At 63.9% G+C, this 53,170-nt stretch carries 58 protein-coding genes, 1 tRNA gene, 2 rRNA genes and 4 pseudogenes (2 of these 65 running past the window's edge); 30 read left to right on the top strand and 35 right to left on the bottom strand.

What is annotated here, in order from left to right:
- From ACNKFW_RS12415 to ACNKFW_RS12385, 7 genes are all read right to left on the bottom strand, one after another.
- Nucleotides 1–11, bottom strand: partial view of a lytic transglycosylase domain-containing protein gene (locus ACNKFW_RS12415; protein ID WP_085502871.1) — the 5' end (the start) only. The gene continues 808 nt to the left of window position 1, outside the view; 11 of the gene's 819 nt are visible here — the first part of the coding sequence; it begins with the start codon at nucleotides 9–11; the stop codon falls past the left edge of the window.
- Nucleotides 12–14: 3 nt separating this feature from the next.
- Nucleotides 15–350 (bottom strand): DUF736 domain-containing protein, encoded by a 336-nt coding sequence (locus tag ACNKFW_RS12410; RefSeq protein WP_028714427.1) that lies wholly within the window; start codon nucleotides 348–350, stop codon nucleotides 15–17.
- A 1-nt stretch (nucleotide 351) separates the two neighbouring features.
- The gene (locus tag ACNKFW_RS12405; RefSeq protein WP_036714521.1) at nucleotides 352–948 is read right to left on the bottom strand and encodes a S26 family signal peptidase; all 597 of its coding nucleotides are present in this window, start codon (nucleotides 946–948) and stop codon (nucleotides 352–354) included.
- Complete coding sequence (locus tag ACNKFW_RS12400; RefSeq protein ID WP_418025309.1) at nucleotides 945–2,342, bottom strand: DNA cytosine methyltransferase; 1,398 nt, start codon at nucleotides 2,340–2,342, stop codon at nucleotides 945–947. The genes ACNKFW_RS12405 and ACNKFW_RS12400 overlap by 4 nt, the downstream gene beginning before the upstream one ends.
- Nucleotides 2,339–2,839, bottom strand: a complete 501-nt coding sequence (locus ACNKFW_RS12395) for a DUF2840 domain-containing protein (RefSeq protein ID WP_085502866.1) — start codon at nucleotides 2,837–2,839, stop codon at nucleotides 2,339–2,341. Before ACNKFW_RS12395 ends, ACNKFW_RS12400 begins: the two co-directional genes overlap by 4 nt.
- A gap of 255 nt (nucleotides 2,840–3,094) precedes the next feature.
- The gene (locus tag ACNKFW_RS12390) at nucleotides 3,095–3,964 is read right to left on the bottom strand and encodes a replication initiator protein A (RefSeq protein ID WP_418025307.1); all 870 of its coding nucleotides are present in this window, start codon (nucleotides 3,962–3,964) and stop codon (nucleotides 3,095–3,097) included.
- Complete coding sequence (locus ACNKFW_RS12385) at nucleotides 3,961–4,242, bottom strand: helix-turn-helix transcriptional regulator (RefSeq protein WP_418025305.1); 282 nt, start codon at nucleotides 4,240–4,242, stop codon at nucleotides 3,961–3,963. The genes ACNKFW_RS12390 and ACNKFW_RS12385 overlap by 4 nt, the downstream gene beginning before the upstream one ends.
- 212 nt (nucleotides 4,243–4,454) lie before the next feature.
- Between ACNKFW_RS12385 and ACNKFW_RS12380 the strand changes: the two genes are divergently transcribed.
- From ACNKFW_RS12380 to ACNKFW_RS12365, 4 genes are all read left to right on the top strand, one after another.
- Entirely contained in the window at nucleotides 4,455–4,670 is a 216-nt protein-coding gene (locus ACNKFW_RS12380) for a helix-turn-helix domain-containing protein (protein ID WP_418025303.1), read from the top strand.
- A 185-nt stretch (nucleotides 4,671–4,855) separates the two neighbouring features.
- Complete coding sequence (locus ACNKFW_RS12375; protein WP_418025302.1) at nucleotides 4,856–5,119, top strand: DNA -binding domain-containing protein; 264 nt, start codon at nucleotides 4,856–4,858, stop codon at nucleotides 5,117–5,119.
- A gap of 131 nt (nucleotides 5,120–5,250) precedes the next feature.
- Nucleotides 5,251–5,640, top strand: a complete 390-nt coding sequence (locus ACNKFW_RS12370; protein WP_418025300.1) for a transcriptional regulator domain-containing protein — start codon at nucleotides 5,251–5,253, stop codon at nucleotides 5,638–5,640.
- Nucleotides 5,549–6,076, top strand: a complete 528-nt coding sequence (locus ACNKFW_RS12365; RefSeq protein WP_418025520.1) for a DUF2285 domain-containing protein — start codon at nucleotides 5,549–5,551, stop codon at nucleotides 6,074–6,076. Before ACNKFW_RS12370 ends, ACNKFW_RS12365 begins: the two co-directional genes overlap by 92 nt.
- Before the next feature lie 20 nt (nucleotides 6,077–6,096).
- On the opposite strand, the gene ACNKFW_RS12360 is transcribed toward ACNKFW_RS12365, so the two are convergent.
- From ACNKFW_RS12360 to ACNKFW_RS12335, 6 genes and pseudogenes are all read right to left on the bottom strand, one after another.
- The gene (locus ACNKFW_RS12360; protein ID WP_418025298.1) at nucleotides 6,097–6,600 is read right to left on the bottom strand and encodes a hypothetical protein; all 504 of its coding nucleotides are present in this window, start codon (nucleotides 6,598–6,600) and stop codon (nucleotides 6,097–6,099) included.
- 16 nt (nucleotides 6,601–6,616) lie between these two features.
- Complete coding sequence (locus tag ACNKFW_RS12355; protein ID WP_052095663.1) at nucleotides 6,617–6,859, bottom strand: hypothetical protein; 243 nt, start codon at nucleotides 6,857–6,859, stop codon at nucleotides 6,617–6,619.
- A 554-nt stretch (nucleotides 6,860–7,413) separates the two neighbouring features.
- The gene (locus ACNKFW_RS12350) at nucleotides 7,414–7,824 is read right to left on the bottom strand and encodes a single-stranded DNA-binding protein (protein ID WP_036749260.1); all 411 of its coding nucleotides are present in this window, start codon (nucleotides 7,822–7,824) and stop codon (nucleotides 7,414–7,416) included.
- A gap of 780 nt (nucleotides 7,825–8,604) precedes the next feature.
- Complete coding sequence (locus ACNKFW_RS12345) at nucleotides 8,605–9,342, bottom strand: sulfite exporter TauE/SafE family protein (RefSeq protein WP_114669580.1); 738 nt, start codon at nucleotides 9,340–9,342, stop codon at nucleotides 8,605–8,607.
- 344 nt (nucleotides 9,343–9,686) lie between these two features.
- Entirely contained in the window at nucleotides 9,687–9,977 is a 291-nt protein-coding gene (locus tag ACNKFW_RS12340; RefSeq protein WP_017998430.1) for a hypothetical protein, read from the bottom strand.
- Between the two features lie 72 nt (nucleotides 9,978–10,049).
- A pseudogene (locus ACNKFW_RS12335) lies at nucleotides 10,050–10,547 on the bottom strand (DNA methyltransferase); the annotation flags it as partial.
- Nucleotides 10,548–10,650: 103 nt separating this feature from the next.
- On the opposite strand from ACNKFW_RS12335, the gene istA reads away from it, so the two are divergent.
- The 5 genes and pseudogenes from istA to ACNKFW_RS12310 form a co-directional block, all read left to right on the top strand.
- Nucleotides 10,651–12,219, top strand: coding sequence for an IS21 family transposase (istA, locus tag ACNKFW_RS12330; RefSeq protein ID WP_028717560.1), 1,569 nt, complete (start codon nucleotides 10,651–10,653; stop codon nucleotides 12,217–12,219).
- Complete coding sequence (gene istB, locus ACNKFW_RS12325; RefSeq protein ID WP_024843951.1) at nucleotides 12,149–12,877, top strand: IS21-like element ISPkr1 family helper ATPase IstB; 729 nt, start codon at nucleotides 12,149–12,151, stop codon at nucleotides 12,875–12,877. The genes istA and istB overlap by 71 nt, the downstream gene beginning before the upstream one ends.
- 250 nt (nucleotides 12,878–13,127) lie before the next feature.
- Nucleotides 13,128–13,559, top strand: coding sequence for a hypothetical protein (locus tag ACNKFW_RS12320; RefSeq protein ID WP_418025295.1), 432 nt, complete (start codon nucleotides 13,128–13,130; stop codon nucleotides 13,557–13,559).
- Nucleotides 13,553–13,780, top strand: a pseudogene (locus ACNKFW_RS12315) (transposase domain-containing protein); the annotation flags it as partial. The gene ACNKFW_RS12320 and the pseudogene ACNKFW_RS12315, both read left to right, overlap by 7 nt.
- A gap of 109 nt (nucleotides 13,781–13,889) precedes the next feature.
- Nucleotides 13,890–14,152 (top strand): annotated as a pseudogene (locus ACNKFW_RS12310) (IS66 family transposase); the annotation flags it as partial.
- A 100-nt stretch (nucleotides 14,153–14,252) separates the two neighbouring features.
- Here the strand turns inward: ACNKFW_RS12310 and ACNKFW_RS12305 are convergent.
- Nucleotides 14,253–14,894 carry a GntR family transcriptional regulator gene (locus ACNKFW_RS12305; protein WP_418025293.1) on the bottom strand — a complete coding sequence of 214 codons (642 nt, stop codon included), beginning with the start codon at nucleotides 14,892–14,894 and terminating at the stop codon, nucleotides 14,253–14,255.
- Between the two features lie 164 nt (nucleotides 14,895–15,058).
- Here ACNKFW_RS12305 and ACNKFW_RS12300 point away from each other — a divergent pair, with 164 nt between their 5' ends.
- From ACNKFW_RS12300 to ACNKFW_RS12260, 9 genes are all read left to right on the top strand, one after another.
- Complete coding sequence (locus ACNKFW_RS12300) at nucleotides 15,059–16,039, top strand: C4-dicarboxylate TRAP transporter substrate-binding protein (RefSeq protein ID WP_418025291.1); 981 nt, start codon at nucleotides 15,059–15,061, stop codon at nucleotides 16,037–16,039.
- 57 nt (nucleotides 16,040–16,096) lie between these two features.
- Nucleotides 16,097–16,585 carry a TRAP transporter small permease gene (locus tag ACNKFW_RS12295; RefSeq protein ID WP_418025289.1) on the top strand — a complete coding sequence of 163 codons (489 nt, stop codon included), beginning with the start codon at nucleotides 16,097–16,099 and terminating at the stop codon, nucleotides 16,583–16,585.
- Between the two features lie 9 nt (nucleotides 16,586–16,594).
- A complete protein-coding gene (locus tag ACNKFW_RS12290; RefSeq protein ID WP_418025287.1) occupies nucleotides 16,595–17,887 on the top strand; it encodes a TRAP transporter large permease in 1,293 nt (430 codons plus the stop codon).
- A gap of 16 nt (nucleotides 17,888–17,903) precedes the next feature.
- Entirely contained in the window at nucleotides 17,904–18,920 is a 1,017-nt protein-coding gene (locus ACNKFW_RS12285) for a Zn-dependent oxidoreductase (protein ID WP_418025285.1), read from the top strand.
- 31 nt (nucleotides 18,921–18,951) lie between these two features.
- Nucleotides 18,952–20,139, top strand: coding sequence for an enolase C-terminal domain-like protein (locus tag ACNKFW_RS12280; protein ID WP_418025284.1), 1,188 nt, complete (start codon nucleotides 18,952–18,954; stop codon nucleotides 20,137–20,139).
- Nucleotides 20,136–20,921, top strand: a complete 786-nt coding sequence (locus ACNKFW_RS12275) for an SDR family oxidoreductase (protein ID WP_418025282.1) — start codon at nucleotides 20,136–20,138, stop codon at nucleotides 20,919–20,921. The genes ACNKFW_RS12280 and ACNKFW_RS12275 overlap by 4 nt, the downstream gene beginning before the upstream one ends.
- 65 nt (nucleotides 20,922–20,986) lie before the next feature.
- Nucleotides 20,987–21,832: a 2-dehydro-3-deoxygalactonokinase gene (locus ACNKFW_RS12270; RefSeq protein ID WP_418025280.1), complete on the top strand. Its 846-nt coding sequence runs from the start codon at nucleotides 20,987–20,989 to the stop codon at nucleotides 21,830–21,832.
- The gene (locus ACNKFW_RS12265; protein ID WP_418025278.1) at nucleotides 21,829–22,458 is read left to right on the top strand and encodes a 2-dehydro-3-deoxy-6-phosphogalactonate aldolase; all 630 of its coding nucleotides are present in this window, start codon (nucleotides 21,829–21,831) and stop codon (nucleotides 22,456–22,458) included. The genes ACNKFW_RS12270 and ACNKFW_RS12265 overlap by 4 nt, the downstream gene beginning before the upstream one ends.
- A gap of 316 nt (nucleotides 22,459–22,774) precedes the next feature.
- Entirely contained in the window at nucleotides 22,775–22,954 is a 180-nt protein-coding gene (locus ACNKFW_RS12260) for a hypothetical protein (protein WP_418025276.1), read from the top strand.
- Between the two features lie 34 nt (nucleotides 22,955–22,988).
- Here the strand turns inward: ACNKFW_RS12260 and ACNKFW_RS12255 are convergent, their stop codons facing one another.
- From ACNKFW_RS12255 to tnpA, 4 genes are read right to left on the bottom strand one after another with little or no spacing between them, the layout of a single operon-like run.
- The gene (locus ACNKFW_RS12255; RefSeq protein WP_418024716.1) at nucleotides 22,989–23,591 is read right to left on the bottom strand and encodes a plasmid pRiA4b ORF-3 family protein; all 603 of its coding nucleotides are present in this window, start codon (nucleotides 23,589–23,591) and stop codon (nucleotides 22,989–22,991) included.
- The gene (tnpC, locus tag ACNKFW_RS12250) at nucleotides 23,588–25,240 is read right to left on the bottom strand and encodes an IS66 family transposase (RefSeq protein WP_418024717.1); all 1,653 of its coding nucleotides are present in this window, start codon (nucleotides 25,238–25,240) and stop codon (nucleotides 23,588–23,590) included. Before tnpC (ACNKFW_RS12250) ends, ACNKFW_RS12255 begins: the two co-directional genes overlap by 4 nt.
- A 58-nt stretch (nucleotides 25,241–25,298) precedes the next feature.
- Complete coding sequence (tnpB, locus tag ACNKFW_RS12245) at nucleotides 25,299–25,649, bottom strand: IS66 family insertion sequence element accessory protein TnpB (RefSeq protein ID WP_112312267.1); 351 nt, start codon at nucleotides 25,647–25,649, stop codon at nucleotides 25,299–25,301.
- Entirely contained in the window at nucleotides 25,646–26,056 is a 411-nt protein-coding gene (tnpA, locus tag ACNKFW_RS12240; protein ID WP_120441954.1) for an IS66-like element accessory protein TnpA, read from the bottom strand. The genes tnpB (ACNKFW_RS12245) and tnpA overlap by 4 nt, the downstream gene beginning before the upstream one ends.
- A 121-nt stretch (nucleotides 26,057–26,177) precedes the next feature.
- Between tnpA and ACNKFW_RS12235 the strand changes: the two genes are divergently transcribed.
- Nucleotides 26,178–26,531, top strand: a complete 354-nt coding sequence (locus tag ACNKFW_RS12235) for an FAD-dependent oxidoreductase (RefSeq protein ID WP_418025274.1) — start codon at nucleotides 26,178–26,180, stop codon at nucleotides 26,529–26,531.
- A 29-nt stretch (nucleotides 26,532–26,560) separates the two neighbouring features.
- Here ACNKFW_RS12235 and ACNKFW_RS12230 read toward each other — a convergent pair whose 3' ends face one another.
- The 5 genes from ACNKFW_RS12230 to ACNKFW_RS12210 form a co-directional block, all read right to left on the bottom strand.
- A complete protein-coding gene (locus tag ACNKFW_RS12230; protein WP_418025272.1) occupies nucleotides 26,561–27,361 on the bottom strand; it encodes a transporter substrate-binding domain-containing protein in 801 nt (266 codons plus the stop codon).
- Nucleotides 27,362–27,385: 24 nt separating this feature from the next.
- Nucleotides 27,386–28,486 (bottom strand): Ldh family oxidoreductase, encoded by a 1,101-nt coding sequence (locus tag ACNKFW_RS12225; protein ID WP_418025270.1) that lies wholly within the window; start codon nucleotides 28,484–28,486, stop codon nucleotides 27,386–27,388.
- A 26-nt stretch (nucleotides 28,487–28,512) separates the two neighbouring features.
- Nucleotides 28,513–29,328, bottom strand: a complete 816-nt coding sequence (locus tag ACNKFW_RS12220) for a transporter substrate-binding domain-containing protein (RefSeq protein WP_418025268.1) — start codon at nucleotides 29,326–29,328, stop codon at nucleotides 28,513–28,515.
- A 70-nt stretch (nucleotides 29,329–29,398) separates the two neighbouring features.
- On the bottom strand, nucleotides 29,399–30,223 hold the full coding sequence (locus ACNKFW_RS12215) for a shikimate dehydrogenase family protein (RefSeq protein ID WP_418025266.1): 825 nt from the start codon (nucleotides 30,221–30,223) through the stop codon (nucleotides 29,399–29,401).
- Nucleotides 30,205–31,239 carry an NAD-dependent epimerase/dehydratase family protein gene (locus ACNKFW_RS12210; RefSeq protein WP_418025264.1) on the bottom strand — a complete coding sequence of 345 codons (1,035 nt, stop codon included), beginning with the start codon at nucleotides 31,237–31,239 and terminating at the stop codon, nucleotides 30,205–30,207. Before ACNKFW_RS12210 ends, ACNKFW_RS12215 begins: the two co-directional genes overlap by 19 nt.
- Nucleotides 31,240–31,366: 127 nt before the next feature.
- Here ACNKFW_RS12210 and ACNKFW_RS12205 point away from each other — a divergent pair, with 127 nt between their 5' ends.
- Nucleotides 31,367–32,134, top strand: coding sequence for a FadR/GntR family transcriptional regulator (locus ACNKFW_RS12205; RefSeq protein ID WP_418025262.1), 768 nt, complete (start codon nucleotides 31,367–31,369; stop codon nucleotides 32,132–32,134).
- On the opposite strand, the gene ACNKFW_RS12200 is transcribed toward ACNKFW_RS12205, so the two are convergent.
- Complete coding sequence (locus tag ACNKFW_RS12200) at nucleotides 32,094–32,924, bottom strand: hypothetical protein (protein ID WP_418025260.1); 831 nt, start codon at nucleotides 32,922–32,924, stop codon at nucleotides 32,094–32,096. The two genes, ACNKFW_RS12205 and ACNKFW_RS12200, sit on opposite strands and share 41 nt — an antisense overlap.
- A gap of 119 nt (nucleotides 32,925–33,043) precedes the next feature.
- Here ACNKFW_RS12200 and ACNKFW_RS12195 point away from each other — a divergent pair, with 119 nt between their 5' ends.
- Nucleotides 33,044–33,862 carry an NAD-dependent epimerase/dehydratase family protein gene (locus ACNKFW_RS12195; protein WP_418025258.1) on the top strand — a complete coding sequence of 273 codons (819 nt, stop codon included), beginning with the start codon at nucleotides 33,044–33,046 and terminating at the stop codon, nucleotides 33,860–33,862.
- A complete protein-coding gene (locus ACNKFW_RS12190; protein WP_418025256.1) occupies nucleotides 33,859–34,947 on the top strand; it encodes a mandelate racemase/muconate lactonizing enzyme family protein in 1,089 nt (362 codons plus the stop codon). The genes ACNKFW_RS12195 and ACNKFW_RS12190 overlap by 4 nt, the downstream gene beginning before the upstream one ends.
- Here ACNKFW_RS12190 and ACNKFW_RS12185 read toward each other — a convergent pair.
- From ACNKFW_RS12185 to ACNKFW_RS12160, 6 genes are all read right to left on the bottom strand, one after another.
- The gene (locus tag ACNKFW_RS12185) at nucleotides 34,944–36,512 is read right to left on the bottom strand and encodes an IclR family transcriptional regulator domain-containing protein (protein ID WP_418025254.1); all 1,569 of its coding nucleotides are present in this window, start codon (nucleotides 36,510–36,512) and stop codon (nucleotides 34,944–34,946) included. The genes ACNKFW_RS12190 and ACNKFW_RS12185 overlap by 4 nt on opposite strands.
- A 58-nt stretch (nucleotides 36,513–36,570) precedes the next feature.
- Nucleotides 36,571–37,335: an esterase gene (yjfP, locus tag ACNKFW_RS12180; RefSeq protein ID WP_418025252.1), complete on the bottom strand. Its 765-nt coding sequence runs from the start codon at nucleotides 37,333–37,335 to the stop codon at nucleotides 36,571–36,573.
- A gap of 94 nt (nucleotides 37,336–37,429) precedes the next feature.
- A complete protein-coding gene (locus tag ACNKFW_RS12175; protein WP_418025250.1) occupies nucleotides 37,430–38,230 on the bottom strand; it encodes a transporter substrate-binding domain-containing protein in 801 nt (266 codons plus the stop codon).
- Nucleotides 38,231–38,263: 33 nt separating this feature from the next.
- Entirely contained in the window at nucleotides 38,264–38,992 is a 729-nt protein-coding gene (locus ACNKFW_RS12170; protein ID WP_418025248.1) for an amino acid ABC transporter ATP-binding protein, read from the bottom strand.
- Nucleotides 38,976–39,623, bottom strand: coding sequence for an amino acid ABC transporter permease (locus ACNKFW_RS12165; protein ID WP_418025246.1), 648 nt, complete (start codon nucleotides 39,621–39,623; stop codon nucleotides 38,976–38,978). The genes ACNKFW_RS12170 and ACNKFW_RS12165 overlap by 17 nt, the downstream gene beginning before the upstream one ends.
- A 12-nt stretch (nucleotides 39,624–39,635) precedes the next feature.
- Entirely contained in the window at nucleotides 39,636–40,319 is a 684-nt protein-coding gene (locus ACNKFW_RS12160) for an amino acid ABC transporter permease (protein WP_418025244.1), read from the bottom strand.
- A gap of 328 nt (nucleotides 40,320–40,647) precedes the next feature.
- Between ACNKFW_RS12160 and ACNKFW_RS12155 the strand changes: the two genes are divergently transcribed.
- Genes ACNKFW_RS12155 through ACNKFW_RS12135 form a run of 5 tightly spaced genes read left to right on the top strand, consistent with a single transcriptional unit; the run spans nucleotide 40,648 to nucleotide 44,594 of the window.
- Nucleotides 40,648–41,385, top strand: coding sequence for a ribonuclease activity regulator RraA (locus ACNKFW_RS12155; protein ID WP_418025242.1), 738 nt, complete (start codon nucleotides 40,648–40,650; stop codon nucleotides 41,383–41,385).
- 41 nt (nucleotides 41,386–41,426) lie between these two features.
- Nucleotides 41,427–41,840, top strand: coding sequence for a nuclear transport factor 2 family protein (locus ACNKFW_RS12150; RefSeq protein ID WP_418025518.1), 414 nt, complete (start codon nucleotides 41,427–41,429; stop codon nucleotides 41,838–41,840).
- On the top strand, nucleotides 41,840–42,139 hold the full coding sequence (locus tag ACNKFW_RS12145; RefSeq protein WP_418025240.1) for a YciI family protein: 300 nt from the start codon (nucleotides 41,840–41,842) through the stop codon (nucleotides 42,137–42,139). Before ACNKFW_RS12150 ends, ACNKFW_RS12145 begins: the two co-directional genes overlap by 1 nt.
- Before the next feature lie 10 nt (nucleotides 42,140–42,149).
- Complete coding sequence (locus ACNKFW_RS12140; protein ID WP_418025238.1) at nucleotides 42,150–43,670, top strand: aldehyde dehydrogenase (NADP(+)); 1,521 nt, start codon at nucleotides 42,150–42,152, stop codon at nucleotides 43,668–43,670.
- A 3-nt stretch (nucleotides 43,671–43,673) separates the two neighbouring features.
- Complete coding sequence (locus ACNKFW_RS12135; protein ID WP_418025236.1) at nucleotides 43,674–44,594, top strand: hypothetical protein; 921 nt, start codon at nucleotides 43,674–43,676, stop codon at nucleotides 44,592–44,594.
- A 57-nt stretch (nucleotides 44,595–44,651) separates the two neighbouring features.
- Here the strand turns inward: ACNKFW_RS12135 and tnpC (ACNKFW_RS12130) are convergent, their stop codons facing one another.
- Nucleotides 44,652–46,181 carry an IS66 family transposase gene (gene tnpC / locus ACNKFW_RS12130; protein ID WP_418025234.1) on the bottom strand — a complete coding sequence of 510 codons (1,530 nt, stop codon included), beginning with the start codon at nucleotides 46,179–46,181 and terminating at the stop codon, nucleotides 44,652–44,654.
- Nucleotides 46,182–46,219: 38 nt separating this feature from the next.
- Nucleotides 46,220–46,513: pseudogene (gene tnpB, locus ACNKFW_RS12125) on the bottom strand (IS66 family insertion sequence element accessory protein TnpB); the annotation flags it as partial.
- A 613-nt stretch (nucleotides 46,514–47,126) separates the two neighbouring features.
- Here tnpB (ACNKFW_RS12125) and ACNKFW_RS12120 point away from each other — a divergent pair.
- From ACNKFW_RS12120 to ACNKFW_RS12110, 3 genes are all read left to right on the top strand, one after another.
- A protein-coding gene (locus ACNKFW_RS12120; protein WP_085999836.1) for an IS5 family transposase occupies nucleotides 47,127–47,908 on the top strand; the annotation gives its coding sequence in 2 pieces (ribosomal slippage) (nucleotides 47,127–47,469 and nucleotides 47,469–47,908; 783 coding nt in all).
- 440 nt (nucleotides 47,909–48,348) lie between these two features.
- On the top strand, nucleotides 48,349–48,537 hold the full coding sequence (locus ACNKFW_RS12115) for a hypothetical protein (RefSeq protein ID WP_085502928.1): 189 nt from the start codon (nucleotides 48,349–48,351) through the stop codon (nucleotides 48,535–48,537).
- A gap of 15 nt (nucleotides 48,538–48,552) precedes the next feature.
- Nucleotides 48,553–50,289: a recombinase family protein gene (locus ACNKFW_RS12110; protein ID WP_418025516.1), complete on the top strand. Its 1,737-nt coding sequence runs from the start codon at nucleotides 48,553–48,555 to the stop codon at nucleotides 50,287–50,289.
- Here ACNKFW_RS12110 and ACNKFW_RS12105 read toward each other — a convergent pair.
- The 3 genes from ACNKFW_RS12105 to ACNKFW_RS12095 all read right to left on the bottom strand — a co-directional run.
- Nucleotides 50,246–50,322: transfer RNA gene (locus ACNKFW_RS12105), tRNA-Met, on the bottom strand. The genes ACNKFW_RS12110 and ACNKFW_RS12105 overlap by 44 nt on opposite strands.
- Nucleotides 50,323–50,381: 59 nt before the next feature.
- Nucleotides 50,382–50,496 (bottom strand): 5S ribosomal RNA (gene rrf, locus ACNKFW_RS12100).
- A 99-nt stretch (nucleotides 50,497–50,595) separates the two neighbouring features.
- A 23S ribosomal RNA gene (locus tag ACNKFW_RS12095) occupies nucleotides 50,596–53,170 on the bottom strand (it continues 262 nt past the right edge of the window).

The following is a 53,170-nucleotide window of genomic DNA, read 5'->3' as shown; positions in this document are numbered from 1 at the left end:
AAAACCGGCATGGCTCAGTCCCGCTCGTCACGCTTTCTGGGGCGCGACCAGTGCAGGCCCCAGGTCCGGCCCTGCTCGTCGGACTGGAACAGCCGGGCGCGGATCGGCTGCATGAGGGCGGGATCGTCGATTGCGACCGAGATGTAGGTTCCGGCCTTCTCGCCGCTATGGGTCCAGCCGGCGCCGATCTCCGGGCCGTCCTCGCCGTCGAGATGGATCCGGTAATCCGGGGCGTTCTCGACATCGGCATTGTGCGTCGGCACGAAGACCAGTGCGAGGTCGAGCGTGACGGTGCGGATGCGGCCTTCGTAGCCGGCTTGCGTGCGGGTGAATTCACCGATCTGTGGCATGTTATCTCTCCGTGGCTTGGTGGTGAATGGTGGGATCAGGGGCCGTTTCCGCCCCAGTTGCGGGCCGGCGGAAGCGGCCGTCGCCCGCCGCATCGGTCCAGAGCGGGACAATGCGGGCGGTGATGCTGGTGACCGGGAGCGGGCTGAAATAGCGGCCGTCGAGACTGTCCTCGGCCTCCCGGTTCATGAGAAAGACCTCGCCCCCGGCAAGCAGCCGGCAGCCCTGCCAGACCGGCAGCGACCGGCCGAGGAGGTCGCGATCGCGTGCTTGGCCGAGGACCTGGCCGTCGACGGTGATCGTCGTGCCGATGCGGCAGACCCGTGTGCCGGAAAGCGCGGCGACGCGCTTCAGCAGCGGCACGCCGGAGGCGATATAGCCGCGGGCGGTGATGAACTGCGCCAGCGGTTCGGGCGGCGTAACCGCGACCAGATCGCCGAGGGCGAGGCTGGTCGGGGGCTCAAGACGATAGAGCCCGATGGGGATGCTGGCGGACGCGTTCCAGATCAATCGGGGCGGGATCTCGGTGACGGAGATGCCGATGACCAGCACGGCGAGGCCGGTTGCGGCGAGATAGGTTGCGCGGGTTTTGCGGATCATGACGCGCCTTCGCAATCCGCAGGATCGTCGGTGGGTGCGTCGTCGGCGGCAGCACCGTCCGCCTGATCGGCAGCATACCTGCCGGCAGCATCATCACCTGCCCTCGGGCCTGCGGACACATCATCGCCGGCACTCGCATCTCCCGCCGATGCGCCGCCGAGGACCGCGTTCAGCGCGATCTCGCTGCACAGGATGGCGCGGCCGATGGCCTCGGGGGTCTGCGGCACCACCGCGTCGCCGAAGGCCTCGACGATCAGGCTGGCCGCAGATGTCCCTTTGCGACCGCCGAGCGCAAGGCGCGTGCGAGCCAGCCAGGCGGAAATCCCATCATCCACCCATAGGTGATGGGCAATGCGGCCGTTCCAGTCAGGCCATTGCTCCTGAGCATCGCCGCCAAAGCTCGCGCCCCGGCCCATTTGTCCGGTGCCTGGTCCGTCATCGCGCCGTCCATCACCGCGTCCATGGTCGGCGATTTGCGGCGGTCGTAGGCCGGGCTCCAATGGTCCATGCGGCTGTCGCGCTTCGTCGGCGTCGGCAGGGTTTCCTGTGCTTTCGGATTGCTCGCGGTCACACCCGCATGGCGGCTGGCGTGGCCCTGAAGCTGGTTGAGAAGATCGCCCCGGCCGCCGCGATCCGCATCGGTCTTCCGCGGCGTGGCGAGGATCATCCGCAGCGGCCAGGTCGATCCCGCACCGCCACCCGCGCCGTCCTTCATCCCATCCGAGGCCATCGGCGTCGGCAAGGGGCGATTGCGGAACAGGTCGGAGAGATCCGAGTCTTTCATCGCCCGGCGCGCCCCCGATCCGCCCTCCATCCGCATCCCGCCCTGCCGGGATTGCGACACGGGCGTGGGCAAGCTGTTCGGGGTCGCAGCCGATGAGCCAGGACCGCTTGCGGACATGGTTGGCGCCGATATCCGCAGCACCCACCACGCATGGCCAGCAGGCGTAGCCGAGCGCTTCCAACTCGTCGAGCAGCCGGTCGGCGCCGCGAGTTCGGAGCACAGGGCTGTTCTCAAAAGCGAACCAGCGAGGCCGGCATTCTCCGACCAGGCGGACGGCCTCGAGGTAGAGACCGGACCGTTCGCCCTCGATGCCCTTGCCCTTCGTGTTGGCGCTGGAGATATCCTGGCAGGGCGGCGATCCGACGACGATCTCGGGCAGGCATCCGAGGTCGGAAACAAGTCGAGCTGCCGTGAGGTCGCGGACATCGGCGTAGAGTCTGACATGCGGAAAATTCTCCGAATAGAGGATGCGGCGCCATTGCACGATCTCACAGGCGGCGAGGGTGACGAAGCCCGCCCGATGCAGGCCGAGCGACCAGCCGCCCGCGGCGCCGCTGAAGAGATCGAGCGCACGCAGCGGCAGGGGAAGGGACGCCCGCGGCATGGTCATGCCCCGACCCTCCGGCGCTTCAGCCAGGCGGCGTGCTGGGCCCTGGTGTAGGTTCGGAACGGCTCGCCCGCCGTGAGGCGGTTGTGGACATGGCGCCAATGCTCCGGCGAGACCGCGTGAGCGTCGATGTCCAGCGCCTCGACGGCATCCACCGCCTGCAGCACCCGCTCGACCTTCGGCCAGCCGCTGACGCGCAGCAGGATCTCCGCCCCCGGCTTGACGAAGGGCAGCGTCTGGAACGGCTCGCCAGCCCCGACGGCGCGCAGGATGTCGAGACGGGAGACCACGGTGCCGTAATCGTTGCCCGCCCAGCGCACGACGGCAAAAACGCTGCCCAGTGCGAAGCCGAGGGTCCGGCGCTCACGGTCGAGCCGGTGTTCGTGGCAGAAGCGTCCGAAGCGCAGCCAGTGCTCGACCCGCTTCTTCTGCCAGATCAGGTCGACAAAGGTGGTCGAGCCAGGATCTGGCCTCGGCTTCTCAGGGTGACGAACACTCATTCGTCACCCCCATTCATGGCACTGCCAGTCCACGAATTAAGGGACAAATCGGTGTTTTCCACCGCCTGCCGCGCGCCTACAAGGTTAGGATTCCTTAAGTTAGGTAAGTTAGGAGGGGCTGAATTCCTGTTCGGATTCAGTGCGGTTACATCACGCCACGGTTCCCGATAGCACGGGTGTCGAGTTCCGGATAGCACGGGTCGGATGGTTCCTGATAGCACGGCTCTGTCCACAGCTTGTTCACAGGTTGACCGTTCACCGACGCGCAGCGCGAGGCGCGGCGGCGAAGGGATTGGCGGGGGCGGGTTGGAAACACAGCCGCGGCAGCCCGTCGGAACCGATACCGAGAGACAGGCGATAACCGGGCAGCGGCTGTCTTTGGACGATGGCCCGGATCTCGAAGGCGAAGCGCTTGAAAGGCGAGAGGCTGCCGGATTTCAGGTGCAGATGCCGAAGGTCGAAACTCCAGCCTCCGGGCTGCCGGCCGCCGTGGCGGCGCACCAGCCGGTAGAGCCAGCGCTCCAGCCCGCCCTTCAGGTCGAAATAGGCCCGGTCGATGGTCAGGACCAGCGCATCGTCCATCACCCCGGCATAGAACCAGTCGGGCAGGATCAGTTCGATCCCGAGCGGCCGGCGCCGCTCGTCGAGCAGTTCCTTCCATTCGTTGATCCAGGAAAAGCGGTGCCGCCGCCGTTCCGCCGGCTGGCGGATCGAGGTGGCAACCGTCGTCGACTGCAGCCGGTCGAGTGCTGCCTTCAGCCGAAGATAGCTGCGGGCGGAATCGTCGCGCCGGATGAAGGTGAGGATCTCGTAGGGCGTCGCCGCCATCAGACGCGAGGTCCGCAAACCGTGGCTGTGGGCCTCGACGATCTGGCTGGCGGCCCAGATCAGGACGTCGGCATCCCAGATCGTCGCCATGCCGTGTTCCGGCGTGGCCTCCACCCGGATCGAGACCGCTCCCATGTGGAAATCGATCGGCACCACCCGGCGCGACTTGGCCAGCGAGAAGAAAGGCCAGGACATCAGGTCGCGGGAATCGCGCGCAGCGATATCGCGCGCGACCGGCCGGAACAATTCCATCTGCCTGCCGTCGCAGATGCGGCGCAGGGACAGCGAAGAGGTCATCGCGCCGTTCCCCGTCCGGCACCGATGATGCCAGCAACTCGCCCCTCGGGACAGCGTGCCGCCGTCGCCATCTCCGATGTGGATTGCCGCGCCGAGCCCTCGATCCAGGCACGCAGATCGGCGATGGTGTAGACGACACGGCCACCGAGCTTGCGGTAGACCGGGCCGGTGCCGCCGCAGCGATGCTTTTCCAGCGTGCGCGGCGACAGGTCGAGAAGCCGGGCGGCTTCCTCGGTGCGCACGAAGCGCGGCCAGGTGGGATCGGGTTCGTTCTGCATCGTCGGTCTCCGTCGCAGGATCCGCCGGAGAGGCGGGATTGCGACGACGATGGCGCAAAAGCAGCACCGGGCCGGAGTGACAGAATGACGGTCCGGTTTTTGTCACCCCCCTCTCGTTGGGGCTGGAGCCGGGTCGACGAAAAGCTTGGCCGGCTCACGAATCCCCATTATACTAGGTGGCGCCGTGCGTGGTGCCCGGCGACTCCTCCCGCATGAGCTTACGGGAGCGAGTTGCCAGGAATCTGCGCCGGCTGAGACAGGAGAAATCCCTGTCGCAGGAGGAGCTTGCCGACCGTGCGGACATCAACCGGAACTATGTCGGCATGCTGGAGCGCGAGGAGAACGCCGCGACCGTCGACATGCTGGAAAAGCTCGCCGCGGTGCTGGAGGTCGATCCGGTGGAACTGCTGCGCCGCGACAGGGCCTGAGCTTTCGGCGGCTGTTCGCGCGTTTTCCCAACGATTCGCGGGTTTACGCCGATGGTCGAACCGCCCTCCTGCCCGTTCCGGAATGTGTGTATTCGGAAAATCCCGATACGCGGCACGGATCGTTCCCCTAGAAAGGGATCGCCGCGTTCTTCATTCTGGGCACGGATCGGAAAGAGGAGAGCCCAATGGCTGCCGACGCCTTCGAGGACACCCCGCCGCAATCCGAGCGACTGACCGGCTACGACGAGGCCCATCTGACCACCTATCTGCGGCTTCTTGACGCAGAGGAGGAAGGGGCCGACTGGCGCGAAGTTGCCCGGATCGTCTTCGGCCTCGACGTGGCCGCCGATCCCGACCGGGCGAAGCGCATCCATGACAGCCATCTGGCCCGGGCGCGCTGGATGACCGAGGCGGGCTACCGTCAGTTGCTGAAACCGCGCATGCGCTAGAGCAGGGAACGGCAGCGGTATCTGTCCGTGTCTTTGGGGTGGCGTCGGCATATCCGCCATTCCCGAGCACAATCTATGCGTGAATCCGCAGGCTCTGCATAATCCCTGGTTCCGACCCGCCTTTCATTCCGATGGGGAGCAGAGCCATGCCGTCTTCCACCGATTGGAGGTCTCCGAGCTATGACGACCGGTTCCGGACGCTCGACCGTGCCCGGATGACCTTCCAGTTCCTGCGCCGCAACCACCGCTATCGCGCGGAATATTCCAGGATCCGCCAGCATATCGGGCGCGGGGCGCCCATCGGGGACAGCACCAGAGAGGAGATCGCCCGGATGGCCCGCCGCTGGGGGCTGATGTTTCCCGGTCGATCCGGCCCTTCCGGTATCGGAGGCCCGGCCCCTCTGGCGGCCCGATGCGTTTCCCGCCGCCCTGATCCTTACCGCGGCACCCGAAGGTTACGACCGGCCAGCGCTGCTTGGGCCGGCCGACCTGCCGTTGGCACCGGTGTTGCACGCCCGTGACGGGCTGCACGGAATCATCCCCGATGTGCAGGGCGATCACCGGCTGTGGTTTCCGCAAGGCGCGGCCCGGATCAGGCTGGCGATCCTGGTGCCGCTGGACGAGGATCTGATGGTCCGGCTGAACAGCATCCGGCGGTTTCATCGCCTGCTGACCGGTAGGTCGGTTCGTCCGATCCCTTCCCTGCAATCGCTTTCGGCATCCGAACGGCACCGCGCCACCCTGATGTTGCGTGCCTGGGACGGGGCCGAATCCGGCGCCTCGCGCCGCGACATCGCCGGCGTCCTGTTCCAGACGGATTTCAGCGGACTCAGCGCCGCGGAATGGAAATCTGCCTCCGAGCGCCGGCAGCTTGCCCGTATCCTCGCCGAGGCGCGGGCCCTGGTCGGCGGCGAATACCTGACCTTGTTGCGGGGCGGCCAGCGCCAGCGGCGCTGAACCGACCTTCGCTGGCGACATCAGCTGCTGGCGAGGTCGGCCTCGTATCGCTCCCGGCGCTGGCGGAGGAACGCCTCGATCTCCGCCGGGGTGGTGGCGCCGTATTCGACCATCTGGCCGAGCAGTTCGAGGGCTTCGTGGATGTCGTTGCGGTCGAAGCCGAATTCGCATTCGGCGTGGATCTTCGCCGCGAGCGCGGTGGTTTCGGTTTCGCAGGTCATGGGTGTCCTCTGCTCTGGAGTTGGGCTGAGCCGTTGAGCCACCCCCGCTGCCGCAAGCCCCGCGATGGCGAAGCGCGGCTGCTGGCGCTGGTGGTGGTCAGGCGATGACATCGTGGACCAGCTCATGGTTGGCAGGTGCTCGATCTCGACCTCGACCGTGATATCGCCGTTCCTTTTGCGCGAAAAAACTGCGTCGATCCTGCTTTCCAGCCATGCGGTCGAGCACGCATCGGCTGGCCAGCCCGCCTTCGTTGCGGCGGCGCGGGCGGCGGCGAAAGGGATGATGACCTTGGCGGTGGTCATGGCGGTTCTCCTCGGCTTATGCGCGGGCGGTTCCCGGCGCTTCCGCTGGCGCTGGTGAGATCAGGCCGGCCTTCTGAAGCCAGTTGGCGGCGTCGGGGGCATCGGTAGCGTGGACAACGATCGTCAGGATCATGCTGTCGCGGCTGGCGCGGGCCTTGACCCCGGCATCGGCATCCATGCCCATCTCGATGTCCTCGAGGTTGATGCGGCGGGCCAGCGGGTTGCTGGGGATGTTGATCTCGAATGTCGCGGTATGCATCGGCGTCTCTCCGGCTTCCGGGGCCGATCCATCCGACCCCTTCCACCACTCCGACCCCGCGTTGCGGGGAGCATGGCGCCGGCGGGTGGCGACCACCTTGGCACCTCAAGAATAGTCTAACAAAAACAAGGCTCTGGCGCAAGTCGGCTGCGGCGTTTTATCCATTATTTTCAGCCTGTTAGCGGGGTTTCCGCTCTTTTCCGCAGCCGCCGAAACGGCCACGGATGACCGCGCCTTTCACCAGCGAACTCCGGTTTTCCCTTTCTGCTCCGAAGCGAAATGCGCCCTTCCCGCCCACGCGCCGACGGTCACGCAGAGCCCAACGGTGGCGCCGTGACGCTGCCTGTTCCCCAGCCTTCTTTCTCAAGCCCCTGTTTCTTCTTCGCGGAAAAAGGACGCGAACCGTGGCCGTGGGACGGAAGCGGGCCCGCCGGAGGCTTTCCGGCCGGTCGATCCGGCCGGGAAGCCTTCTCTTGCCGGCGCGGCCTCGGGGCGATCCGTTGCGAGCATGGAAAAACCCGGCGGCTGGAACCGCCGGGCCTCGGGCCTCCCGCTCAGGAGGGAATGTCGTCTTCGTCGATGAACCGGCCCTCGTCCTCTTCGTCGGTCTCGGTCTGCGGCGCCCGGCTCAGGAAATCCACCGTCTCGGCGACGATCTCGCAGCCGTAGCGGTCGTTGCCGTCCGCATCCTGCCATTTCGTGTAGTGGATACGGCCGCGCACCAGCACCTTCGTGCCGGTCTCGCAATATTGCTGGATGGTCCGGCCCAGGCCGTTGAAGGCGACGATGCGGTGCCATTCCGCGTCCTCGACCCGATAGCCCTTTTCGTCCCGGACGACCCGGCCTTCCGAATAGCGCGGGCGCGAGGTGACCAGCTTGAAGCGGGTGACGTCGGTGCCGGTGCGGGTGGTGCGGGTTTCGGGGGCCTGGCGGATGGTGCCGGCGAGGATGACAATGTTCTGCATTGTAGGTCTCCGTTGCTTCCCCGGAGGGACCATTCCCTCCGACGAGACCCGGCCAAATCCGTCGGGAGGCACCTGCAACTGACGCCCCCTTCGGGCGGCAGCCTGCCCGCAAGGCTTCGGAGTGGGGCGGGCAGCCGCGCCCCGCGCGGCAACACGGTCCGGAGCCTTGGGGGTTGTTGGTGAAAACCGCACGGAGTTAGGGGATCGGACAGGCGGAGGGATTGGTTCGACCGGGAGCGGATCGGGGACATATCGCAGAACGGCGGCGTTCTCGCCGGTGCCGTCCTGTCCGCATGGCCCCCGGATTCCGCGCCACCTGTGGCGGTGCCGCTTCGCTTCGCCTTGCTGGTCGCCCTTGCGTCTGTCGCCGGAAGGCCGGGACGTTCGGGGCGGGAAGGATCGAGCTGTCGGGTCGGGGGCGCGGTATGGCATGGCCGCCGTTTCATCGGCCCTAGGTTGGATCGTCCGGCAATATTGCGGTGCGGACAGAAAGCTGGTCGCATCGCGGCGGGCATTCATGGAACGAAATTGCAGGATGCGGTCGGCAGGGATCATGGGGTTGCGAAAGTTGGGGGGATGAAGGATTTCCGTAGTCTGGAGGCCGCAGATCGAGGAAGACCAAGACGATGGCCGATTTGTTGGCGATGATATTCCCATTTGCGCGGGTGGTTTGAGGCGCAAAGGCTCCAGCCCGGGTTTCCACGGGACGGCACGTCCGACAAGGGTACGAATGTCATGCCTGCGGCGGGCGACCTGGCAGTCACGCGGAAGGATTGGCCGCTACAAGATGAGCTTGATACCTGAAACCAGCAGCAGGAACGCAAGGATTCCGCGCAGCCAGCGGTCGGACAGGTAACGGCTGCCGATCCAGGCGCCGACCGAACCACCGATGGCAACGGCGGCAAGCCAGATCGGCAGGGCGGCCGGGATATGATCCCATGCTGCATAGGCCCCGACCAGCGCCGCAGCCGAGTTCATCAGGTTATAGACCGCCGTGGTGGCGGCCGTCTGCCGGGCCGTGCCCCAGTTCATGCTGAGGATGATCGGGGCCAGGAACACACCGCCACCTGTTCCGGTCGTCCCGGACACGAAGCCGATGACGGCCCCGGTCGCCAAAGCCGCGCCGAAGGGTGGTGTGACTACCGTTCCGGAGGCCGACGGCCTGCCGTGAAACGCCGTGCGCATCATCTGAAGCGCGGAAAGGATCAACACGATCCCGACGACCGGGAAATAGACGCTTTCCGGCAACTGGACCGCTCCGCCAAGCATCGAGGAGGGAAAGCCGAGAATGGCGAAAGGCCAGACATTCCGCCACGAAAGACGCCCGGCCTTCAGGAACAGAACTGTGCCGATGGCCGCAACCATCAGATTCAGCGATAACGCCGTCGTCTTCATGGCAAGGGGCGCAAAACCTGCCAGACCCATTACGGCAATGTAACCCGATGCCCCGGCCTGACCGACCGCCGCATAGATCAGAGCGATGACGAGGAAGGGAGCCGCAAGCGGACCCGTGTCGATATTCAATATGCCGGTCCCCAACTGTTTGAGGCCCAGCTTATGCCCCGCCAATGCGCCATAACCAAGGACAGCTGACGGAGTTTGAACGCCGTTCTGCCTTTCCCGCCTCCGGCGTGATCCGGCCGGGCTCCGATATGGGTGGTCTCCCCCCGTCCGGATCACGCCGCGCCATTCGCGCCGTTCGCATCAGCCATTGGCGCGTCTGCCGATATCTTCGCCTTGTCTTGCGAGCCGGGCCATGCCCGGCGAGCGCGATTTTTCCGGGACGTGCGGCTGGGATCGCACGCGCGACGGCCGCCGGTCCATCGGATCGGCGGCCGTGATGCTTTGGGCCGGCGTCTAGCCTACGGGCGCAGCGGGCGCCAAGATTCATCCGTCCCGGCTGGGCGCCAGGTCAACCGGCGGCAGCGGAACGTGGCCCAGGCGTAAAGCAGCGGCTCCATGCCGTGCCACCAGTCGGCCGCGATGTCGCCGCATCGGCCCTCGAACAGCAGCCTGCCGCGCGCGGTATAAAGCCGGAACTCCACCGGCAACGCGTCGCCGTCTTCGGGCTTGCCTCGCGCGGGAACTCCGTCGGCGTCCTCGCCCAGTCCAATGCAGCCGCCATGATGGTCCTTCGTGACAATCCAGCGCATGTCGTAATCCTTTCCGTGAAGCTGTGGGGTGTGGCGCCCGCCCGATGACGGGCGCCCTTGGGTTGCGGGGAGCTATGCGACCGCCTTCCGGTCCCGCTCTTGCAGGGCCGCCATCCGCTTGCCGATGGTCTGATAATGCTCAACGTCCAGTTCCACGCCGAGCCAGTCGCGGCCCAGCAGATGCGCCGCCGCCAGCGTGGAACCGCTGCCGCTGAACGGGTCCAGCACCAGATCGCCGGGCTTCGTGAACGCCCCGATCAGCCGGCGCAGCGCCGCCACCGGCTTTTGCGTCGGGTGCAGCTTGTTCCCGGTATAGGGGAAGTCCAGCACGTCGGGCACCGGACGCGCGGGCAGAACCGGATCGCCCTTGGCCAGCAGATAGGCCTGTTCGTGCTCGTAGCGCAGGAACCGCGCCGAGGAGGCGTAACGCTTGCGGAACACCAGATGCCCGACGATGCGGAAGCCCGCCGCCTTCCAGGCCTCCACGAACAGATCGACCTTGTTCCAGCCGTAGAAGCTGACGCAGAAGCCGCCGTCCTTCAGGACCCGGTGCATCTGGGTGTGAACCGGCGTGCAAAATTGACCCCGTAACGGGGTAATCGGCTTCCAAAAATGACCCCCCTTACGCTGATGGTCATGATGCCTCCGAGGCTATCGGGGGGCACAGTGTGGGATGCTGGTTGTGGAGACGATTGCGAAGATCCGCCGGGCGTATTTCCAGGACAAGAAGTCGATCAAGCATATCTGCCGAGAGCTGCGGGTATCGCGGAACACGGTTCGGAAGGTGATCCGGTCCGGCGCAACGGAGATGACTTACGAGCGAACCGTCCAACCGCAGCCGAAGATCGGTCCCTGGAAAGGCAAGCTCGACGAGATGCTGGCGGCGAATGCGCGCAAGCCGAAGCGCGAGCGGCTGACCCGCATCCGGATTTTCGAAGAGCTCAGGGCCCTCGGATATGACGGCGGCTACGACGCGGTCCGACGCTATGCGGCTTCGTGGTCGCAGGCGGAGCAGGAAGCGTCAGCCGCCGCCTATGTGCCACTGAGCTTCGATCCGGGTGAAGCCTACCAGTTCGACTGGAGTCACGAGGTCGTTCTGATCGACGGCGTGACCACCACGGTGAAGGTGGCTCACGTCCGGCTTTGTCATAGCCGGATGCTGTTCGTCCGGGCCTACCCGCGAGAGACGCAGGAAATGGTGTTCGATGCCCATGACAAGGCCTTTGCCTTCTTCGGCGGCGCCTGTGCGCGTGGGATCTACGACAACATGAAGACGGCGGTGGACACGATCTTCGTCGGCCGCGACCGCGCGTATAATCGCCGGTTCCAGCAGATGTGCGGACACTACCTTGTCGATCCCGTCGCCTGCACCCCCGCGTCCGGCTGGGAGAAGGGACAAGTAGAGAACCAGGTTGGCGTTGTCCGGCGGCGGTTCTTCGTGCCGCGGCCGCGCTTCAAGAGCTACGCGGAACTCAACGCCTGGCTTCAGGATCGCTGTATTGCCTGGGCCAAGGCCCATCCGCACCAGGAATTGCGTGATCGGACAATCTGGGACGTGTTCCAGGATGAGCGGGCGAGCCTGGTGCCCTACGTCGGCCCTTTCGACGGATTCCATGCCGTGCCGGCCTCGGTGTCCAAGACCTGCCTCGTTAGGTTCGACAAGAACCGCTACTCGGTCGATGGTCGCGCCGTCGGCCGTCCGGTCGAGATCCGCGCCTATGCCGAGCGGGTCGAGGTCTGGCAGGACGGCAAGATCGTCGGCCGGCACGACCGCGCCTTCGGGCGCGACAAGGCCATCTATGACCCGCTGCACTACATCCCGGTGCTGGCCCGCAAGCCCGGCGCCCTTCGAAACGGCGCTCCCTTCAAGGAATGGGAACTGCCGCCGGCGATACGACGCGTCCAGCGTAAGCTGGGGCGCGTGCCGAACGGTGACCGTCAGATGGTCCAGATCCTGAGCATGATCCCAACGGATGGACTGGAAGCCGTCGAGGCTGCCTGCGTCGAGGCCCTGACCGAAGGCGCCCCGGCGGCATCGGTCGTTCTGAACATCCTGGCCCGACATCGCGAGCCACCACCTCCGTTGACCATCGCCACGCCGGACGCGTTGCGCCTGACCTGCGAGCCCGTGGCCGACTGCAAACGCTACGACAGCCTCAGGAGACCCCGCCATGGAAAGATCACAGGTGCTGGACGCGATGGGCCAGTTGAAGCTCTACGGCATGAAGGCCGCCTACGATGAGATCATCGCCACGGCGGTGAAGCGACAGCACGAACCGCAGCAAATCGTGGGCGACCTGCTGAACGCCGAGATCAGCGAGAAACAAGCTCGCTCGATCAAATACCAGATGACCATCGCCAAGCTGCCCTTGGCCAAGGAAGTCGACGAGTTCAGCTTCGAAGACACGCCCGTAAACGAAACGCTGGTGCGCGATCTGGCCTCCGGAGAGTTCCTCGAGCATCAGCGTAACGTCGTCCTCATCGGCGGCACCGGGACCGGCAAATCCCACCTTGCCGTCAGCATCGCCCGGGCCTGCATCCGCCGTGGCAAGCGCGGCCGCTTCTTCAACGTCGTGGACCTGGTGAACAAGCTGGACGCCGAAGCCCGCGCCGACCGACAGGGACGCACTGCGGATCTCCTGTGCCGCCTCGACTTCCTGATCCTCGACGAGTTGGGATATCTGCCGTTCGCCCAGACGGGTGGCCAGCTCCTGTTCCACCTCATCAGTCGCCTTTACGAACGCACCTCGATCATCGTGACGACGAACCTCGACTTCGGCGAATGGCCGACCGTCTTCGGAGACGCGAAGATGACAACGGCGCTCCTCGACCGACTGACCCATCACTGTGACATCGTCGAGACCGGCAACGAGAGCTGGCGCTTCAAGACGCGGGAATGACCGAGACGCCGCTGGCCCGATCCGGTTGCGCTGTATGGAGGCTACACCGCATCGGGCCAGCTACCCGTGCTGACCAAGCGGGGGCATTATTGGGCGCCGAAAGGGGGTCAAAGTTGCGTGCCGATTGACACCGGGGTCGATTGGCGCACATAAACCACCGCCTTGCGCTGCAGGATGGCCGGCGGAAGGAGATCACCGTCCATCATCGTCTTGCTCCAACTTGCTCGTTCCCGCCGCTTCGGCCAGCAAAATGGCCAGGCGCGTCAACACCTGCTGGCGCTCCCGTGGGCTCATTCCGCGCAACCGCTCCGAGTCGAACTGCATCTGCAGTTGCCTGGGGCTCGACGGCCCGGTGGGCAGGTCTTGCATCGGTCTGTTCCTTTCCGGCGATGACATCACCGGAAGAGCTTCGCCGAAGACCGTGCCGACTCAGAAGGTCATCGAGATCCGACAGGGCCGCGAGCGATACGTGCGGTGTGCCGAGGTTCATGCCGGTGCAAGCCGCCGGGTCGAGCATCCACGCAGCCACGACCATGAAGATGCCAGGCAGCACCTCGATATGGACAAACTGACCGGACTTGCGTCGGTCGACACGCTCGACCCGAAACTGTCGGCCGAAAAGCGCGTGCCACCGGTAATGCACCTCAACAAATTGCCCGACATGGGCAGAATGAACGGGTGATGGCGCTGACCCGGAAAAACGCCCTCTTCGCCGGGAACGAGATCGGCGCCGAGAACTGGGCCATGCTCGCGTCGCTCGTAGCAACCTGCAAGCTGTCCGGAGTGAACCCCGTCAACTATATCGCCGACACCCTCCGGGCCATCCTCGACGGACACCCCCGATCCCACATCGAAGACCTCATGCCGTGGCAGCGACCTCAGCCGTCAACCATCGCCGCATAGGGCCTCGGCGGCGCGCTTACTGAAGTCAATGGGGCGCAGCCGCCGCATACTGTGAATCCCGCCGCCTGCGCCAAATATGCGGAAGAGCCCCTGTTTGACGCGCTATAAGCCGGGATTCACCCGTTTCCTGGAGGAGACGGCAGGATCTGCCTGACGAACAACTGCGCCGAGCGATCGCTGCGCGGTGTGGCCCTCGGCAGAAAGAGCTGGCTCTTCGCCGGCTCGGAGCGCGGCGGTCACCGAGCGGCCTGCATGCAATCCCCGATCGGCTCCGCGAAACTGAACGGCATCGCCCCCCAGACCTGGCTCGCCGACGTCATCGCCCGCATCTCCGACTCGCCGGTCTCACACCTACACAAGCTGCTGCCTTAGGAATGGAGCGCCACAACGCTCAGGTCAAGGCTGCCTGACCGCGGCTCCCGGCGGATGCTTACGTATAAGGGTTCTGACGCAGATTTGCACTGCGATGCGCCTACATGAAATATGCGAATGTGATTGCCCGCGACGCCTCGATATGCGCCTTGGCCTCTTGCTCAAGTCGCGTCTCATCGCGGGCCATAAAGGCGTCGATAATGGCCAGATGCTCGGTGATCGAACGATCTTCGTTGGAATATGGCCGGGAAACCTTCATCCGAATGCGGTGATTGTGGTCCAGAACCGTCTGCATGGTGGACTGCAGAAAGCGGTTGCGGCAGTTCTGCAGGAAGCCGTCGTGCAACCTTCGGTCAAGTGCGATATACCAGTCCCGCAGCTCTGCCTCGGAAAGACCGCGCGGCGGGTTTCGCAGTTGCTCGCCGATTTCCTCCAGCCAGTCGCGTGACTTGTTGAGGCGACATGCCTGTACAACAATGAAGGGCTCGTTCAGGAGCCTCATCTGATAGATGTCGCGGATCAGATCGGTCGTGATGTCCGCGACGATCATGCCCTTGCTGGGATAGATGTGGATAAAGCCTTCCTTGCCGAGCCGCTGACATGCTTCGCGAATGGGCGTGCGGCTGAGGGCCAGTTCCCTTTGCAGAGACTCTTCTGACACATCGACGCCGGGGGCCAAGACGCCGTCAAGAATGCGGGATTTGATTGTCTCGTAGGCGAAGTCGCTTTTGGTCGTAGCCATGGTGTCCTGCAATCCTCTCAAAGCCTTCTTAAAGCGCGCCAGCTAAAACTCAACCAATATATCGGTTGTGTTCCAACAGTATTTCATGGTAGCCGGGTGCGACTCGCAAGGGAGGCGGGCATGTGGATTGCCGGGCAATCCGCCAAACCGGATTGGAGGACATCATGAGAACAACAGTTTCAGCCCTGATGCTTGCCGCGTGCTGGGCTTTGCCGGTCTGCGCACAGGAAACGACGATCTCTGTCGGGTTCGGCCCGGTGCTCGACACGCCCTATGGTCAGGGCCATGTCGAATGGCAGCGCCTGCTGGCCGAGAAGTCCGGCGGCGATCTGACGATCGAGCTGTTTCCGTCCGACCAGCTAGGATCGGGCAAGCAGGTCATCGATCAGATGCTCTTGGGCGAACCCGTCTGCTACTCGACCGACGCATCCTTCTTTGCTGAAGTCGGTGTGCCGGACATGAGCATCGTGCAGGCACCGTTCCTGTTCCGCAACTGGGAGGAAGCCGAACGGCTGTTTGCATCCGATTGGTGGGCAGGACAGGAAGAAGCGCTGGCGCAGAAGGGCCTGAAGGTTGTCGCGCATAACTGGCGCTATGGCGCACGCCAGACGCTGACGACGCGCAAGGTCGAACACCCCGCCGATTTCGCCGGAATGAAGATCCGCGCGCCGCAGTCGACGATCTATGTCAAGACATTCGAGCATCTGGGCGCCTCGCCGACCCCGATGGCGCTTGGCGAAGTCTATACGTCGCTTCAGCAGGGCGTCATCGACGGTCTGGAAAATCCGCTGTCGGTCATCTGGGGCGGGAAATACCACGAGACCGCAAAGTATCTGCTGATCGACAACCACATGTTGACGGTGAACCTGATCGCTTGCAGTGGCATGCTGTGGGACGGGCTCAGCGCCGAGCAGCGGGCGCTGTTGCAGCAGACCGCGGCCGAGGCAGGCGTTTATCAGAACGACCTTCTGGCCAAGGAAGACGAGCGTATCCTGGGTGAGTTGCAGAACGCCGGCGTGACCGTCACCCAAGCCGATTACGATGAGTTCGCCAAGGCGGTCGAGGGCTTTTACGACGATCCCGCGTTCAGCCAATGGACCCCGGGTCTGCGCGATACCGTCATTCAGCAACTGGGCCGCGAATAACGACAGCGAGCCGCCCTGGCGGCTCGACCGTCTTCCCGCGTTCGTGGAGGTTCAATCATGTCCCGCAAGGCCATGGCGCTTATCCGCGCCATCGACATCAGTGTGTCTTATGTCTGCATCTCGGCGCTGGTCATCCTGACCGTGCTTGGCGTCGTCATGCGCTACGCGGTCGGCGCCCCGCTGATCTGGCTGGAGGAAGTCCAGATGATGCTGATCGTCTGGCTGGTCATGTTCGCCGGCAGCGCGGCGTTCCGTGAATTCGGGCATGTCTCGATCGATGCCGTGTTCGAGATGCTGCCGCCTGTGGGCAAGCGCGCGCTGGAATATGTCATCGCGATCTTTGTCGTGGGGGTTCTGGCCATGCTCGTCTGGGCGGGCAGCGCCTTCGTCCTGTTCCAGTTCGGTGCCAACAGGGTCACGGATGTTCTGCGCATCCCCTATGGGCTGGTCTACATGGCCGTCCCTGTCGGAAGCCTGCTGATGATGCTCAGCTATCTGTTCAGCGAAATCGTGCCACTCATCCGCGCTGATCGGCGCATGGCCTAGGAGAGCGTCATGTCGGGTATCCTGATCGCAGCCATCGCTGTCCTGTTCGTCGCACTGCTGATCCGCGTGCCGGTCTTCATCGCGCTGCTCGCGGGCACGGCGGTCTATTTCTTCGGGGCAGGGCAGGCCAACCCGCTGCTGCTGATCCAGCGGTTCACGTCGGGCATGGAAAGCATTCCGCTGCTGGCGGTGCCATTCTTCGTCTGTGCCGGCGTCTTCATGAACTATGCCGGCATCACGGACCGGATCATGGTGTTCTGCGCCGCACTGACGGCCTCCATCTGGGGCGGATTGGCGCAGGTCAACATCCTGCTGTCGACCCTGATGGGCGGCATGAGCGGGTCCAGCCTGGCCGATGCGGCCATGACCGCCAAGATGCTGGTGCCGCAGATGGAACGGCGGGGTATGAGCAAGGCCTATTCCACGGTCGTCACGGCCTTCTCATCGACCATCACGCCGCTCATCCCGCCCGGCATCGGCATGATTATCTATGGCTCGACGGCGAATGTCTCGATCGGTCAGTTGTTTATGGGCGGCATATCGGTCGGGCTTCTGACCTGCGTCACGATGATGATGCTGACCGCGTGGATTGCCCGGCGCCGTGGCTATGCGCCGCTCAAGACCACCGCGGAGTATGAGCCTGTTCCCCTGGGCCGCGCTTTCATGCACGCGCTTTTGCCGCTGTTCATGCCCGTCGTGGTTCTCGGCGGCATCCGCGCCGGGATCTTCACTCCGACCGAGGCCGGGGCCGTCGCGGTTGTCTATGCGCTTGCCTTGGGCCTCTATTATCGCGAGCTGTCCGGAGCCAAGCTGTCGCAGTGCCTGAAGGAAACGGTGCTGACCACCGCGGTGATCATGCTGATCGTCGGCGCGGCGTCGGCTCTGGCATGGGTTCTGACGCGCGAGCGGGTGCCTCAGGCGCTGACCGAGTGGATGGTCGAGGCGGTAGCCAACAAGTATGTCTTCCTGATCATCGTGAACATCTTCCTGCTGGTGGTGGGCATGTTCATCGAGGGCAATGCGGCGATGATCGTCCTGGTCCCGCTGCTGGTTCCGATCGCCCGGGCCTTTGGCATCGACGACATCCACTTCGCCTTCGTGTTCATCTTCAACCTGGCAATCGGGGCGATCACGCCGCCCATGGGGACGCTGATGTTCGTCACCTGCGGCATTACCGGCTGTCGCATCCGCGAGTTCCTGGCCGAAAGCGTGCCCTACTTCGCACAACTGCTGTTCGTGCTGCTGCTGATCACCTTTGTTCCGCAGGTTTCGACCCTGCTGGTCGATATCCTCCACCCCTGAACTCCTTAGGTATCCCATGAGAAGCGTTCTTGTTGAAGGCCCCCGGCGCATGTCGCTGGTCGAACGGCCCATGCCCGATCCCGCACCAGGAGAGGTCCGTGTGCGTGTCCGTTATGCCGGCATCTGCGGGTCGGACCTGCATATCTTCCACGGTCAGCATCCCTATGTGCAGTTTCCCCGCATCATCGGCCATGAATTTGCCGGCCACATCGACGCGGTGGGCGCAGGTGTCGACGCCTCCCTCGAAGGCCAGCGCGTGGCCGTGACCCCCGTGGTGAGCTGCGGGACCTGCCATTCCTGCCGGACAGGGCGCCCCAACGTCTGCCTGAACCTGCAGGTGGTCGGGGTGCATCGCGAAGGCGGCTTTGCCGATTACTGCTGCGTCCCTGTCGAATGTGCTGTGCCGCTGCCCGACAATGTCGACGATCGCGCGGCAGCCACTGTCGAGCCGTTCTCGATTGCGGCAAACATGCTAGGGCGGACAGGCGTACTGAACGAGGATACCGCGCTTGTCTACGGCGCGGGGCCGATCGGAATGACGGTCATCCAAGCGCTGTCCGGCGTTCATGGTCTCCGGCAGCTCGTGGTTGTGGATCGCATCGAGAGCCGCCTAGATTGGGCGCGGGACTCGGGCGCCACTCTGACCGTCAACTCGGCAGATCGACCCTTGTCCGAGGCATTGCAGGACGCTGGTCTCTCCCCCGATCTGATCATTGATGCGGCATGCCACCCTGCCATCCTGGAAGAGGCGCTGGACCTGGCGGCTCCTGCGGGACGGATTGGCCTGATGGGCTTTTCCCCGCAGCCCTCCTCTGTTCCGCAAAGCAAGCTGAACCGCAAGGAACTGACGCTCTATGCCTCTCGCCTGAACAACCGCAAGTTCCCGGAGGTGATCGACTGGATGGCCCAGGGTCTGATCCGGCCCGAACGCTTCGTCAGCCACAGCTTCAAGGCCGAACAGGTCCACGACGCCTTTGCCCTGCTCGAAGAAAGCCCTGTCGAGTGCTGCAAGGTGCTGCTGGATTTCAACTGACCCGGCAACCGCCGGAACCCGGAGACGAGAGATGAAGATCACCAAAGTCGAAGCCCGCCACGTTCCCCAATCCATGTGGGGCAACTTCTGGCAGCAGCAAAAAAACGTGCGCGGCCCCAGCCCGATGAACGAGTTCGCCCGCCGCGGCGAGGGATGGTCCTGGTACACCTGGCCGCAGGGCATCACGGTTGTCCGCGTCACGCTGGAGGACGGCACCACCGGCCTGGGCTATGCCGAGGACGGGATCGGCGTTGCCACGCTGATGATCAACGGCCATCTAGCCCGCTTGGCAGAAGGGCTGGACGCTTGGTCCACCGAAGGCATCTGGGAACAGATGTTCCGCGCCTCGATCGTCTATGGCCGCAAAGGCGCGGCGCTGCTGGCGATTTCCGCCATCGACATCGCCATCTGGGACGCGCTTGGCAAATCCGTGGGTCAGCCGGTGTACAAGCTGCTGGGCGGGCATCATGCCAAGGACATCCGGGCCTATGCCTCGAAGGTGCAGCCCGACGACGATCTGGCAGTCGTCAAGCGCATGGCCCGCGACTACGTCGAGCGCGGCTACCAGGCGGTCAAGGCCAACTTCCCCTATGGTCCCGCCGACGGGCGCGAGGGGCTGATGAAGAACCTTCGCTATATCGCCGCCATTCGCGAGGAAATCGGCGACGGCATCGATCTGATGACCGACGCTTACATGGGATGGAACCGACCCTTTGCACTCGAGATGATCCGGGAGCTGCGGCAGTTTTCGCTTCGGTGGGTCGAGGAGCCGCTGGTCCCGGACGACATTTCGGGCCACGCCATGCTGCGCGAACAGCATTTCGTGCCCATCGCCACCGGCGAACACGAATTCAGCCGCTATGGTTTTCAGCAGCTGCTGGATGCGGGCGCCGCGGATGTGCTGCAACCGGATGTCCATCGCGTCGGCGGCCTGACCGAATTCCGGCGTGTCGCCCAGATGGCCTCGGGCGCAGGGATTGAGGTCACCCCGCATGTCTATTCGGCGGCTACGCTGCACGGTGTGCTGTCACAGCCGAACTGCACCTGGATCGAGCATCTGACCAACCCGTCCTGGTGGGGACTGGACCAGCGCGTCAACCCGCTGTTTCTCGGCGAACCCGAGGTCCGCAACGGCCGCCCCGACCTGCCGACCGAACCTGGCATCGGCCTGCGCATCAACACCGATGCGGTGCCGGAACTGTCCGACTGGGCGGAATGATGGAAAGCACGAGAAAGGAAGCGAACATGGCACAGGATTATCCCGTCTCGAACGCGCTGGCAGGTCAGACCGCATGGGTTCTTGGAGGCGGCAGCGGCCTTGGCGCTGCTTCGGCCGAAGCGCTGGCAGCACAGGGCGCCCGCGTCATCCTGTCGGGCCGTCGGGCCGAGGCGCTGCAGCGGATCGCCGCGCGCATCGCACAGGCCGGCGGCACGGCCGAGTGCCAGCCGCTGGACGTGACCGATCGCAAGGCTATTGCCCATGTCGCGGCGGCCATCGGCCCGGTGGACATCCTGGTCTACTCCTCGGGCACGAACGTCCCACGGCGCGCGCTTGCCGATCTGCGTGGCGATGACTGGAGCCGGATCGTCGATGTGAACCTGTCCGGAGCGCTGCACTGCACCCAAGCCGTGCTGCCCGGCATGCGCGAGCGGGGGCAGGGTACGGTTCTCGTGATCTCGTCCTGGGCCGGCTGGCGAATGGAGCCGGTCGCGGGTGTCTCTTACTCTGCCACCAAGCACGCCTTGCCGGCACTCTGCGAGACGATCAACATCGAGGAAGGCCGCAACGGCATTCGTGCCACCTGCCTGATGCCGGCCGAGGCCGCGACGGATGTTCTGGACACGCGGCCGAACCCGCCCTCGGCCGAGGCTCGGGCAAAGATGCTGCAGGCGTCGGATATCGGCAACACCGTCGCCTTCATCGCCGCAGCTCCGGCCCGGATGTGCGTGAACCAACTGGTGATGAGCCCGCTGCACAACAACTTCTATGCGCGCGGCTGACCATGCCCCTGCCTGATTGTATCGTGGCCGTGGACTGGGGAACCTCCAGCCTCCGGATCTGGTTGATGGATAGCGATGGCCAGGTCTTGGACCAACGCCGTTCGGACCAGGGCATGATCCGATGCAAGGATGCTGCCGACTTCCAAGCGACTCTGGATCAACATTTGCAGTCCATGGGCTGCGGGCATGACGTGCCGGTCATCGCTTGTGGGATGGTCGGCGCCCGGCAAGGCTGGATTGAAGCGCCCTATATGGACACCGGCGAGCCGCTTGATCGGCTGGCGTTGCACGCCGTCAGGGCACCGCACCCCGTCCGTCTTGTGCTGATCCTGCCGGGTGTTGCGCAACGCGATCCCTTGGCGCCTGATGTGATGCGCGGCGAGGAAACGCTGATCTTGGGGATGCTGGACGGAACACCCGCGCTGATCGGTCAGCCCGGCACGCATTGCAAATGGATCGAGGTCGACGGGCAAGCGATCCTGCGGTTTTCGACCCATATGACCGGCGAGCTGTTTGCCCTCCTGTCGCGCCATTCGACTTTGGCAGGCTTGCTTCAAGCGGATGCCGCGATCAATCCCGATGGACCGGCCTTCACGGCCGCGGTGGATCGCGCGCTTGCCGATCGGGCGATCCTGCCAAGGCTGTTTGCGTTGAGAGCAGGAGGCCTTCTTGGCATGGCCGACCCCGCTGGCGCGACGGCTGCCTTGTCGGGGCTGCTGATCGGGGCCGAGATCGCCAGTCTTCCCAACGAGGGCCGCAAGGTCCGGCTGCTGGCAGCGGGACCCGCGGCGGCTCTCTACCGCAGCGCCCTGACACGTGCGCGGATCGACTTCGATGTCGAAGACGCCGAAACTCTAACCCGGCGCGGCCTCTTGCGGGCGGCGCGACACTGCGACTGGACACAGGAATGACACAAAGAACCCCTCTGCCGCGAATGCGGCGTCCTCTGGTGGCCATCTTGCGCGGCTTACGCCGTGAAGAAGCGATGGCCATTTTCGAGGTTCTGGTCGATGAAGGTTTCGAGGCAATCGAAGTTCCGCTGAACTCCCCTGACCCGTTCCGCACCATTAAGGCGGCAGTGGACGAATTCGGTCAGTCTGCGCTGATTGGTGCAGGCACGGTGCTTGAACCGGAAAACGTGGACCGCTTGGCTGATATCGGCGCCAAACTGGTGGTGACGCCGAATACCGATCCGGCTGTCATCGGTCGGGCTGTTCGTCACGACATGATCGCCATGCCGGGGGTCTTCACCCCCACGGAGGCATTGCACGCATGGAAAAGCGGAGCTTCGGCGTTGAAGTTCTTCCCTGCAGGGATCCTTGGTGTTGCCGGCATTACGGCAATCCGGACAGTGCTGCCGGCGGAAGCGAAGGTTGCAGCCGTTGGGGGTGTGTCGGAAGTGGATTTCCACAACTACATTCAGGCTGGGATCGAAATCTTTGGGCTTGGGTCATCGCTCTACAAGCCAGGTCTGGGTGCGGCAGAGGTCAGGGCAAGGGCCAAGACCATCATCCAAACTTACGACGCAAGTCGATGAACCTGTGAACCAGCATGATCCACAACACCCGTTGGGCGCTGGAGCGGCTGTAGAGGCCATTTAGAATTGTCGCGAAGCGGCAAAGGTTGATGTGTCGCCCTTGCCCTGCTGCCGGAGCCCTGCGTGCAGAATGTGACAGAAGGGCATCGGCATTGGGCAGGAAACCGCATTTAACTGGCAATAGACCAGCAGGCCTCAGCAGGTATGCTAACCGGCGCCAGGGTCACCGCGATCCGGCGCGATACGAACGGCTGGACGGGATACGACCGCAGGTGCGTTCGAAGGCGGCATCATCGTCAACGCGGCAGGCGGCTGGGTGCCGCAGATCGCGCAGATGGCGGGACTCGGCTATCGCAACGTGGTGCCGTTCCGCCGAACTGCCGTGACCTTCGAGGCTCCCGTAGGCAGCAATCTGCATCACTGGCCGATGACCTTTGACGTGGCTGAAACCTTCTATTTCAAACCAGAGGCTCGCAAGGTCATGGTTTTACCGTAACCATCCGGCGTAGGCCGCGGACGGGTGTCCGTGCTCAGGGAGTGGGCTTGGGTGCTTTGGGCTTGCCGGGCCGCGGGGACCATTTCTTCGCGAGTTGGTCAAAGCGTTCGACGATCCTGTCGATCCTGGCATCTTCGGGATCGAAGGATGCACCTGACCAGCCGACCATGTCGTCGTGCTGCTCGTGGTCCGGATCTGCGAGGGCTTCGAGGAATTCCTCGTAGCCCGGAGCACCGCCGACATCCTCGGGCGGGCAGGCCCCGCTGGCCTTCAGAAGCCTTGGATAGGTCACGCCCGGGCTGGCCTCGGTGACCCGCTCGATCCGGATGCTGTGGTCCCAGTCATCGCCGAAGTCGTAGACATACTGGAGCGTCCTGACGCCGGTATCCTCGAGCACCTTCTGCAGCGTCGCCTTCTTCGCGGGCATCGGGCCGTCGTAGAATCCGTCCGGACCGGGCACGCCCCAGCCGGCGCCACCGGCCCGGAATTCGTAGAGATGGCTGTCCGTCCAGCCCATCGCCGCCTGGACCACCTCATGCAGCCGGTCGAGCCTGATCTTCAGCGGCACCTCGATATGGCGCATCGGCTGAGGATCGACGTCGTTCAGAAGGATCCGGAGGCGGGCGATCAGGGTCATGCGGCCCTCCTTTGCGGTATTTGCGACCAGTTCCAGGGAAGAAGTTCCGGCAGGCGCGACAGGGGTATGTCCGGCAGCCGGGCAAGGACATCGGCCAGCCAGGCCTGCGGGTCGACGTCATTCATCCTGGCCGTGACGATCAGGGAGTACATGAAGGCGGCGCGGTCGCCACCGCGCGGAGATCCGGCGAAGAGCCAAGCCTTGCGGCCGAGGGCAATGCCGCGGAGGGCACGTTCGGCCGCATTGTTCGTCAGGCAGATGCGGCCATCATCGAGGAAGCAGGTGAAGGCGTCCCAGCGGCCGTCCTCCTCGAACATGTAGTTGATCGCCTTGGCGACGGGGTTGTGCTTCGACATTCGGGCGCGTTCGGTCCGCAACCAGTTGTGCAGATCCTGGACCATCGGGCGCACCAGCCGCTGACGGGCGTCATGGCGGGCCTCGGCGGTCAGGCCGGTGATCTCGCGCTCGGCATCGAAGATGGCGTCGAAGCGTTTGACGGCCTCCAGCGCGATGGGCGAGATCTCTACGGCCACCTTTTTGCCCTTGCGGGCTGTGGCTTTGATATCCGCCAGTTCGAAGAACTTGCGCCGGGCATGGGACCAGCACAGTGCCCTGCGCACCGGGGCAGGCTTGTGGCCCGCGTCGTAAACGCCGTTGTAGCCACCATAGGCATCGGCTTGGAGAATGCCGGTCCAGTCCGCCAGGTGCCGTGTCGGGTGCTCCATCCGTCGGTCGGTTGAGAAGTAATAGAGGGCCGCTGGCGGCGCCTCGCCTGCGAAGGGCCGATCATCGCGTAGATAGGTCCAGAGCCGGGCCGTCTGCGTGCCGCCCTTGGCCATGAGCGGCACGGTTGTGTCATCGGCATGCAATCGTTCTGCCGCAAGGACATGGACGCGGATCAGATCGTGGATCGGCTGCAGCGCCACGGCACAGGCCCCGACCTGATCGGCCAGGGTGGAAAGGCTGATCTCGACGCCCTCCTTCGCATAGCGCTCGGCCTGCCTGTTCAGGGGCTGATGCTGGCCAAACTTCTCGAACAGCACCATGGCCAGCAGGTTCGGGCCGGCCCAGCCCCGGGGTGTCGGGTGGAACGGCGCTGGCGGCTGGCTGATCTTCTCGCAGTCGCGGCAGGTGAACTTCTCGCGGACGGTTTGCACGACCTTCCACTGCCGCGGGATCACCTCCAGCGTCTCGGTGATGTCTTCGCCCATCTTCACGATGCGCGAGGACCCGCAGCAAGTGCAGGAAGTCGGCGCCTTAACCACGACGCGCTCGCGGGGCAAATGCCCGGGGAACGGCTTGCGGGCTGGGCGGCGGCGTTCGAAGGCCGCGACCATCGCCCTCGGGCCCGTCGCCTCGGCTTTGGCCCGGTCATCGGCAATGTCGGTCTCGATGTCTTCGAGCTGCATCTCCAGTTGCTCGATCAGCCGGGCATGGCGTTCGGCACCATGGCCATATTGCTCGCGGCGGAGTTTGGCGATCTGCAGTCGGAGGTGCCGGATCATGTCTTCAGAGGCCGAGACGATCGCCTGAACCTGGGTCAACTCCCCCTTGGCGGCGACCAAGGCGTCCTCTGCGGCAGATGCGCGAGCCTCTGCCGCGGCGAGTGCGGCGCGCAGAACAGCGATCTCCGAGGTGGTCTCCGACATGCCGAAGACCTATCACGAAACCCCGGAATAGTCCAATAAAACAAGGGTATTTTGGCTATCAACCCGCCGAGGCAGGCCGCTGCGTCCAGCGCGGATTGCGCCAGTCGATTCCTTCCAGAAGATAGCCGAGCTGCGCCGCCGAAACCGGAACGGCTGAGCCATTCTGGCTCACCGGCCAGATGAACTTCCCCGCCTCCAGCCGCTTCAGATACAGCGACATGCCGACCCCGTCGTGCCACAACACCTTGATCAGGTCACCCTTGCGCCCCCGGAAGCAGAAGATCTCGCCACCGTGCGGATCGCGACCCAGGCCCTGCTGGACCTTCAGCGCCAGGCTGTTCATCCCGCACCGCATGTCCGTCACCCCGCCTGCAATCCACACGCGCGCCCCCGCCGGAAAGGCGATCATGCGCTGTCCAGCACCGGAAGCAGCCGCGCCAGAATGACCGGGTCAATTCCCGCAGGAACCACGAGGTGCCGGCCATTCACCAGTGTGATCGCGACTGTGACGGCATCGGAGATCTCCAGCTCTGCCGCAGGTGATACCGATACAGGCACAGGTTCGGCAGCAATCATCACCGGCGCAAAGGTCAGGGCAGGCTCATTTCCGAGAAGGCCCTCGCGATAGTCCTTCCGCCAGCGCGTCAGCAACGCGCGAGAGATATCGTGACGCCGCGCCGTCAGCGCCACGCTGCGCGGGCGCGACAGGCTTTCCTCGACGATACGGATCTTCTCGGCAGCCGACCAGCGACGCCGCCGACCACTATCGGTCACCGAGAGAACCTCGACTTGGGAACTGAAGCTATGGGTGTCCATAGCTTCAGCCTCCTACATCCATCCCACCTTCAGCGTCAGACGGTCCTCACCGGGAGCTTACGTTTTACCTGTTGATATGGCACGATCAGAACCTTGCGATGCGCAGACCGACGAGATGGAGGTGGCGATCGCCATCGATCGTGTTGAGACTTTCACGACGATGAGCGTCAGGAAGATTTCACATAAATGGGGCGGCCTTCGGACGTTTGCTCCGGATCATGAGCCCGTGATCGGCGGAGACCCCGTGGATGCCACCTTTTTCTGGCTGGCCGGACAGGGAGGCAATGGCGTGATGGCCAGCGCCGCCTCGGCGCGACTGGCGGCGTCGCTAGCCGTGGGGCTCGGTATCACTAAGGATATCGCTGCCGTTGGGATCACCGAAGATGCAATCTCACCTGGCCGCGACTGTGTGATCAACCGCACGACCGAGGATGTGCGGGTTGGATCTGCAGATGATGTTTACGGGGCGGTCTAACACCCTGCACCGTAACACAGTACTCGGTGCTACTGACTCTGAATTCCTTCCAGAATGTCGATGGGCAGTTCGGCATGCTGGTGGCGAGTGTAAATCTCAGAGAGCTTGCCGTTACGGAGGTTGTCGATAATCCACCGATCAAGGTAGCCGAGAAAGTCGCTGTCACCCTTTCGCACCGCCATTCCTACGCGGAAATCGCGCAGCGTCAATTTCGGCTCAAGTTGCAGTGCCGGATTGCGCTGGTTGATGACGTCGATCAACGATTGCGCTTGCGCAACCAATTCGACTTGGCCACTGGCGACGGCGGTGATCGTCGTGGCCTCGTCCTCGAAGCGCACGATCTCGGCATCGGCCGGCGCAATCGCCGTCAGATCGGTGTCGTTCGCGGTGCCACGGGTCACGGCGATGCGTTTGCCCGACAGTTCTACGGCGTCGTTGATCTGGACGGATTTCGGCCCCGCGACGAAAGTGGCGGCACCGGAATAGGGCCGCGTGAAATCAACTACATTCTTTCGTTCATCGGTGATACTCAGCGCCGAGATAATGACATCGGCTTGTCCCGACAGCAGGAACGGGATGCGGTTGGCACCGTTGGTCGGCATGATCCGCATCTCTACCCCGAGCGTTTCGGCCAACAGTTCGGCCGTCTCGACCTCTGAACCGGTGGGCCGGAGATCGCTGCCCTTGTAGGACCAAGGCGGCACGCTCAGGTCGATGGCAACCCGAATAACGCCGCTTTCCCGGATTCGGTCCAGCGCACTTTCGGCGATGGCTTGCGACCCGGCCAGGGCCAGCGCCATCGCGATGACCGACAGGATGATATTCCTCATGTTTTCCTCCCCTATTTTTGCGCTCTACCGGGCTTCGGGTAGAACCATTCCGAACCGCGCGAAGCAGGGCTTCAGGCGATCCACGATGCTGCGATCCAACGCGACGCCTTGCATGCGCGCCTGCTCCAGCCTGCTACGCGCCTGATCCCCCGGCACCCGGACACGGACGACGCCCTGCCGTGGCGGATTGGCGCGGCAGCTTTCGACCAGCCAGTCCATCTCGTCCGCGAACTCCCTGCGCCCACCGAATGCCTCGGGGTCGATGACTTGCAGGAAGGTGTTCATGACTGTGCCGTCCAGCTTCTGGCGACGACCAGTGCCACTAAGTCCCTGGGTCAGCGCCTCGACCAGCAGCGCCATGGAGTAGCCTTTGTGGCCGTGGTCCAGCCCTCCAACAGGCATCAATGTCCCCTGCCCTCCGATCAGAACATTGGGATCTCGGCTCGGGGTGCCGTTCTCGTCCAGCAGCCAATCGGCGTCGAAGGTGCATCCGGCCTCGGCCATCTGCGCGGATCGCTTGATCGTGGTGATCGAGCAACTGATGTCCAGAAGAACCGGATCCGCATGGGTGGGGATGCCCGCCGCCAGCGGATTGGGCGTGAAGACGCCCCTGGTGCCGCCAAACGGCGCAACCCCCTGCGCGGCAGGCCCCGAACATGCCAGGATCACCAGCAGCCCCCGCTCTGTCAGCCGGGGCAGATAGGTGGCCAGTGCGCCGGTATGGTAGCCTTCGCCGATCGTCACGGTCACGACGCCATGCCGGTCGATACGTTCCAGACACAGGTCGATGGCGCGGTTTATCAGCCACGCCCCCGCTAGGCGGTTGCCACGCCACGCAACGCAGGCCCCGCGATCAGAGATCACATCGTGGCTGCCCGAGACATTGAAGCTGCCGCTGGCGATCTCCTCAAGATACCATGGCGCGATGGCAAGGCCATGGGTGCTGTGGCCGATCGCATCGGCATAGATGAGCGAGGCGACCACATCCCGTGCCATGGGCGCCGGCAGGCCCGCCTTCAGAAAAAGTTCCAGCACCGCCGCCGTGAGTGCCTCCATGTCGTATCGACAAGCCGAAGAGGTGTGTGTTTCGGTATGCATCTTTTGACCTTCGTTTTCGTATTGCATGGCAGGGGCGTAAGCGTGGGCTCCCGTCAGCTTCCGCCGGCCTGGAACACCTCCTCTGGCAGCTCCAGCTGGAACTGGTCGTGATAGAGCCTGGCAAGGGTGCCATCGGCGAGCCTGTCCGCCACCCATTGATCCAGCGCGTCGCGCAGACTGTCCTCCCCCTTCGGCAAGCCGATCCCGGTCAGGTTGGTCTTCAGTACGATACGCGGCTCCATATTCATCTCGGGCGACTTGGCGCGGATCGAGGTGAACAGCGCAGGGGCCGTCACATAGGCTTCGGCCTGGCCGCTCAACAAAGCGGTGATCGAGGTCGCGTCATCCTCGAAGCGCAGGATATTCGTGCCGGGCAGCGCGTCCTTGGTGATCTCGTCGTCGTTGGTCGAGCCCCGCGTGACCGCCACACGTTTGCCGACCAGATCCTCGAGCGAGGCGATGCCCGCCGTCTCCGGTGCGCCGACGACAATCTGGATGCCGCTATAGGGACGCGAGAAATCGATGACCTGCTTGCGCTCGTCGGTGATCGACAAGGTCGAGACCACAAGATGCGCCTGTCCGGTGATCAGGTAGGGTATGCGGTTCGCGGGAGTGCTGGGGACGATCTGCAAGGTCACGCCCCAATCCGAGGCCAGGCGCTTGGCGACCTCGACCTCGACCTCGAAGCCGGCATAGTCGCCCTGTTCATTCACCGCGGAATAGGGCGGCGCGGCAGGGTCGATGGCGATGCGCACCTTGCCAGAATCCTTAATATTCTGCAGCGCATCGGCGTGGCCCGTGCCCGGAACGACCGTAACAAGTGCCACAACCGAAAGCGCAAGCCCGACCGCAAGTTTTCTGATCAGCATGTTTTCTCCTCGCAAGATTGTTTCCTTGAACGCAGGTAAAGGGAATGCGGTCGGTCGCCTTCCCGGTCGTTCATATCTCCTCGCCCTCGGCAAAATCGGCCAGCAGGCGCAATTGCCCATCTAGCATGTCGCCGCCGGAAACGGTCGCGCAACCCGCCGCCCGTGCCGCCTGCAGCAGCGGTGTGTCCAGCGGATCGGTGATCACATCCGCCACCAACTGTCGCTTATGCAGGCAATCGTCCGGAACAGGCAACGGATCACCAGCATGCAACCCGCAATGGCTGGCATTGACGACGATATCCGCACCAGCCGCGGCCTTTGACGGCGCGACCGAAACGCGCGCGCCATAGGCCGGTGACAGAATCGCCAGCAGCCGCGCCTCGGCCTCCGGCAGGATATCGTTGAAACTCAGGCTGGCCGCGCCCCGATCCAGAAGGGCCGCCGCGATCGAGGTCGCCGCGGCGCCCGCCCCGACCATATGGACATGCGCCCCTTCGATCCGTCCCCCGGCGCCAAGGATCGCGGCAGCCATGCCGGCGCCGTCGAAATTGTCGCCTTCCCATGTGCCATCCGGGGCGCGGCGGCAGGCGTTCACGGCATCGAGGAAGCGCGCCGCCGTCGAAAGCCGGTCGCACAGTGCCGCGACCGGGGTCTTGTGCGGCAGCGTCACCAATATGGCGGCGACATTGGGCGCGGCCTTCAACGCGGCGATCGTGGTCACCAACCGATCAGGCAACACCTCGAGCGGCACCAGGATCGCGTCCCGCCCTGTCCGGCGCAGCAGCCCGGTCATCCGTCCCGGCGCCAGCACCTGCGCGATGGGCGAGCCGATCAGGAACGATACCCGCGTCTTGCCGGTGAAGGGCAGCCCGTGAATCAGGCCGTCTTCGCGCATTTGCCCACCGCTTCGTCCACCATGTCGAACAGAGAGTATTTCGGCGAAAAGCCCAGCATGGCGCGGGCCTTGGCATTGCTGCCATGGGTGCGGCCCAGTTCGACCGGAATCTGCGCCTCGACGACGCGGCGCCCGGTGGCACGGGCCAGATAGGGGATGAACTCGGCCAGGCTGACCGGATGTGCGGGGGCGAGGTTGAAGGTTTCGCCGATCGCGGCCGGGTTGTCATGGATCAGCAGCAGACCGTCCACGATGTCGCGCACGTCGATCAGTTCCTGCGTATGCGGCTGACCGTCCTGATCATAAGTCAGCAGCAGGGGCTCATCATCGGCCATCAGCGGGGTCAGTAGGTCGATCACGCCCTGCAATTCCGCGCGGGAATTGGCGCCGGCATGATGGGTGGCGCTGGCCAGCAGGCTTTTCACCCGCCCGTTCACATAGAAGGCCGCACCGGAATATTCGCCATGGGGATCGATCAGTTCCTCGGGCGCCTCGGTATGGGAAAACACCGCGGTCGAGACATCCAGCCCCGTGACGTTGCGGTTGAAGAAGGCGGCCATGTCCTCGCAGATGACCTTGGTCAGGCCATACCAGCTATAGGGCTCGCGCGGGTGGTTCTCGTCAGTGGGGCGGTAACGAGCGAAGCGGGTGGGATAGACCTGATCGCTGGAGGCCATGACCAGCCGCACCGGGTGATCTTCGGCCAGCGTGGCGGCGGCCTCGAAAACATTGCGCGTGCCGGTGACATTTACATCCCACAGCAGATCGCGCGCCTGCGGCTGGAACGAGATCACCGCAGCCATGTGATAGACCGAGCGCGCGCCGGCCATGGCACGGCGCACATCCTCGGCCGAGGCAAGGTTGCCGATCTCGCAGCGCACACCCATGGCCTCGGTGGTGGCGATATTCGGGTCGCCCGGCAGCGCCAGCGTCACGACCTGCTCGCCCCTTTCGATCAGCTTGCGGGCCAGATGGCCGCCAACCCTGCCGGTGGCACCAGAAATGAAAGTGGTCATGGTCGAATCATCCTCTGCATCAAGTACGATCAATACATACAGATCGGATCTAGTCAACAATCAAGTATAATTTTATGACGAATTGGTATGACTTGATAGAGTCCGCAAAGCTGGGCTAGGTTGGGTCATGACGGCAGAACAAACACAGAGCGACGAGGCCCCGCCTCCGACCTTCGGGCGCCATCGCAGCTTGGGCGAAAGCCTGTATCAAACCCTTGCCGAACAGATCGCCTCGGGCAGTCTGCCGCCGGGCAGCCTGCTGCCGAAAGAGGCTGAAATGGCGGCACAATACGGGGTCTCTCGCACGGTCCTGCGCGAGGCGCTGGTCCGTCTGCGCTATGAAGGGCAGATCGAAAGCAAGCGCGGTACCGGCAATCGCGTGGTCGGCCCGGCAATTGCGCGGGCCGAGCCGATCTTCGCTCCCGCCCCGCCCCATTCCATTGCCGACCTGCAGGCCTGCTTCGAATTCCGCCTTGGGGTCGAGCCGAACATCGCCGCCCTGGCCGCACAACGCGCCGACAGATATGATCTGAACCGAATCGAGGCGGCCGCTGCGGCCTTAGAACAGGTCATCCGCTCGGGCGAGTTGGGCGCGCGGCAGGACATCGCCTTTCACACGGCGATCACCCAGGCTGCGCGCAATACCTATTACGTCAGGACGATCTCGGCCATCGCGGTCCCGGTCGAGATCGGCATGAAGGTCGCAGCGACACTGGCCCCCACTGATCCCAAGGCACGGCTGCAGACCACGCTGGACGAACACCGCGCCATCCTGCAGGCGATCCACGACCACGATTCCGAAGCCGCGCGCGCCGCCATGCGCCACCATATCGAAAGCTCGATGGCACGGGTGTTCACCGGCACGACACCTGAAGCGGACGAAACGCCAGGCTGATCCGGGCCTGCACAAGATCACCCGGCGCCAGATCGGCCAGATTGTCCGCAGCCCGCGCCGGGTACAGATTCATGCTGTTGGCCAGATGGCTGACCGGCTCCACGCAGCTATAAGCGTGCTCAGGATCGTGGATCACCAGATGCCGCAGCCCGGTGGCCCGCATTGTTACACACAGCCCGGACGACAGAGCCAGATCCACGCAGGACCAATCCGACAGGTAGCGCGTATCCGCGCCCGTTGCCGCCGCCGGATGCCAATCGCCGCTTGGCAGGAAATCCGCGCCCATCGCCCATTCCCGCGCCGCGTCGCTGGCGATCTTGCGGCATTTGGCGAAGAAAGGATGCCAACCCAACCCCGCAGGCATCGTTTCGTCGGCCCGGTTGCGGATGGACAGCAGCAATTCCAGGCCGTTGGGGCGCAATTGAAAACGTTGGGACGCGGCAAAAGCCCAGGGCCAGGCACCGTCGCCCGCGTCCTCGCAAACCAGTTCAGCCGCCGCATCGCCCGCATCGACCATGTGCCAAGGCAGCTGATGGGCATGGCCGTGAACCGCATTGGGCTCTTGCGGGCGGACAGGCAGCCGGACATCGCGCCCCCGATAGGAAAACCGCCCCAGCGGGATGCGGTTGTGAAAGGGAAACAGCGGATAGGCGCCGCCCCTGGGCCAGTTCCGGCCATCGAAGGCGCCATCCGCGCCCTGCATCGGAGAAAGAATCGGCTGGCCGCGCCAGGTCAGCGACAGGACCCGCCCACCCCATGAGGGCCGCAGGACCAGGGCCAGATCCTGCAAGTTCAGCGTGATATCCCCTACCATATGGTTTCTCCGGTCATGTTTCGCAATTTTTGTCTTACATTGTGGAAATAATTTACGCTATACAACGGCCATGTTCCACATAGGAGGACAAGCCTGTGCGAAGACTTCTGGTCACCGGGGGCGCCGGGATATTGGGCCGCGCCCTGGCCGAACGCGGCATCGCGGGCTGGCGCCTGCGCAGCCTCGCGCGCAGCCATCCCGCCGATTACCCCGCCGATGCCGAGACCGTCGAGGGCGATCTTTGCGATCCGCAGGCGGTGCGCCGCGCAGTCGCCGGCTGCGATGCGGTGCTGCACCTGGCCTGCCGCTATGCCGACGATATCGGCTTTGCCGAAACCCTCGCCGTCAATTATCACGCCACGCTGGACCTGATGGAAGCCGCGGTCGAAGCGGGCATTCGTAACGTCGTCTTTGCCAGTTCGAACCATGTGCAGGGCTTCCATCCCCGCAGCGCCGCGCCGCTGTCCGAGACGGCCCAGCTCCGCCCGGACGGCTGGTATGGCGTCTCGAAGATCTGGGGCGAGGCGGTGATGGCGCTTTATGCCGACACGCGCGGCATGACAACGACCAGCCTGCGCATCGGCTCGTCCTGCGCGCAGGTGATGGACGAACGGCAGTTCCACATGTGGCTGGGCTTCGACGATTTCGCCCAGCTTGTGCAACTGTCGATCGAGCGGCAGGGGCCGGGCCATGCGGTGCTGAACGCGGTCGGCGATTGCGAGGGCGCCTTCTTCGACAACAGCCGCGCCAAGGCGATGGGCTATGCGCCGCGCCAGAACCCGCGCGACCACCTGTCGGACCCCTCGATCCCCGGCGCCGCGCCGCAAGGCGGCATCTTCGGCCGCAGCCTGGGCGGCGCCTTCGCGCGGGCGAATTTCAAGGCCGATCTGGATCAATGGGAGAATACGCCATGAAAATCGCCGATATTCAGGTCATCCGGCTAGACATTCCCTTCGAGGACGGCGGCACCGGCCTTGGCATGACGCCATCAAGCTGGAACCAATGCGACATGGTGCTGGTGAAGATCACCACCGACAGCGGCATCGTCGGCTGGGGCGAGGCGTTCTCCTATTTCTGCGCACGGCCCGTCATGGCGATGCTGGAGGATACCGTCATCCCGATGCTAATCGGGCAGGATGCCGGCGATCCGCAGGCGATCTCGCAAATGCTGCAAAGGCGGCTTTGCCTGTTCGGGCGCTATGGCATCACTATCTTCGCGCTGTCGGGCATCGACATCGCGCTGTGGGACATCAAGGCCAAGGCGGCGGGCGTGCCGCTGGCGCAACTGATCGGTGGCGCGCGCCGCGACAGCGTGGCGGCCTATGCCTCGCTGGTGCGCTATGGCGACGGCGCGGTGGCGGCGGCCTTCACCGCCAAGGCGCGGGCCGAGGGTTACGATTTCATCAAACTGCACGAGGTCACCCGCGAAGCCATAGGGCCGTGCTTTGACAGGCTGGACGGCGCGCGGATCATGATCGACGTGAACTGCAACTGGTCGGAAGCAGAGGCCCGCGACATGGCTGCATGGCTGCGCGAACGCGGCACATTCTGGCTGGAGGAGCCGACCTTCCCGCCCGAAGATCACGCCCAGATGGACCGTATCGCGCAGGGGCTGGCAATCTCAGGGGGCGAGAACCTCTGCACCTCGTGGCAGTTCGAGGGCATGATCCGCTCGGGCGACGTGCGCTATCCGCAGCCATCGGTGACCAAGGTGGGCGGGATCTCGGAAATGATTCGCATCGCAGCGCTTGCGGCGGAAAACCCGCCGGCGCAGCTGATGCCGCATTCGCCCTATTTCGGGCCGGGCTATCTGGCGACGCTGCAAGTCTGCGCCACCCTGCCCGACGCGCCTCTGTTCGAATTCCTCTATGTCGAGCCCGACGCCTGGCTTTACCGCGACATGCCCTTGCCGCAGGCGGGCCGCGTCGCCATTCCGCAGGGACCGGGACTGGGGCTTGAGCCGGCCCCCGAGATCATCGCCCGCTACCGCCGCGACTAGGCTTCGCCGGTCAGTTCCACATGCAGAAGCGCGCCGGCCATCGGCGCGACTTCCAGCATGCTTTGCGACAGCGACATGCGGTCGGAGCCGGCGTGAAGTTCCTGCGGGTTGCGCCCGCGCGCAAGACCCTGCGCGCCCGGCACCGGCGTCGGCACATGATAGGCCCGTCCCGCCGCATCGACATGGCACAGCGACCAGTTCAGCCGATGCGCCAGCCAGAAGCCGTCCTGTCCGTCCGACAGGACTCCGCTTAGCTGGCCCTGCACCGGCAGGTCCAGAGCCCGCGATCTGCCGTCCAGATCCAGCGCCAGGACCTGCGTTCCGTTCTCGGCGACGGCATGGATGGCGGTGCCGTCGAAATCGAAGCCGGGCGCGTCCAGAAGTCCCTCGGCCAAGGTCGCGACCTCGCCCGAGACCGGATCGAAGCGCGCAAGCCGCCCTTGGCCCAGCAACAGGAAGCCATCGGGCAACGCCGCCAGCGCCGAAACCGGCGGCATCGCCTCAAGCCAGGGCACGACCTCGCCCGTGGCCGCACTCAGCCGCCACAGCCCGTCGTCCGCAGCGATGGCCAGATCGCCCCCGGCCATGATGCAGGCGGCATCCAGCCGTCCGAATTGCGCCAGCGCGCGCTGATCGGTCCCGCCTTGCAGCATCAGGTTGCCTGCCGGGCCGTCATGCCAGACCAGCCCGCCCAGGTCATCCGACCAGCCGCAGGCGCGAGGCGAAAAGCCGCGGATATCCGCCACGCCGACCCGCGCCCGTCCGGTCACCACGGTTTCCGCCGCAGGCTTGCGCGGCGGGGCAAGCTGGGCGGTAATGTGCCGCGTCGCCGCTTGCAGGGCCGAGGCCAGTTCCAGCCTGCGCGCCTCGGCCATACGATGGCTGGGCGCGGTGATCGAAATCGCCGCAAGGATCGCGCCGGAGGGATCGAAGACCGGCACCGCCACGCAGGTCACGCCCTCGATGATCTCGTTGTCGTCCACCGCGAAGCCGCGGGTCCGGATCAGCTCCAGATCGGCATCCAGCGCTGCCATTTCGGTCAGGGTGTGTGCGGTATAGGCCTTCAGGCGCAGTTGCGACAGCAGGCGCAGGCGCTCGGGTGCGGGGATGAAGGCGGTCAACGCCTTGCCGAGGCTGGTGGCGTGCAACGGCTTGCGTTCACCCAGCGGCGAATCGAACGGCTGCGCCAGCCGTCCCTGCCAGCGCGAAATGGTGATATGGGCCGTTCCCGACAGGATAGCGAGGTTGACGTTTTCGCCATGCAGATCGGCGATCGCCTTCAGGGGACCGGCGGAAACGGCGATCAGGTCCGAGGAGGAATTGATCGACCCCGCCATGCGGGTGAATTTCGGGCCCAGCACATAGGATTGGTCGCGCCGGTCGATGTCGATCATCCCCCGCGCGGTCAGCGCCGACAGGATGCGGTAAAGCGTCGACTTAGAATGCCCGGTGCGCTCGGATATGTCCTTGAACTTCAGCCGGTTGTCGCTGTCCGAAATCAGCTCGACGATGTCGAGCGCCTTGGTCAGGAGAGCGGTGCCCCGGACGGGACTGGCATCGTTCATAGCTGCGGCCTTGGCTGGATGGACGGAAATTGCATCACGAATAATAGGTGGCCCCGCGTCATGTGTCGAGGAATTGGCCGCGCTGCAAGGCCCGGGCCAGAAAGTCCATGCCGTTGCGGGCGGCGGCATCGGTTACGCGGTGGCCGCCATCGGGATCGACCTCGACTCGCAGATCAGCCGCACCGCGCGCCGTCAGGTCAGCGGCCAGGCGCAGGCAATCGGCCGCCGGCACCACGTCGTCGCGCGCGCCATGCCACAGGTAAAGCGGCTTGGCCGACAGCGTATCCAGCCGGTCCGAAGGATCGTAATCCGCAATGCGCGACAGCTTCGCATCATGCTCCCCTGCCTGTTCAGGCCACCAGCGGCGCAGCGGCGGAAAGATCGTGCGCGCCGCATCGCGGAAATAGGCGGTACCCATATAGGCCGCCGTGGCGGTTACAAAATCATGGCGCGCCGTCGCCGCCAGGGCGGCAAAGGCCCCCATCGAGGTTCCCGCCAGCGCTACGCCGCCGCCCCCGATACGCGGCAGCAACCCCTCGCGTAGCGTGGCCAGTTCATCCACGTAATCGCACAGGATGTCCCAGAAGTGCAGCGCCCGATCCGCCGGATCGGGAATGACTCGGGCACCATGGCCAGGCGCCTCGGGCAGGATCACCCGCATCCCGCGCCGCGCGCCCATCAGGCCGAAATAGGCGACCAGTTCCTTGGAGACGCCAAAGGAATGCAGCACGAAAAGCACCGGCAATTCCCGATCACGCGCGCCCGCAGGCACGGCTTCCAGAAAGGCGATGCCGCGATGGATATCCTCATGCAGTTCGATCATATCAGGGCTCCGTTCAGAAAGGGCCGCCACGCGCCGCGGCGGCCCCTACCGAGACAGGTTCACCAAGGCGAGGACGCCTTGGTGACAGAAAGGCTCAGTCCGTCTTGCCCAGCACGGCCTCGGTCACGAATTCCGGCATCGGCATCTCATGGGCTTCCTCGAACATGCGCTGCAACTCTCCACTCTTCATGTTCTCCAACAGCCACCCATCGATCAGCGCCTTCAGATCCTCGTCTCCCTTGCGCATCCCCACGCCATGCAGGCTGGTGCCGAGGATGATCTTCGGCTCGATGACCTTGGAGGGATCGCGCTTCATGATCGTGTAGTTCAGGCTGGTCGATTGTGCGACCAGCGGCACCTGCCCCGACAGGATCGAGGTCAGTGTCGTCGCCTCGTCCTCGAAGCGGACGATATTGGTGCCGGCGGGGGCGACCTTGGTCAGTTGGTCATCCATGATCGTGCCGCGCGCGACGGCGATACTCTTGCCGGTCAGATCCTCGGGCGTCTCGATGGCGACCTCGGGCGGGCCTGACACGGCGGTCTGCGTCCCGGCATAGGGGATCGAGAAATCGATGACCTCCTTGCGCTCGTCCGTGATCGACATTGCCGTCCAGACCACATCGACCTGCCCGGTCATCAACAGCGGAATGCGGTTCGCGCCATTGGTCTCGACCACCTTCAGGATCAGGCCGTTGTCGGCGGCGAACTTGGACGCCACCAACCATTCATAGCCGGCATAGTTCAGCCCGGCATCCTTGTAGGACCATGGCGGGACCGAGGGATCGAAGGCGATGGTCAGCGTCTTCGAGGACTGGACCTTGTCCAGCGTCCCGGCAAGGGCCAGCGCCGGCGCAAGGGCAACAAGCGCGGGCAGCAGGAATTTAAGCAGTTTCATTTGGTCCTTCTCCCTGTTTTTGGTGGCGCCGGCTCAGTAGCCATGCGCGATGAATTCGGCCAGTTCGGGCGTTCCGGGATTGCTCAGGATCTCGGGGCCGCCCATCTCGTGGACGATGCCGTCACGCATGTAGATTACCCGGTCCGCCACATCGCGGGCGAATTGCATCTCGTGCGTGACCAGGATCATGGTCATGCCCTCTTTCGCCAGCCCCTCAATGACGCGCAGCACCTCGCCGGTCAGCTTTGGGTCCAACGCCGAGGTCACCTCGTCGAACAGCATCAGCTTGGGCCGTAGGGCCAGCGAGCGGGCGATGGCAACGCGCTGCTGCTGACCGCCCGAAAGCTGCTCGGGATAGGCGTCCAGCTTGTCCGACAGCCCGACCTTGGCGATCACCGCGCGGGCGACCTCCTTCGCCTTGGCGGCGGGCATTTTCTGCACCAGGCGCGGCGCCATGGTCACGTTCTGCTCGACCGTCAGATGCGGAAACAGGTTGTAGCTTTGGAAGACGATACCCACGTCCTTGCGCAGCGCATGCAGGTCCACCTTTGGATCGTGCAGCGCATGGCCACAGACGAAAAGCTCGCCCCCGGTGACGGTTTCCAGCCGGTCCATGCAGCGCAGCGCGGTGGACTTGCCCGAGCCGGACTGACCAATGATCGCGACGACCTCGCCCTTCTCGACAGTAAAACTGACCCCTTTCAGCACCTGCACGGCGCCAAAGGATTTTTCCATGTTGCGCAGTTCAACGATTGGCGACATTGAGCTTTTTCTCCATCGAGCGGGCCTTGAGCGACAGCGGGTAGCAGATGAGGAAGTAGAATAGCCCCGCGAGGCCGAAATACAGGAAGGGCTGGAAGGTGGCGTTGTTGATCACCTTGGCGTTGTAGGTCAGCTCGGAATAGCCGACGACCAGCGACGAGACCGAGGTGTTCTTGACGATGATCACCATGAAGCCGACGGTGGGCGGGATGGCGATGCGCAGGGCCTGCGGCAGGATTACCCGCGTCATGCGCTGCCAGCGCGACAAGCCAAGGCATTCGGCGGCCTCCCACTGGGCGCGCGCGACCGAGATCAGCGCGCCATACCACATCTCGCCCAGATAGCTGCTGGCGAAGAAGGTCATCGCCATGGTCGCGGCGACCAATGGCGGCACGGCGGAGTAACCGGCAAGGATCGGCCCGAAATAGCACAGGCCCATCAGCACCAGAAGCGGCACCCCCTGCACGATCTGGGTATAGAGTTGCGCAGATACGCGCAGCGGCTTCAGCGGCGAGACGCGTGCCAACGCCAACGCAAAGCCTGCAAGACCGCCGAAGATGAAGGTCAGCGTGCTGAGAATGACCGTCCCCAGAAGGCCATACAGCAACGAGATCAGAAAGACCGTGTTCATGTTCCTGCCTTCCTACAGAGGGGTGCCAAGCTTGCGCCGTCGGGGGAAAAGGATCAGCCCAAGCGCCCAGAAGGTCAGCCGCATGATCATCGTCAGCCCCAGATAGATGACGCCAAGAACAATGAAGACCTCGAAATTGCGATAGGTCGCGGATTGCACCCGGTTCGAGGTACCGAACAGTTCCTCGACCCCCACGGCGGAAAGCACCGAAGAGCCCAGCATCAGCAGTACGTAGAGCGAGGCAAGCGAGGGATAGACCCGTTCCATCGCAGGCCGCAGCACGACATGCATGAAGATCTGGCGCTGCGTCAGGCCCAGGCAGCCCGCGGCCTCGACCTGGCCCGCCTTGATGCTTTCGATGCCCGCGCGCATCACCTCGGCGGTATAGGCGCCGACATTGACAACCAACGCCAGCACCGCGCCGACCATGATGGGCAGCCGCATCCCAGTCGAGGCGAGGCCGAAGATCAGGAAATAAGCCTGGATCAGCAGCGGCGTGTTGCGGATGACCTCGACATAGGCGCCGGCGATGCGTTGCAGCCAGACCGGCCCGCTGGTGCGCGCGACCGCGCACAAGGTGCCGACGACGAAGCCCGCGATGGTCGCCCAGAAGGTCAGGACCAGCGTGACCCAGGCCCCGTGGGCCAGCAGCGGCCAGTGCGAGAGCACGGCCTGAAAGTTGAACTGATAGGGCAATGCTTCTCCCTCCCCAGCATTCGCGGAAACAGGCGCCCGGCCGATTCGCCCGGCCACCCCCTCCGAATGCGCCGTGATGTGCAGCCTATGCCGGCTGCGGTTCTTCTTGTAAAGCGGAAAATCCACATAGTAGGAACTATTGAATTCACGCCGAACAGATTTGTCGACAGACGCACGCGTTGAATCCCTTGTTTCTTATGAATTTTCCAAAATTTCCCGAAGATTTGACAAGAATGGCGCCGAATCGTCCGATGCCACATTGTCAAACGCGCCACCTCAATTTATCTTGTTTCTCACATTGTGGCACGGAACCGTTGAGGGAGAAATCATGGACGGATTGGTCGAGGTCAGCGAAGAAACGCTGAGCAAGCTTCGGAAATGTGGCCAGGGCACGCTGACGACGCAACTTTTCAGGCGCGGCTACCGGCAGCAGTTCCTTGTGGGCGTCACGCCGCTGAACAGGAAGGCCGGCTCTTTCGCGGGCGAAGCCTTCACCCTGCGCTTCATCCCCTCGCGCGAGGACAAGGATTGGGATCTGGGTGACCTTAAGAAGCGCGGCGACGACAACGTGCAATGGGAAGCCGTCGAGACGATCCAGGCCGGGCAGGTGCTGGTCATCGACAGCCGCAATGACCCGCGCGCAGCCTCGGCGGGCAACATGCTGATGACCCGGATGATGCGCAAGGGGGTCGCCGCCGCGATCACCGACGGCGCCTTTCGCGACGGGACCGAGATCTCGGAAATGCCCTTCCCGGCCTATTGCCGCGCCAATACCGCCTCGACCCGGCCCGCCTATCACCGCGCCATCGCCATGCAGGAACCCATCGGCTGCGCCGAAGTGGCGGTCTATCCGGGCGACATTATCGTGGGCGACGCCGACGGCGTGACCGTGATCCCGCGCCAGATCGCAAAGGAAGTCGCCGATGCCAGCTATGAGCAGGAACTGCGCGAGAAATTCCTGTTTACCAAGATCGACGCCGGGGCTCCGCTGTTCGGCACCTATCCCGCCGGCCCCGAGACGCTGGCCGAATACGAAGCCTGGCTGAAGGAAGGGAACACGCTGTGAGCGCCGCGAAAGCCGAGGCGCTGATCCGCCATTACTTCGACATGTGCAACAAGGCCGACCGCCAAGGCCTGATCGACTGCTTCACCCCCGATGGCGTGCATTACTTCCCCCCCGGTCTGCCAGGCGCGCCCTGGCGCGGGGCCGAGGCAATCGCCGACGGCTGGATCTGGTGCGTGCAGAACATGGGCTCGAAATGGACCATCGAGCGCGTGCTGGCATCCGCCGACGGGCGCGAGGCCGTGATCGAATGGACCCATTGGAAGACCGGCGTCGGCGAGGCGCTGCGCGGCGACGAATGGTATGTCTTCAACGACGACGTGACCCGCATCGCCGAGATCCGCGCCTATTACGCCAGCCCCGTGAACAAGGCCGAACCGGTGAACAGGCTGCACGATTTCGACTACGAGGGTCGTGGCTATCACATGGCCCCGCCCGTGGTGGAGGGCCGCGGCTGATGGATTTCGCACTGATTTGCCGCGACGCGCCGGGGGTGCTGGAAAAGCGCCTTGCCGCGCGCACTGAGCACATGGCCGGGCTGAAGGTCGAGAAGGCTGCCGGCACCATCATCGACGGCGGCGCGATCCTGGACGCCGAGGGCAACATGACCGGCTCGGTCGTGCTGTGCCGCTTTCCCGACCGCGCCGCGCTGGACGCCTATCTGGCGCGCGAGGTCTACGCCCGCGAGGGCGTCTGGGGCGAGATCGAAATCATCGAAATGCGCTTCGTCGATTGGGCGAAGCTGATGGCGGATTGAGGAGAGCAGGATGACCTTCACCCCCCACGGCAAGCATCTGCTCGCGGGCGAATGGATCGCTAGCGAGCAACGCTTCACCAGCGAACCCGCCCACGGTCCGGCGCATGAATTCGGCATCGGCACCCCCGATCTGGTCGCCCGCGCCTGCGAGGCTGCCGAGGACGCCTTCTGGACCTACGGCTATACGTCGCGCGAAACCCGCGCCGCCTTCCTCGACGCCATCGCCGACGAGATGGAGGCCCGCGCCGAAGCCATCACCGAAATCGGCGCGCAAGAAACCGGCCTGCCCGAGGCGCGGTTGCAGGGCGAGCGCGGCCGCACCACCGGCCAGCTGCGGCTGTTCGCCGACCATATCCGCAAGGGCGACTACCTCGACCGCCGCCACGATCCCGCCCAGCCCGACCGCCAGCCCGCACCGCGTCCCGACATCCGCATGGTGCAGCGCCCCATCGGCCCGGTCGCCGTCTTCGGCGCCTCGAATTTCCCGCTGGCCTTCTCGACGGCGGGCGGTGATACCGCCGCCGCGCTGGCCGCCGGCTGCCCGGTCGTCGTCAAGGGCCATTCCGCCCATCCCGGCACCGGCGAGATCGTCGCCGAGGCGATCCATGCCGCCATCGCCGCCTGCGACATCCATCCCGGTACCTTCAGCCTGATCCAGGGCGGCGACCGCCAGGTGGGCGCGGCGCTGGTCACCCATCCGCTGATCAAGGCCGTGGGCTTCACCGGCAGCCTTGCCGGGGGCCGGGCGCTCTTCGACCTCTGCGCCGCGCGGCCCGAGCCGATCCCGTTCTTCGGCGAGCTGGGCTCGGTCAATCCGATGTTCATCCTGCCCGAGGCCGCCCGCACTCGCGGCACGGAAATCGGCAAGGGCTGGGCCGCATCGCTGACCATGGGCGCCGGCCAGTTCTGCACCAATCCCGGCATCGCGGTGATCGGCACCGGCGAGGCCGGCGACGCCTTCGTCAAGGCGGCAGCAGACGCGCTGGCACAGGTCGGCCCGCAACTCATGCTGACCGACGGCATCGCGCGCGCCTATCGCGACGGGCAGCAGCAGTTCGAGACTCGCAATGCCGTGAAACCGCTTGTTTCGACGCAAAGCGAAGGCCGCGAGGCACGCCCGAACCTTTATGAGACCGACGCCGCCAGCTATCTGCAGGACCACGCATTGGGTGAGGAGGTCTTCGGCCCGCTGGGTCTGGTGATCCGGGTTTCCGGCGCGGACGAAATGGCGCGGCTCGCCCGTGGCCTCAACGGCCAGTTGACCGCGACCCTCCACATGGACGATGCCGACCTGGCCGAAGCGCAATCCCTGCTGCCCGTGCTGGAGCGCAAGGCCGGCCGCGTGCTGGTCAACGGCTTTCCGACCGGGGTCGAGGTCTGCGACGCCATGGTCCATGGCGGCCCCTACCCCGCCAGCACCAATTTCGGCGCCACCTCGGTCGGCACGCTGTCGATCCGCCGTTTCCTGCGCCCCGTCAGCTACCAGAACTTCCCGGTGGAGCTGGTGCCCGGCGATCTGGCCGAGGGCTGAACGATGCCCTTGCCCGCCAGCCGCCGCGCCTTTTGCGCGCATCACTATCGCGACGATCCCGACCTGGTCGAGCGGGGCGGCAGCCGCACATGGATCACCCGCGGCGTGAACCTGGTGATCGCCGTCACCGAGGCGCAGCCGGGTGCGGTGCTGGCGCGGCAGGGACAGCCCGACGAATACATGGCCCTGCTGCCCGCCGGAACCGAGGTTGACCTCACAGCCGGCGGGCAGAACATCTCCTGCGCGGCTGAAAGCCTTGCAATCATGCCGCCCGGCCCTTCGGGCGTCCATCTGCCCAAGGGCGGGCGCATCACCCGCATCTTCACCTCGCGCGCGACGGATCTGGCGACGCTGGCGGTGAACGCGGGGGATTATACCAGCCAACCCGATAGCGACGTGGCTCCGCTTTGCGACTGGCCTGCACCGCCCGACGGGTTCCGCATCCGGGTCTATGATCTTGCTCGCTACCTGGCGATCGATGGCCCACGCATCCAGCCAAGGGTATTTCGCTGCACCAATCTGATGGTGAACGTCTTCGCACCCTGGCACGACCGGCGCGATCCCGCCTCGCTCAGCCCACATTGGCATGAGGATTTCGAACAGGTGTCGCTGGGGCTACAGGGACATTTCATCCACCATATCCGCTACCCTTGGGGCAGCGATTCCACCCGCTGGCAAGCGGACGAGCATATCGCCTGCGCCAGCCCCTCGGTCGCGATCATTCCTCCCCCCGCCATCCATACGACGCAGGATGTGGGCGAGGGCACCACGCGCTTGGTCGACATCTTCGCCCCGCCGCGCGCCGACTTCGCCCTGCGCCCCGGTTTCGTCCTGAACGAGACGGATTATCCCCTGCCCGATGGGCCCGAGGCCACCGTTAACAAGTCCGGAGGCACGATGTCACCATGGCAGACAAGCAGATAACCCTGTCAAAGCTCGGGGCGGCTGATGGTATCCGTCCGGCGTGACCGCGTTTGACGTTCAACTTGGCTGCCAGTTCCAGGGAGCGAGTTCGTCGATGCGGTTGATCTTGTGATCGGCGATGTGGGTCAGCACCCAGGTCAGCCAGGCTTCGGGGGCGACCCCGTTCATGCGCGCGGTCTCGATGAGGGAATAGGCGATTGCGGCGGCCTTTCCGCCGCCTTCCGAGCCCATGAAGATATAATTCTTACGCCCGAGAGTCAGCGGCCTGATTGACCGCTCGCAGATATTGTTGTCCAGCTCGAACTGGCCGTTTTCGAGATAGGCCCGGGCCTTGGGCATGCGGCCGAGGGCGTAGCGAATGGCCTCGGCCAGTTTGGTTTTTCCCGAGATTTTCGGCGGTTGGCTCTTCAGCCAGGTTTCCAGCTCTTCGAAGATCGGCTTGGCCTTCGCCTGTCGCAGGGCGACACGCTCGTCGGGCGGCTTGTAGCGCGCGTCCTTTTCGACGGCATAGAGGCGGGCAATCCGTTCGATGGTTTCCCGGGCGATGGTGGATCCGCCCTGTTCGAAGACATCCACGAACTTGCGGCGGACATGCACCATGCAGGCCTGCTCGCGGGCCAAGCCCTCGCCGAACAGCCCGTTGAAGCCGGTGAACCCGTCGGCATGCACGATGCCCATGTAGCCCTTGAGGTGGGCGGCGGGATGCTTGCCCTTGCGATCCACGCTGAACTGATACCAGGCGCAGGGCGGCGCCTGGCCGCACCATGGTCGTTCATCGCGGACATAGCTCCACATCCGCGCGGTCTGGGTCCTGCCGGTCTTGCCTCCGATCTGCATCTTGACCGGGGTGTCGTCGGCAAAGAGCGTAGGACCGGCGCGGGCCAGCTTGCCGATATGGTCGGCCAGAGGTTCCAGGAGTGCCGTCGATCGCCCGACCCAATCGGTCAGCGTCGAGCGGTGCAGATCGACCTTCTCGCGCGCGTAGATCCCGGACTGTCGGTGCAATGGAAGATGATCGCAATATTTTCCGACCAGCACATGCACCAGCAAGCCGGGGCCAGCGCGCCCGCGGGTGATGGGACGGCTCGGTAACGGAGCCTGGGTGAAGGCCTCGCAACCGGAGCAGGCCATCCTGGGACGGATGATTTCGCGGACCACGAACCGCCCCGGGATGTAGTCCAGTTCCTGCGTCACCTCCTCGCCAAGGGTCCGCAAAGTCCCGCCGCAATTGGAACACGTCTCGCCCGGAGACAGGATCTCGGGGCGTCGCTCCAGGTGGTCGGGCAGCGGGGCACGGCTGTGCTTGCATTTTTCGGGGGTGTCGTCATCGACCTGATCGTCGCCGCGACCGGTTTCCTCCTGCATGGCCGCAGCGACCGCTGCGATCTCGCGGTCCTCCGACAGGTCGAATGCCAGTTGATCGAGACTTTCGGATTTCGACCCGAACCGTGCCTTGCGATGACCCGCAAGCTGATGCTCCAGCTTCTCGATCTTCAGGGCCTGGGACCTGGCTAGATCGCGCAGCTGCTCCGCAACCGCACGCAATTCGTCGGGATCGGATGGCAGGGTTCGAGGCGTCTCCAGCATGGCTGGATTTATACCGCCCCGCCCCGCGCAAGGGAAGCTTATGGTGCTGGATTATCTCCCAAATCTCCGGTCGTGAGAGGCCGCCATGTCTTTTGCGGCATGCGCCAGTCAGTGCCTTCCAGAAGCATTGCCAGCATTGACGGGCTGAGGCTGACCTTGCCGTCCTTCGCAGCAGGCCAGACAAAGCGTCCACGTTCCAGGCGTTTCGAGAACAGGCAGGCGCCCTGCGCATCCCACCAGATGATTTTCAAAAGATCGCCCCGGCGCCCGCGGAACACGAACAGGTGGCCCGAATACGGGTCTTCCTCCAGCGTCTTCTCGGCCTGGGCTGCTGGTTCTCACTCGGTTCGGCACTCGGTTGCGTACAACTTCGGCACCCGGTTGCATGACATTCGGCGCCAGTAGCTCCAGAAGTGCCGGTCTCAGAGCCAGTGAAGGCGAGAAGCGCGGAGACCTCAACTATCGCAGCGGTTCTCGCCTTCGCTGTTACTGCCAGTGACGGAGACAAAAAGGGCGGAAAGCGGTCATTCGCTGCGCCGGTCGTGGAGGTCAGCTACCGGTCACTGGGTTAAGCTGATCGTGCCGGACAGTAAGCTTGCAGTTGCGTGACGAAGCAACACGGTGGATTGTGGCTGCAATGTCACCGCCCCGAACGACGTGCTTACGATCCATTGCAAGCAAATGATGCATGAATTGTAGATAGGGAAATAGCGCTAGTGCGATCCGAAGAACAGTACTTTCAAGAGTTGATGGAAGTTTGCCGAGCTCCTGGCTTTGCTCATGCGATCGCGATGTTCTGTTTCCGGGACAATTGGATCGGCTTCAAAGATCAGATGACCGGAAAGTTGCTTGCTGACAAGAAAACACCGGAGCGTCTAGGTCGTGTTGACAAAAGGGATTCCTCTGGCAGTCGTCCTATGATTCAAGCTCATCTCTACGTGGGAGATGAACTTGGCACGCAACCTGATATCCGACGATGAGTGGACCTTCTTCGAGGGCTTCATTCGTGCCGTCCGGCACCCTAACGGGCGGAAACCTGCGGACCATCGTCTTGTTCTGAATGGTATATTCTGGATCGCAAGGACTGGTGCGCCATGGCGCGATCTGCCCGAAGAGTTTGGCAAGTGGTCCTCGGTCTACCGTCAGTTCCGCCGCTGGACTTTGGCGGGACTGTGGGAGGATATCCTGGATGCGCTGAACCACGCTGGGATCGCGCCAGACAAGCTCCAGATGGTTGATAGCACTGTGATCCGCGCCCATCATCATGCGGCGGGCGCAAAAGGGGGACTCCGAAAGAGGCTCTTGGCCGTTCGAGAGGTGGCTTCTCGACCAAGATCCATCTCCGCGTCAACGGCGCAGGCCTCCCGATGAGGACCGAGATCACGCCGGGGCAGGATTCCGACTACACCGGCTATGATATGGTGATGGCCGACAACCTGCCGCAACCAGCAGTTCTGGTCGCCGACAGGGGCTATGACTCTGATAAAATTCGGGAAGACATCGAGAGCCGCAACGCCCTGCCCATGATACCGATGCGAAGGAACCGAAGGGTGCGCAAGGCTGTCGACATGACCATCTACACCCTGCGCAACATGGTCGAGCGCTGCTTCAACAAGCTGAAAAATAGCCGCCGCCTTGCAACCCGCTACGACAAAACCGCCGAAAGCTTCCTTGGCTTCGTCGACGTCGCCTGCATCAGGCTCTGGCTCCGCCATTTGTCAACATGACCTAGCGCCATTTGAATCGCAGGCAGCTCTGTCTGACCGTCCGCGAAGAGCTCATGTCTCGCGGCGGACTTTGGGTTTGCCTAGGTGGGCGCAACTGTCCGGTCCTGCATTTTTCAGCCGCCGCGATGCTGCATCACCTTCAGGCAGCTTTCCGCCCTCTACGACGGCCCCACCCTCCCGAAGCGTTCCGTCTTTGAGCTGCGGAACCCCGCCGATCCCCTTCCCTACCGCGAGAACCCCCGCGACTTTTCTGTATTTTTACGCCAAGCTGCGACAGCGTCGCCGCGCAGTGCCCCCTGCAGCAGGCGCGGCAGCGCCGGTTTACGCTGTGCTGCGCCGAGGTCCGATGCGATGCGCCCGAACTCGCCTGTGATTTCGTCCCGCCCTGCGCCACGCTTGGCTTGGCGCGGGTCCTGCCGCGCGGGAAGCGAAAGGGGGCGATGGCACGGCGGAGGCAGACAGTTGCGGAACGGCTGCGGGTGGTCCCTGAACCCACCCGGGAATCCGCTGCTCCCCTGCCCTCGCCCGATCCCCGGCTCGTCGCTCTGGCCCGCCTGCTGGCCCGGCGGGCGGCACGGGATTTCGTCGAGGCCGAGGAGCGCGAGGGGCGCAACCAACATCCCGACTGACCAGGAGGCCCGCGCATGAGAGTTGCCATCTACGCCCGCTATTCCTCGGACCTGCAGCGCGAGGCGTCGATCGCCGACCAGTTCCGGATGTGCCGGCTGCGGGCCGAGAAGGAAGGCTGGCAGGTGGTCGAGGAATATTCCGACCATTCCATCTCCGGCTCCAGCATGATCCAGCGCCCCGGCCTCCAGGCGCTGATCATGGATTCCGCACGCGGCCGCTTCGACATGGTGCTGGCCGAAGCCCTGGACCGCGTCAGCCGCGATCAGGAGGACATCGCCGGCATCTACAAGCGCATGCGCTATGCCGACGTGAAGATGTTTACGCTGTCGGAGGGCGAGATCAGCGAGCTGCATGTCGGGCTGAAGGGCACGATGAACGCGCTGTTCATCAAGGACCTGGCCGACAAGACCCGCCGGGGCCTGCGCGGCCGGGTCGAGGACGGCAAGTCCGGCGGCGGCAATTCCTACGGCTACGATGTGGTCAAGAAGTTCGACAGCAATGGCGAGCCGATTCGCGGCGACCGGACGATCAACGAAGCACAGGCCGCCGTGATCCGCCGCATCTTCGCCGATTACAATGCCGGGCTCTCGTCACGCACCATCGCCATGGCGCTGAACCGCGAGGGCGTACCCGGACCCATGGGCCGGGAATGGGGACCGTCGACCATCCACGGCAACCGCGAGCGCGGCACCGGGATCCTCAACAACGAGCTTTATGTCGGCCGCCTCGTCTGGAACCGGCTGCGCTACGTCAAGGATCCGGACACCGGTCGCCGGGTGTCGCGGCTGAACCCGGAAAGCGAATGGGTGACACAGGACGTGCCCGACCTGCGCATCGTCGACCAAAGCCTCTGGGATGCGGTCAAAGCCCGGCAAGGCGAACTGGCCTTCTCCACCCGCAGCCGACCGGAAGGCAATCCGCTGAACGACCGGCGGCGCCCGAAGCATCTCTTCGCCGGCCTGGTCAAATGCGGCTGCTGCGGTGGCGGCTACTCGATGATTTCCAAGGATCTGCTCGGCTGCTCGACGGCGCGGAACAAGGGCACCTGCGGCAACCGCGTCAACATCCGCCGCGACGCGCTCGAGGCCTCGATCCTGAACGGGCTCAAAAAACACCTGATGGAGCCGGACCTGTTTCGGGAGTTTTGCGCCGAGTTCACCAAGGAAGTGAATCGGTTGCGCATGGAGCGCGGCGCCGACCTGGAGGTCGCACGGCGGGAACTGGATCGCACGATCCGGGAGCTCGACAAGGCCATCGATGCCATCCTGCAGGGCGTCCCGCCACTGACGCTCAAGGACAAGATCGCGCAACTGGAGGCCCGCAAGGCCGAGTTGACGGAGAAGCTGGCCAATGCCGACGAACCGCCGCCCCTGCTGCATCCGAACATGGCGGCGCTCTATGCCCAACGCATCGCCGAACTGTCGGAGAACCTGCAGCACGAGGACAGCCGCCCCCGGGCGGCGGAGATCCTGCGCTCGCTGGTCGATCAGGTGACGCTGATGCCGGAGGGTGGCGAACTGGCCATCGTGCTGCGCGGCGATCTCGGCGCGATCCTGCGCTTCGCGGCGGGAAAGAAGGATCCGGATTTCCTGTCGGAGACCGAGGCGCTGGACAATCTTCTGGGTCGGATGGCGGTATCGCGGAAGCCCGGGCGTACAAACGCAAAAACCCCCGCAGCCGAGGCTTTGGAGGTTTCGCAATTATCGTTGGTTGCGGGGGTAGGATTTGAACCTACGACCTTCAGGTTATGAGCCTGACGAGCTACCGGGCTGCTCTACCCCGCGCCATTTGCATCGCGGTTTTGCGGTGCTTCTCGTTCTGAGAGATGCTCGCTTCTTTTCAGGTCTGGCGGTGACCTACTCTCCCACGTCTTTTGACGCAGTACCATTGGCGCGACGGCACTTAACGGCCGAGTTCGGGATGGGATCGGGTGTTTTGCTCGTGCTTTGGCCACCAGACCGGAAAAGGAGCGAGATCGGCGTTTTCCGGTTCTTTTGGGAACCTGGAAAGACATTGTCCAAGGATGCTTTTGGAAGAAGGTCTGTCTTCTTCCGGATCAAATCAAGCCTATCGAGCGATTAGTACCGGTCAACTGAACGCATTGCTGCGCTTACATCTCCGGCCTATCGACGTGGTGGTCTTCCACGGCTCTCAAGGGATACCTTGTTTTGAGGGGGGCTTCACGCTTAGATGCCTTCAGCGTTTATCCTGTCCGTTCATAGCTACCCAGCACTACCGTTGGCACGATAACTGGTCCACCAGTGGAACGTTCACCCCGGTCCTCTCGTACTAGGGGCAACTCCTCTCAAGTATCCTACACCCACGGCAGATAGGGACCGAACTGTCTCACGACGTTCTAAACCCAGCTCACGTACCTCTTTAAATGGCGAACAGCCATACCCTTGGGACCTGCTCCAGCCCCAGGATGAGATGAGCCGACATCGAGGTGCCAAACGATGCCGTCGATATGGACTCTTGGGCATCATCAGCCTGTTATCCCCAGCGTACCTTTTATCCGTTGAGCGATGGCCCTTCCACTCGGGACCACCGGATCACTATGGCCGACTTTCGTCTCTGCTCGACTTGTCAGTCTTGCAGTCAGGCTGGCTTCTGCCATTGCACTCGACGAGCGATTTCCGACCGCTCTGAGCCAACCTTCGCGCGCCTCCGTTACTCTTTGGGAGGCGACCGCCCCAGTCAAACTACCCACCACGCAGGGTCCCGGACCCGGATAACGGGCCGCGGTTAGACATCAAGAGTGCGAAGGGTGGTATCTCAAGGATGGCTCCACGGGAACTGGCGTCCCCGCTTCGATGCCTACCACCTATCCTGCACATCGCAATCCTGATGCCAGTGCGAAGCTATAGTAAAGGTGCATGGGGTCTTTCCGTCTAACCGCGGGAAGTCTGCATCTTCACAGACAATTCAATTTCGCTGAGTCCACATTTGAGACAGCGGGGAAGTCGTTACGCCATTCGTGCAGGTCGGAACTTACCCGACAAGGAATTTCGCTACCTTAGGACCGTTATAGTTACGGCCGCCGTTTACCGGGGCTTCAATTCAAGGCTTGCACCTCTCCTTTTAACCTTCCGGCACCGGGCAGGCGTCAGACCCTATACGTCGCCTTACGGCTTCGCAGAGCCCTGTGTTTTTAGTAAACAGTCGCCACCCCCTGGTTTGTGCCCCCCGCCGACAGTTGCCTGCCAACGGGGCCTCCTTCTCGCGAACTTACGGAGGTATTTTGCCGAGTTCCTTAAATGTGGTTCTCTCAAGCGCCTTGGTATTCTCTACCAGTCCACCTGTGTCGGTTTAGGGTACGGTCTTGTGGAGGGCTATTTCCAGGAACCGCTCAGCAGCCCCTCCAATCCGATAAGGAGGAACTACACCTGCGATCCGTCACCATCTCCTGGCCCAGGAATATTAACCTGGTTCCCATCGACTACGCCTTTCGGCCTCGCCTTAGGGGCCGGCTTACCCTGCTCAGATTAGCTTTAAGCAGGAACCCTTGGACTTTCGGCGACAGGGTCTCTCACCCTGTTTGTCGCTACTCATGTCAACATTCTCGCTTCCGATCACTCCACCGGATGCCTTACGGCCCGGCTTCACAGTAAACGCCTGTCCGACCAAGGCTTTCCCAAGGGAAAGCTGAAGTCGGATGGCGTTATATCACGGAACGCTCCGCTACCGCGTGCATAAATGCACACCCAAAGCTTCGGCTCGTGGCTTGAGCCCCGTTACATCTTCGCCGCAAGACCTCTTGACTAGACCAGTGAGCTGTTACGCTATCTTTAAAGGATGGCTGCTTCTAAGCCAACCTCCTGGTTGTTTTGGAAGTCTCACATGCTTTCCCACTTAGCCACGAATTGGGGGCCTTAGCTGTTGGTCAGGGTTGTTTCCCTCTCCACGACGGACGTTAGCACCCGCCGTGTGTCTGCCAGATAGTTCTTCCCGGTATTCGGAGTTTGCTTAGACTCAGTAAGGCTGTGGGCCCCCATCATCCATGCAGTGCTCTACCCCCGGGAGAATTCGTCTGACGCGCTACCTAAATAGCTTTCGCGGAGAACCAGCTATCTCCAGATTTGATTGGCCTTTCACCCCTAGGCACAAGTCATCCCGACCTTTTTCAACAGGTGTGGGTTCGGCCCTCCAGTTGGTGTTACCCAACCTTCAGCCTGCTCATGCCTAGATCATCTGGTTTCGGGTCTGATCCATCTAACTCATGCGCCCTTTTAAGACTCGCTTTCGCTGCGCCTACACCTAACGGCTTAAGCTTGCTAGATAGACCAAGTCGTTGACCCATTATACAAAAGGTACGCCGTCAGGGCGCAAGGCCCCTCCGACTGCTTGTAGGCGTCCGGTTTCAGAAACTGTTTCACTCCCCTCGTCGGGGTGCTTTTCACCTTTCCCTCACGGTACTGGTTCGCTATCGGTCAGCAAGGAGTACTTAGCCTTCGAGGGTGGTCCCCCGATCTTCAGACAGGATTTCACGTGTCCCGCCCTACTTAATGCGTCCGATCAAACTTCCCATACGGGGCTGTCACCCGCTATGGCTGGCCTTTCCAGGCCATTCTGGTCATTCTCACGGCTCGGCTGGTCCCCGTTCGCTCGCCACTACTGGGGGAGTATCTGTTG

Source organism: Paracoccus sp. TD-10, assembly GCF_048270675.1.
Classification (GTDB): Bacteria; Pseudomonadota; Alphaproteobacteria; order Rhodobacterales; family Rhodobacteraceae; genus Paracoccus; species Paracoccus pantotrophus.
The sequence above is the reverse complement of the archived record's forward strand: the minus strand, read 5'-3'. Positions and strand labels throughout refer to the sequence as shown.

What these genes read in the sequence shown, in the direction of transcription:
- ACNKFW_RS12410 (WP_028714427.1), bottom strand. Translation starts at nt 350, where the DNA reads ATGCCACAGATCGGTGAATTCACCCGCACGCAAGCCGGCTACGAAGGC.
- ACNKFW_RS12405 (WP_036714521.1), bottom strand. Translation starts at nt 948, where the DNA reads ATGATCCGCAAAACCCGCGCAACCTATCTCGCCGCAACCGGCCTCGCC.
- ACNKFW_RS12400 (WP_418025309.1), bottom strand. Translation starts at nt 2,342, where the DNA reads ATGACCATGCCGCGGGCGTCCCTTCCCCTGCCGCTGCGTGCGCTCGAT.
- ACNKFW_RS12395 (WP_085502866.1), bottom strand. Translation starts at nt 2,839, where the DNA reads ATGAGTGTTCGTCACCCTGAGAAGCCGAGGCCAGATCCTGGCTCGACC.
- ACNKFW_RS12390 (WP_418025307.1), bottom strand. Translation starts at nt 3,964, where the DNA reads ATGACCTCTTCGCTGTCCCTGCGCCGCATCTGCGACGGCAGGCAGATG.
- ACNKFW_RS12385 (WP_418025305.1), bottom strand. Translation starts at nt 4,242, where the DNA reads ATGCAGAACGAACCCGATCCCACCTGGCCGCGCTTCGTGCGCACCGAG.
- ACNKFW_RS12380 (WP_418025303.1), top strand. Translation starts at nt 4,455, where the DNA reads ATGAGCTTACGGGAGCGAGTTGCCAGGAATCTGCGCCGGCTGAGACAG.
- ACNKFW_RS12375 (WP_418025302.1), top strand. Translation starts at nt 4,856, where the DNA reads ATGGCTGCCGACGCCTTCGAGGACACCCCGCCGCAATCCGAGCGACTG.
- ACNKFW_RS12370 (WP_418025300.1), top strand. Translation starts at nt 5,251, where the DNA reads ATGGGGAGCAGAGCCATGCCGTCTTCCACCGATTGGAGGTCTCCGAGC.
- ACNKFW_RS12360 (WP_418025298.1), bottom strand. Translation starts at nt 6,600, where the DNA reads ATGACCACCGCCAAGGTCATCATCCCTTTCGCCGCCGCCCGCGCCGCC.
- ACNKFW_RS12355 (WP_052095663.1), bottom strand. Translation starts at nt 6,859, where the DNA reads ATGCATACCGCGACATTCGAGATCAACATCCCCAGCAACCCGCTGGCC.
- ACNKFW_RS12350 (WP_036749260.1), bottom strand. Translation starts at nt 7,824, where the DNA reads ATGCAGAACATTGTCATCCTCGCCGGCACCATCCGCCAGGCCCCCGAA.
- ACNKFW_RS12340 (WP_017998430.1), bottom strand. Translation starts at nt 9,977, where the DNA reads ATGCGCTGGATTGTCACGAAGGACCATCATGGCGGCTGCATTGGACTG.
- istA (WP_028717560.1), top strand. Translation starts at nt 10,651, where the DNA reads ATGCTGGTTGTGGAGACGATTGCGAAGATCCGCCGGGCGTATTTCCAG.
- istB (WP_024843951.1), top strand. Translation starts at nt 12,149, where the DNA reads ATGGAAAGATCACAGGTGCTGGACGCGATGGGCCAGTTGAAGCTCTAC.
- ACNKFW_RS12320 (WP_418025295.1), top strand. Translation starts at nt 13,128, where the DNA reads ATGGCCAGGCGCGTCAACACCTGCTGGCGCTCCCGTGGGCTCATTCCG.
- ACNKFW_RS12305 (WP_418025293.1), bottom strand. Translation starts at nt 14,894, where the DNA reads ATGGCTACGACCAAAAGCGACTTCGCCTACGAGACAATCAAATCCCGC.
- ACNKFW_RS12300 (WP_418025291.1), top strand. Translation starts at nt 15,059, where the DNA reads ATGAGAACAACAGTTTCAGCCCTGATGCTTGCCGCGTGCTGGGCTTTG.
- ACNKFW_RS12295 (WP_418025289.1), top strand. Translation starts at nt 16,097, where the DNA reads ATGTCCCGCAAGGCCATGGCGCTTATCCGCGCCATCGACATCAGTGTG.
- ACNKFW_RS12290 (WP_418025287.1), top strand. Translation starts at nt 16,595, where the DNA reads ATGTCGGGTATCCTGATCGCAGCCATCGCTGTCCTGTTCGTCGCACTG.
- ACNKFW_RS12285 (WP_418025285.1), top strand. Translation starts at nt 17,904, where the DNA reads ATGAGAAGCGTTCTTGTTGAAGGCCCCCGGCGCATGTCGCTGGTCGAA.
- ACNKFW_RS12280 (WP_418025284.1), top strand. Translation starts at nt 18,952, where the DNA reads ATGAAGATCACCAAAGTCGAAGCCCGCCACGTTCCCCAATCCATGTGG.
- ACNKFW_RS12275 (WP_418025282.1), top strand. Translation starts at nt 20,136, where the DNA reads ATGATGGAAAGCACGAGAAAGGAAGCGAACATGGCACAGGATTATCCC.
- ACNKFW_RS12270 (WP_418025280.1), top strand. Translation starts at nt 20,987, where the DNA reads ATGGATAGCGATGGCCAGGTCTTGGACCAACGCCGTTCGGACCAGGGC.
- ACNKFW_RS12265 (WP_418025278.1), top strand. Translation starts at nt 21,829, where the DNA reads ATGACACAAAGAACCCCTCTGCCGCGAATGCGGCGTCCTCTGGTGGCC.
- ACNKFW_RS12255 (WP_418024716.1), bottom strand. Translation starts at nt 23,591, where the DNA reads ATGACCCTGATCGCCCGCCTCCGGATCCTTCTGAACGACGTCGATCCT.
- tnpC (WP_418024717.1), bottom strand. Translation starts at nt 25,240, where the DNA reads ATGTCGGAGACCACCTCGGAGATCGCTGTTCTGCGCGCCGCACTCGCC.
- tnpB (WP_112312267.1), bottom strand. Translation starts at nt 25,649, where the DNA reads ATGATCGCCTTTCCGGCGGGGGCGCGCGTGTGGATTGCAGGCGGGGTG.
- tnpA (WP_120441954.1), bottom strand. Translation starts at nt 26,056, where the DNA reads ATGGACACCCATAGCTTCAGTTCCCAAGTCGAGGTTCTCTCGGTGACC.
- ACNKFW_RS12230 (WP_418025272.1), bottom strand. Translation starts at nt 27,361, where the DNA reads ATGAGGAATATCATCCTGTCGGTCATCGCGATGGCGCTGGCCCTGGCC.
- ACNKFW_RS12225 (WP_418025270.1), bottom strand. Translation starts at nt 28,486, where the DNA reads ATGCAATACGAAAACGAAGGTCAAAAGATGCATACCGAAACACACACC.
- ACNKFW_RS12220 (WP_418025268.1), bottom strand. Translation starts at nt 29,328, where the DNA reads ATGCTGATCAGAAAACTTGCGGTCGGGCTTGCGCTTTCGGTTGTGGCA.
- ACNKFW_RS12215 (WP_418025266.1), bottom strand. Translation starts at nt 30,223, where the DNA reads ATGCGCGAAGACGGCCTGATTCACGGGCTGCCCTTCACCGGCAAGACG.
- ACNKFW_RS12210 (WP_418025264.1), bottom strand. Translation starts at nt 31,239, where the DNA reads ATGACCACTTTCATTTCTGGTGCCACCGGCAGGGTTGGCGGCCATCTG.
- ACNKFW_RS12205 (WP_418025262.1), top strand. Translation starts at nt 31,367, where the DNA reads ATGACGGCAGAACAAACACAGAGCGACGAGGCCCCGCCTCCGACCTTC.
- ACNKFW_RS12190 (WP_418025256.1), top strand. Translation starts at nt 33,859, where the DNA reads ATGAAAATCGCCGATATTCAGGTCATCCGGCTAGACATTCCCTTCGAG.
- ACNKFW_RS12185 (WP_418025254.1), bottom strand. Translation starts at nt 36,512, where the DNA reads ATGAACGATGCCAGTCCCGTCCGGGGCACCGCTCTCCTGACCAAGGCG.
- yjfP (WP_418025252.1), bottom strand. Translation starts at nt 37,335, where the DNA reads ATGATCGAACTGCATGAGGATATCCATCGCGGCATCGCCTTTCTGGAA.
- ACNKFW_RS12175 (WP_418025250.1), bottom strand. Translation starts at nt 38,230, where the DNA reads ATGAAACTGCTTAAATTCCTGCTGCCCGCGCTTGTTGCCCTTGCGCCG.
- ACNKFW_RS12170 (WP_418025248.1), bottom strand. Translation starts at nt 38,992, where the DNA reads ATGTCGCCAATCGTTGAACTGCGCAACATGGAAAAATCCTTTGGCGCC.
- ACNKFW_RS12165 (WP_418025246.1), bottom strand. Translation starts at nt 39,623, where the DNA reads ATGAACACGGTCTTTCTGATCTCGTTGCTGTATGGCCTTCTGGGGACG.
- ACNKFW_RS12155 (WP_418025242.1), top strand. Translation starts at nt 40,648, where the DNA reads ATGGACGGATTGGTCGAGGTCAGCGAAGAAACGCTGAGCAAGCTTCGG.
- ACNKFW_RS12150 (WP_418025518.1), top strand. Translation starts at nt 41,427, where the DNA reads ATGTGCAACAAGGCCGACCGCCAAGGCCTGATCGACTGCTTCACCCCC.
- ACNKFW_RS12145 (WP_418025240.1), top strand. Translation starts at nt 41,840, where the DNA reads ATGGATTTCGCACTGATTTGCCGCGACGCGCCGGGGGTGCTGGAAAAG.
- ACNKFW_RS12140 (WP_418025238.1), top strand. Translation starts at nt 42,150, where the DNA reads ATGACCTTCACCCCCCACGGCAAGCATCTGCTCGCGGGCGAATGGATC.
- ACNKFW_RS12135 (WP_418025236.1), top strand. Translation starts at nt 43,674, where the DNA reads ATGCCCTTGCCCGCCAGCCGCCGCGCCTTTTGCGCGCATCACTATCGC.
- tnpC (WP_418025234.1), bottom strand. Translation starts at nt 46,181, where the DNA reads ATGCTGGAGACGCCTCGAACCCTGCCATCCGATCCCGACGAATTGCGT.
- ACNKFW_RS12115 (WP_085502928.1), top strand. Translation starts at nt 48,349, where the DNA reads ATGGCACGGCGGAGGCAGACAGTTGCGGAACGGCTGCGGGTGGTCCCT.
- ACNKFW_RS12110 (WP_418025516.1), top strand. Translation starts at nt 48,553, where the DNA reads ATGAGAGTTGCCATCTACGCCCGCTATTCCTCGGACCTGCAGCGCGAG.